The 57671-nt window shown below is 31.7% G+C and carries 58 protein-coding genes and 1 tRNA gene (1 of these 59 running past the window's edge); 22 read left to right on the top strand and 37 right to left on the bottom strand.

Features of this window, described 5'->3' with window-relative positions; all coding sequences use genetic code 11:
• Nucleotides 1–458: the 5' portion of a KpsF/GutQ family sugar-phosphate isomerase gene (locus ACFSX9_RS13430; RefSeq protein WP_379808530.1), read on the bottom strand. Its footprint begins 508 nt before the window's first position; only the first 458 of its 966 coding nucleotides appear in the window; its start codon is at nt 456–458; its stop codon lies off the left edge, out of view.
• An 85-nt stretch (nt 459–543) separates the two neighbouring features.
• On the opposite strand from ACFSX9_RS13430, the gene recQ reads away from it, so the two are divergent.
• Both recQ and ACFSX9_RS13420 read left to right on the top strand, forming a co-directional pair.
• Entirely contained in the window at nt 544–2739 is a 2196-nt protein-coding gene (recQ, locus tag ACFSX9_RS13425) for a DNA helicase RecQ (RefSeq protein ID WP_379808528.1), read from the top strand.
• Between the two features lie 132 nt (nt 2740–2871).
• Nucleotides 2872–3192, top strand: coding sequence for a hypothetical protein (locus ACFSX9_RS13420; protein WP_379808526.1), 321 nt, complete (start codon nt 2872–2874; stop codon nt 3190–3192).
• Nucleotides 3193–3284: 92 nt separating this feature from the next.
• Here the strand turns inward: ACFSX9_RS13420 and ACFSX9_RS13415 are convergent, their stop codons facing one another.
• A complete protein-coding gene (locus ACFSX9_RS13415) occupies nt 3285–3518 on the bottom strand; it encodes a hypothetical protein (protein WP_379808696.1) in 234 nt (77 codons plus the stop codon).
• Nucleotides 3519–3581: 63 nt separating this feature from the next.
• Here ACFSX9_RS13415 and ACFSX9_RS13410 point away from each other — a divergent pair, with 63 nt between their 5' ends.
• A complete protein-coding gene (locus ACFSX9_RS13410; protein ID WP_379808524.1) occupies nt 3582–4631 on the top strand; it encodes a DUF2891 domain-containing protein in 1050 nt (349 codons plus the stop codon).
• Between the two features lie 46 nt (nt 4632–4677).
• Nucleotides 4678–6240, top strand: a complete 1563-nt coding sequence (locus ACFSX9_RS13405) for an NAD(P)/FAD-dependent oxidoreductase (RefSeq protein ID WP_379808522.1) — start codon at nt 4678–4680, stop codon at nt 6238–6240.
• 1 nt (nt 6241) lies between these two features.
• On the opposite strand, the gene ACFSX9_RS13400 is transcribed toward ACFSX9_RS13405, so the two are convergent.
• Together ACFSX9_RS13400 and ACFSX9_RS13395 are read right to left on the bottom strand one after the other, a co-directional pair.
• Nucleotides 6242–7132, bottom strand: coding sequence for a phospholipase A (locus ACFSX9_RS13400; RefSeq protein ID WP_379808520.1), 891 nt, complete (start codon nt 7130–7132; stop codon nt 6242–6244).
• A 78-nt stretch (nt 7133–7210) separates the two neighbouring features.
• Complete coding sequence (locus ACFSX9_RS13395) at nt 7211–7657, bottom strand: cold-shock protein (RefSeq protein ID WP_379808518.1); 447 nt, start codon at nt 7655–7657, stop codon at nt 7211–7213.
• A gap of 306 nt (nt 7658–7963) precedes the next feature.
• Here ACFSX9_RS13395 and idi point away from each other — a divergent pair, with 306 nt between their 5' ends.
• The 6 genes from idi to ACFSX9_RS13365 all read left to right on the top strand — a co-directional run bounded on the left by idi (nt 7964) and on the right by ACFSX9_RS13365 (nt 10971).
• Nucleotides 7964–8491, top strand: coding sequence for an isopentenyl-diphosphate Delta-isomerase (gene idi, locus ACFSX9_RS13390; protein WP_379808516.1), 528 nt, complete (start codon nt 7964–7966; stop codon nt 8489–8491).
• A 33-nt stretch (nt 8492–8524) separates the two neighbouring features.
• A complete protein-coding gene (locus tag ACFSX9_RS13385; RefSeq protein WP_379808514.1) occupies nt 8525–8935 on the top strand; it encodes a 6-pyruvoyl trahydropterin synthase family protein in 411 nt (136 codons plus the stop codon).
• 2 nt (nt 8936–8937) lie between these two features.
• Nucleotides 8938–9393 (top strand): peroxiredoxin, encoded by a 456-nt coding sequence (locus tag ACFSX9_RS13380; RefSeq protein ID WP_379808512.1) that lies wholly within the window; start codon nt 8938–8940, stop codon nt 9391–9393.
• Nucleotides 9394–9527: 134 nt separating this feature from the next.
• Nucleotides 9528–10493 (top strand): type I phosphomannose isomerase catalytic subunit, encoded by a 966-nt coding sequence (locus tag ACFSX9_RS13375; RefSeq protein ID WP_379808510.1) that lies wholly within the window; start codon nt 9528–9530, stop codon nt 10491–10493.
• Nucleotides 10494–10550: 57 nt separating this feature from the next.
• Nucleotides 10551–10820, top strand: coding sequence for a hypothetical protein (locus ACFSX9_RS13370; protein WP_322549100.1), 270 nt, complete (start codon nt 10551–10553; stop codon nt 10818–10820).
• Between the two features lie 77 nt (nt 10821–10897).
• Nucleotides 10898–10971, top strand: a tRNA-Thr gene (locus ACFSX9_RS13365).
• Nucleotides 10972–11107: 136 nt separating this feature from the next.
• Here the strand turns inward: ACFSX9_RS13365 and ACFSX9_RS13360 are convergent.
• The 7 genes from ACFSX9_RS13360 to ACFSX9_RS13330 all read right to left on the bottom strand — a co-directional run bounded on the left by ACFSX9_RS13360 (nt 11108) and on the right by ACFSX9_RS13330 (nt 18585).
• On the bottom strand, nt 11108–11830 hold the full coding sequence (locus tag ACFSX9_RS13360) for a DUF4369 domain-containing protein (RefSeq protein ID WP_379808508.1): 723 nt from the start codon (nt 11828–11830) through the stop codon (nt 11108–11110).
• Nucleotides 11831–11917: 87 nt separating this feature from the next.
• Nucleotides 11918–13783 carry a M61 family metallopeptidase gene (locus ACFSX9_RS13355; RefSeq protein ID WP_379808506.1) on the bottom strand — a complete coding sequence of 622 codons (1866 nt, stop codon included), beginning with the start codon at nt 13781–13783 and terminating at the stop codon, nt 11918–11920.
• Between the two features lie 387 nt (nt 13784–14170).
• Nucleotides 14171–14452 carry a DUF2805 domain-containing protein gene (locus tag ACFSX9_RS13350; RefSeq protein ID WP_379808504.1) on the bottom strand — a complete coding sequence of 94 codons (282 nt, stop codon included), beginning with the start codon at nt 14450–14452 and terminating at the stop codon, nt 14171–14173.
• A gap of 139 nt (nt 14453–14591) precedes the next feature.
• Complete coding sequence (locus tag ACFSX9_RS13345; protein ID WP_379808502.1) at nt 14592–15194, bottom strand: alpha-ketoglutarate-dependent dioxygenase AlkB family protein; 603 nt, start codon at nt 15192–15194, stop codon at nt 14592–14594.
• 36 nt (nt 15195–15230) lie between these two features.
• Nucleotides 15231–16136, bottom strand: a complete 906-nt coding sequence (locus ACFSX9_RS13340; RefSeq protein ID WP_379808500.1) for a DMT family transporter — start codon at nt 16134–16136, stop codon at nt 15231–15233.
• Between the two features lie 212 nt (nt 16137–16348).
• Nucleotides 16349–18238: a molecular chaperone HtpG gene (htpG, locus tag ACFSX9_RS13335; protein WP_379808498.1), complete on the bottom strand. Its 1890-nt coding sequence runs from the start codon at nt 18236–18238 to the stop codon at nt 16349–16351.
• Between the two features lie 146 nt (nt 18239–18384).
• Nucleotides 18385–18585, bottom strand: coding sequence for a hypothetical protein (locus tag ACFSX9_RS13330; RefSeq protein ID WP_379808496.1), 201 nt, complete (start codon nt 18583–18585; stop codon nt 18385–18387).
• A gap of 311 nt (nt 18586–18896) precedes the next feature.
• On the opposite strand from ACFSX9_RS13330, the gene ACFSX9_RS13325 reads away from it, so the two are divergent.
• Genes ACFSX9_RS13325 through ACFSX9_RS13315 form a run of 3 tightly spaced genes read left to right on the top strand, consistent with a single transcriptional unit; the run spans nt 18897 to nt 21050 of the window.
• Nucleotides 18897–19370 (top strand): lipocalin family protein, encoded by a 474-nt coding sequence (locus ACFSX9_RS13325; protein WP_379808494.1) that lies wholly within the window; start codon nt 18897–18899, stop codon nt 19368–19370.
• Nucleotides 19371–19403: 33 nt separating this feature from the next.
• Nucleotides 19404–20099, top strand: a complete 696-nt coding sequence (locus ACFSX9_RS13320; RefSeq protein WP_379808492.1) for an OmpA family protein — start codon at nt 19404–19406, stop codon at nt 20097–20099.
• Nucleotides 20100–20129: 30 nt separating this feature from the next.
• Nucleotides 20130–21050, top strand: coding sequence for an ABC transporter ATP-binding protein (locus ACFSX9_RS13315; RefSeq protein ID WP_379808490.1), 921 nt, complete (start codon nt 20130–20132; stop codon nt 21048–21050).
• 48 nt (nt 21051–21098) lie between these two features.
• Here ACFSX9_RS13315 and ACFSX9_RS16090 read toward each other — a convergent pair whose 3' ends face one another.
• Entirely contained in the window at nt 21099–23513 is a 2415-nt protein-coding gene (locus ACFSX9_RS16090; protein ID WP_452124587.1) for a prolyl oligopeptidase family serine peptidase, read from the bottom strand.
• Between the two features lie 221 nt (nt 23514–23734).
• Between ACFSX9_RS16090 and ACFSX9_RS13305 the strand changes: the two genes are divergently transcribed.
• Nucleotides 23735–24169 carry a c-type cytochrome gene (locus ACFSX9_RS13305; protein WP_379808488.1) on the top strand — a complete coding sequence of 145 codons (435 nt, stop codon included), beginning with the start codon at nt 23735–23737 and terminating at the stop codon, nt 24167–24169.
• 137 nt (nt 24170–24306) lie between these two features.
• Nucleotides 24307–25314: a 3-oxoacyl-ACP synthase III family protein gene (locus ACFSX9_RS13300; protein ID WP_379808486.1), complete on the top strand. Its 1008-nt coding sequence runs from the start codon at nt 24307–24309 to the stop codon at nt 25312–25314.
• Nucleotides 25315–25404: 90 nt separating this feature from the next.
• Here ACFSX9_RS13300 and ACFSX9_RS13295 read toward each other — a convergent pair whose 3' ends face one another.
• Nucleotides 25405–25629, bottom strand: coding sequence for a hypothetical protein (locus ACFSX9_RS13295; RefSeq protein WP_379808484.1), 225 nt, complete (start codon nt 25627–25629; stop codon nt 25405–25407).
• Between the two features lie 354 nt (nt 25630–25983).
• Here ACFSX9_RS13295 and ACFSX9_RS13290 point away from each other — a divergent pair, with 354 nt between their 5' ends.
• Nucleotides 25984–27060, top strand: a complete 1077-nt coding sequence (locus ACFSX9_RS13290; RefSeq protein ID WP_379808482.1) for a hypothetical protein — start codon at nt 25984–25986, stop codon at nt 27058–27060.
• 195 nt (nt 27061–27255) lie between these two features.
• On the opposite strand, the gene ACFSX9_RS13285 is transcribed toward ACFSX9_RS13290, so the two are convergent.
• The 10 genes from ACFSX9_RS13285 to ACFSX9_RS13240 form a co-directional block, all read right to left on the bottom strand.
• A complete protein-coding gene (locus ACFSX9_RS13285; protein ID WP_379808480.1) occupies nt 27256–28077 on the bottom strand; it encodes an alpha/beta hydrolase in 822 nt (273 codons plus the stop codon).
• Between the two features lie 110 nt (nt 28078–28187).
• The gene (locus ACFSX9_RS13280; RefSeq protein ID WP_379808478.1) at nt 28188–29219 is read right to left on the bottom strand and encodes a TQO small subunit DoxD; all 1032 of its coding nucleotides are present in this window, start codon (nt 29217–29219) and stop codon (nt 28188–28190) included.
• A gap of 35 nt (nt 29220–29254) precedes the next feature.
• The gene (locus tag ACFSX9_RS13275; protein ID WP_379808476.1) at nt 29255–29647 is read right to left on the bottom strand and encodes a hypothetical protein; all 393 of its coding nucleotides are present in this window, start codon (nt 29645–29647) and stop codon (nt 29255–29257) included.
• 131 nt (nt 29648–29778) lie between these two features.
• Nucleotides 29779–30078: a type II toxin-antitoxin system RelE/ParE family toxin gene (locus ACFSX9_RS13270; protein ID WP_379808474.1), complete on the bottom strand. Its 300-nt coding sequence runs from the start codon at nt 30076–30078 to the stop codon at nt 29779–29781.
• Nucleotides 30071–30322, bottom strand: coding sequence for a type II toxin-antitoxin system ParD family antitoxin (locus tag ACFSX9_RS13265; RefSeq protein ID WP_379808472.1), 252 nt, complete (start codon nt 30320–30322; stop codon nt 30071–30073). The genes ACFSX9_RS13270 and ACFSX9_RS13265 overlap by 8 nt, the downstream gene beginning before the upstream one ends.
• A gap of 71 nt (nt 30323–30393) precedes the next feature.
• Nucleotides 30394–30942, bottom strand: a complete 549-nt coding sequence (locus tag ACFSX9_RS13260; protein WP_379808470.1) for an alpha/beta hydrolase — start codon at nt 30940–30942, stop codon at nt 30394–30396.
• 24 nt (nt 30943–30966) lie between these two features.
• The gene (locus ACFSX9_RS13255; RefSeq protein ID WP_379808468.1) at nt 30967–31701 is read right to left on the bottom strand and encodes a YggS family pyridoxal phosphate-dependent enzyme; all 735 of its coding nucleotides are present in this window, start codon (nt 31699–31701) and stop codon (nt 30967–30969) included.
• Between the two features lie 2 nt (nt 31702–31703).
• Nucleotides 31704–32420, bottom strand: a complete 717-nt coding sequence (locus ACFSX9_RS13250; protein ID WP_379808466.1) for an AAA family ATPase — start codon at nt 32418–32420, stop codon at nt 31704–31706.
• Nucleotides 32421–32506: 86 nt separating this feature from the next.
• Complete coding sequence (locus ACFSX9_RS13245; protein ID WP_379808464.1) at nt 32507–32926, bottom strand: lipocalin family protein; 420 nt, start codon at nt 32924–32926, stop codon at nt 32507–32509.
• 65 nt (nt 32927–32991) lie between these two features.
• Complete coding sequence (locus tag ACFSX9_RS13240) at nt 32992–33195, bottom strand: hypothetical protein (protein ID WP_379808462.1); 204 nt, start codon at nt 33193–33195, stop codon at nt 32992–32994.
• Nucleotides 33196–33460: 265 nt separating this feature from the next.
• Here ACFSX9_RS13240 and ACFSX9_RS13235 point away from each other — a divergent pair, with 265 nt between their 5' ends.
• The 3 genes from ACFSX9_RS13235 to ACFSX9_RS13225 all read left to right on the top strand — a co-directional run bounded on the left by ACFSX9_RS13235 (nt 33461) and on the right by ACFSX9_RS13225 (nt 36068).
• Nucleotides 33461–34057, top strand: a complete 597-nt coding sequence (locus tag ACFSX9_RS13235) for a superoxide dismutase (RefSeq protein WP_379808460.1) — start codon at nt 33461–33463, stop codon at nt 34055–34057.
• Between the two features lies 1 nt (nt 34058).
• Nucleotides 34059–34526, top strand: a complete 468-nt coding sequence (locus ACFSX9_RS13230) for a tetratricopeptide repeat protein (protein ID WP_379808458.1) — start codon at nt 34059–34061, stop codon at nt 34524–34526.
• A 105-nt stretch (nt 34527–34631) separates the two neighbouring features.
• The gene (locus ACFSX9_RS13225; RefSeq protein ID WP_379808456.1) at nt 34632–36068 is read left to right on the top strand and encodes a leucyl aminopeptidase family protein; all 1437 of its coding nucleotides are present in this window, start codon (nt 34632–34634) and stop codon (nt 36066–36068) included.
• A gap of 95 nt (nt 36069–36163) precedes the next feature.
• Here ACFSX9_RS13225 and ACFSX9_RS13220 read toward each other — a convergent pair whose 3' ends face one another.
• Nucleotides 36164–36499 (bottom strand): DUF6150 family protein, encoded by a 336-nt coding sequence (locus ACFSX9_RS13220; RefSeq protein WP_379808454.1) that lies wholly within the window; start codon nt 36497–36499, stop codon nt 36164–36166.
• Nucleotides 36500–36782: 283 nt separating this feature from the next.
• Between ACFSX9_RS13220 and ACFSX9_RS13215 the strand changes: the two genes are divergently transcribed.
• Nucleotides 36783–37958 (top strand): dicarboxylate/amino acid:cation symporter, encoded by a 1176-nt coding sequence (locus tag ACFSX9_RS13215; RefSeq protein WP_379808452.1) that lies wholly within the window; start codon nt 36783–36785, stop codon nt 37956–37958.
• Nucleotides 37959–38072: 114 nt separating this feature from the next.
• Here the strand turns inward: ACFSX9_RS13215 and ACFSX9_RS13210 are convergent, their stop codons facing one another.
• The 8 genes from ACFSX9_RS13210 to ACFSX9_RS13175 all read right to left on the bottom strand — a co-directional run bounded on the left by ACFSX9_RS13210 (nt 38073) and on the right by ACFSX9_RS13175 (nt 51434).
• Nucleotides 38073–38522: a Gmad2 immunoglobulin-like domain-containing protein gene (locus ACFSX9_RS13210; protein ID WP_379808450.1), complete on the bottom strand. Its 450-nt coding sequence runs from the start codon at nt 38520–38522 to the stop codon at nt 38073–38075.
• A gap of 132 nt (nt 38523–38654) precedes the next feature.
• The gene (locus ACFSX9_RS13205) at nt 38655–39149 is read right to left on the bottom strand and encodes a hypothetical protein (RefSeq protein ID WP_379808448.1); all 495 of its coding nucleotides are present in this window, start codon (nt 39147–39149) and stop codon (nt 38655–38657) included.
• Nucleotides 39150–39648: 499 nt separating this feature from the next.
• Nucleotides 39649–40047 (bottom strand): hypothetical protein, encoded by a 399-nt coding sequence (locus ACFSX9_RS13200; RefSeq protein ID WP_379808446.1) that lies wholly within the window; start codon nt 40045–40047, stop codon nt 39649–39651.
• 208 nt (nt 40048–40255) lie between these two features.
• The gene (locus ACFSX9_RS13195; protein WP_379808444.1) at nt 40256–41641 is read right to left on the bottom strand and encodes a T9SS type A sorting domain-containing protein; all 1386 of its coding nucleotides are present in this window, start codon (nt 41639–41641) and stop codon (nt 40256–40258) included.
• 963 nt (nt 41642–42604) lie between these two features.
• Nucleotides 42605–46405, bottom strand: a complete 3801-nt coding sequence (locus ACFSX9_RS13190) for a hypothetical protein (protein WP_379808442.1) — start codon at nt 46403–46405, stop codon at nt 42605–42607.
• 1682 nt (nt 46406–48087) lie between these two features.
• Nucleotides 48088–48543, bottom strand: coding sequence for a hypothetical protein (locus tag ACFSX9_RS13185; RefSeq protein WP_379808440.1), 456 nt, complete (start codon nt 48541–48543; stop codon nt 48088–48090).
• 273 nt (nt 48544–48816) lie between these two features.
• On the bottom strand, nt 48817–49776 hold the full coding sequence (locus ACFSX9_RS13180; RefSeq protein ID WP_379808438.1) for a hypothetical protein: 960 nt from the start codon (nt 49774–49776) through the stop codon (nt 48817–48819).
• A gap of 455 nt (nt 49777–50231) precedes the next feature.
• Complete coding sequence (locus ACFSX9_RS13175) at nt 50232–51434, bottom strand: aspartyl protease family protein (protein ID WP_379808436.1); 1203 nt, start codon at nt 51432–51434, stop codon at nt 50232–50234.
• Between the two features lie 484 nt (nt 51435–51918).
• On the opposite strand from ACFSX9_RS13175, the gene ACFSX9_RS13170 reads away from it, so the two are divergent.
• Nucleotides 51919–52119, top strand: coding sequence for a hypothetical protein (locus ACFSX9_RS13170; protein ID WP_379808434.1), 201 nt, complete (start codon nt 51919–51921; stop codon nt 52117–52119).
• Nucleotides 52120–52972: 853 nt separating this feature from the next.
• Here the strand turns inward: ACFSX9_RS13170 and ACFSX9_RS13165 are convergent.
• Nucleotides 52973–53467 (bottom strand): hypothetical protein, encoded by a 495-nt coding sequence (locus ACFSX9_RS13165; RefSeq protein WP_379808432.1) that lies wholly within the window; start codon nt 53465–53467, stop codon nt 52973–52975.
• Between the two features lie 653 nt (nt 53468–54120).
• Between ACFSX9_RS13165 and ACFSX9_RS13160 the strand changes: the two genes are divergently transcribed.
• Entirely contained in the window at nt 54121–54621 is a 501-nt protein-coding gene (locus tag ACFSX9_RS13160; RefSeq protein ID WP_379808430.1) for a transposase, read from the top strand.
• A 228-nt stretch (nt 54622–54849) separates the two neighbouring features.
• Here ACFSX9_RS13160 and ACFSX9_RS13155 read toward each other — a convergent pair whose 3' ends face one another.
• From ACFSX9_RS13155 to ACFSX9_RS13140, 4 genes are all read right to left on the bottom strand, one after another.
• Complete coding sequence (locus ACFSX9_RS13155) at nt 54850–55383, bottom strand: hypothetical protein (RefSeq protein ID WP_379808428.1); 534 nt, start codon at nt 55381–55383, stop codon at nt 54850–54852.
• A 157-nt stretch (nt 55384–55540) separates the two neighbouring features.
• Nucleotides 55541–56041: a hypothetical protein gene (locus tag ACFSX9_RS13150; protein ID WP_379808426.1), complete on the bottom strand. Its 501-nt coding sequence runs from the start codon at nt 56039–56041 to the stop codon at nt 55541–55543.
• 173 nt (nt 56042–56214) lie between these two features.
• Entirely contained in the window at nt 56215–57171 is a 957-nt protein-coding gene (locus tag ACFSX9_RS13145; protein WP_379808424.1) for a hypothetical protein, read from the bottom strand.
• Between the two features lie 167 nt (nt 57172–57338).
• A partial coding sequence (locus tag ACFSX9_RS13140) for an RNA-binding protein (RefSeq protein WP_379808422.1) occupies nt 57339–57671 on the bottom strand: 333 nt, incomplete at its 5' end.

The raw sequence follows: 57671 nt of genomic DNA, 5'->3' as shown, positions 1-57671 counted from the left end.
AAATTATTTGGACAAGATTCCCCTTCTACATAAGCGTGCAAGATGTGATGCGATTCTTTTCCTAAAAATGAATTTTTATCAGCGGTCATACCGATTAGGATGTTTCCAAAACGTTTTAACAAGGGAGCCAGAACTTTAATTTCTGGACTATTACCGCTTTTTGAAATACAAATAATAATATCTTCTGGTTGCACCATTCCTAGATCACCATGAACCGCTTCTGCAGCATGCAGAAACATTGAAGGAGTTCCTGTGGAATTTAAGGTAGCTACAATCTTCTGTGCAATTATAGCACTTTTCCCAATTCCAGTTACTACTAATCTTCCTTTGGTGTTATATATCGCGGTTACACTTTTGGCAAAATCTTCATCTAAGTAATTTACTAGATTTTCAATGCTCTTACTTTCTGATAAAAGTGTTCTTTTTGCGGTGGCTAAAATTGTTTCAGTTGTGCTCAAAATAGAATAATTAAAAAATTTGTATGTGTAAAAGAAAATTGTATCTTTATAATTGCAAATTTAGGTAAAATCATATTAATACAGAATGAATCCACACGAAATTGATTTACATAAAGAATTAAAAAAATATTTTGGCTTTGACCAATTTAAAGGACTTCAAGAACAAGTAGTTAAAAGTATAATTACGGGTAACAATACATTCGTTATTATGCCTACTGGAGGTGGAAAATCATTGTGTTATCAGTTGCCAGCCTTGGTTTTAGGTGGTACTGCTATCGTGGTTTCGCCGCTTATTGCGTTGATGAAAAATCAAGTTGACGCTATTAGAAGCTTGAGCTCTGAATATGGGATCGCTCACGTATTAAATTCTTCGTTAAATAAAACTGAGGTAAATCAAGTAAAAAAAGATATTACCTCCGGAATTACTAAGCTTTTGTATGTAGCTCCCGAGTCTTTAACCAAGGAAGAATATTTGCAATTTCTAAATGAAGTGCCTATTTCATTTGTAGCAATTGATGAAGCGCATTGTATTTCTGAATGGGGTCATGATTTTAGACCTGAATATCGAAATTTGCGCAATATAGTTCGTCAATTAGGTGATGTGCCGATGATTGGTTTAACAGCAACAGCAACTCCAAAAGTACAAGAAGATATTCTGAAGAATTTGGACATGCCAAATGCGAATACGTTTAAGGCATCATTCAATCGCCCTAATTTATATTACGAAGTACGTACGAAAACAAAAAATATTCAATCGGATATTATTCGATTTATCAAACAACATAAAGGGAAATCAGGTGTAATTTACTGTCTAAGTCGTAAAAAAGTGGAAGAAATTGCACACGTTTTACAAGTAAATGGAGTTAGTGCTGTTCCTTATCACGCAGGTCTAGATGCAAAAACCCGAGCCAGACATCAAGATATGTTTTTGATGGAAGATGTAGAAGTCGTTGTGGCTACTATTGCCTTCGGAATGGGAATCGACAAACCAGATGTTCGTTTTGTAATCCATCACGATATTCCAAAATCATTAGAAAGTTATTACCAAGAAACGGGTCGTGCTGGTCGAGATGGTGGCGAAGGTCATTGTTTAGCCTACTATTCGTATAAAGATATTGAAAAATTAGAAAAATTCCTTTCGGGAAAACCGATTGCCGAACAAGAAATTGGATTCGCATTATTGCAAGAAGTAGTAGCTTATGCTGAAACTTCGATGTCTCGACGTAAGTTTTTATTGCATTATTTCGGTGAGGAATTTGATGATGTAACGGGTGATGGTGCGGATATGGACGATAATATTCGCAATCCAAAAACAAAAGTAGAAGCACAAGACCAAGTAGTTGCTTTACTGAAAGTAGTAAAAGGAACCAAGCAATTATTTAAATCTAAAGAAGTTATTTTGGCTTTAGTGGGTAAGGTAAATGCTATTATCAAAGCACAAAAAATTGATACCCAGCCTTATTTTGGTAGTGGTGCTGGTTTTGACGAAAAATATTGGATGGCATTGACGCGTCAGGCTTTAGTCGATGGCTTAATGACAAAAGATATTGAAACGTATGGCGTTTTAAAACTTTCAAAAAAAGGAGAAGCATTTATTACAAATCCGTCCTCTTTCATGATGTCGGAAGATCACGAATATAACGAAGAAGGTGATGAGGCAATTGTAACGGCTGCAAAATCTTCAGGAACTGCAGACGAAGCTTTAATGGTAATGCTAAAAGAATTACGTAAAAAAGAAGCGAAAAAATTAGGTGTTCCTCCCTTCGTAATTTTTCAAGATCCATCTTTAGAAGATATGGCGTTGAAATATCCTATTTCTATTGAAGAATTAGGCAATGTTCATGGTGTAGGAGAAGGAAAAGCAAAAAAATATGGTAAGCCTTTTATAGATTTAATCGTTCGTTATGTAGAGGAAAACGATATCATGCGGCCAGATGATTTAGTGGTGAAGTCCACTGGAGCTAACTCAGGTTTGAAATTGTATATTATTCAAAACGTAGATAGAAAATTGGCTTTGGATGATATCGCGAAAGCGAAAGGCTTGTCAATGGATGATTTGTTGAAAGAAATGGAGCAAATCGTTTATTCAGGAACCAAATTAAACATTAAATATTGGGTTGATGATATTCTTGACGAAGATCAACAAGGAGAAATTCATGATTACTTTATGGAGTCGCAATCGGATAAAATAGAAGCGGCTTTAAAAGAATTTGATGGTGATTTCGATACAGAGGAATTACGCTTAATGCGAATTAAGTTTATTAGTGAAGTGGCGAATTAAATCAATACAATTTATAAAATATAAAAAATGCAAAGTTCACCGACTTTGCATTTTTTAAATATTAATTTATAATAAATTGTTTTATTAAGTAATTACTAGCCTTCCAGGTCTAAATTAGTAAAATTCATCAATATGACACTTGTAAAGAAAAGACAGCCGGTTTATATTCAAGTATTAATTAGGCTGTCTTTTTTAATTATACCTATAGTAGGTTTGTATTTCTTAGTGGTTTTCAATTACGATCCTCATGCAAGATGTGATGGAGATGAGCACCGCCACACTATGGGACCAATGTTCGGTTTTGTTGTTTATAGCGGTGTAATCGCTTTTTTATGGCTTATTGCGATGAGCTTAGAATTGATTTGGCGGCATTTTAGCAGTAACAAACTAAAATATCTATTTACTACATTGTTATTGATTTTTATAATTTTGATGCTAATCTTCTTTGTCTAAATTATATAAAATCTCACAAGTTAAGTTATAAAAAGTAGATCCAATTTTCTTTTTTATTCTTCGATGTTGGGCTGTTTCGGAGCGTCTTAGTTCTAAAAAACTTCTCCGCGATGTGGTTTTAAAATATCACGATACTTAATCATATCTTTTTCTTCTACTACAATAAAAGCGATTGCGTGCATGTCGTTTATGATTTCAAAACCAGTTTTTTCTAAAGTGATTTTCTCTTCCTCTAAATATTCGTTCAGATGCACATCATGATGTTCAGCTGTTTTAGCTGCAGCTTCGCCTCTGAAATCCCAAATTAATTTTATTTTACGCATAATTCCTTTTTTCTTACTAATATTCAAAGGTATGTTTTTAGTACATTTGAAAAAACTAAAATCAATATGAAATTTATTTTTACTTTTCTAATAATGAGTTGTGTTGCTTTTTCTCAAGAACTTAGCTTGCCACAAGTTAATCATTTGGCATCACTTCCTTTGAAATGTTTGCAACAAGAATATCCCAATAAACTGAATCAATTGTTGCTTGATGGTTCTGATTTGCAAGCGCCAAAAGCGTTACATCCCACTTTTTATGGTTGTTTTGATTGGCATTCTTCCGTTCACGGACATTGGAGTTTAGTTTATTTGCTGAATCATTTTCCAGATTTAGAAAACAGGGATCTAATCATTCAAAAGCTAAACGAAAACTTGTCAAAGGAAAATATTGAGCAAGAAATGGTTTACTTTCTAAAGCCACATGAAAAAGCTTTCGAACGGACTTATGGTTGGAATTGGCTTTTAAAACTGCAACTAGAATTAGAAAAAAGTAACGAAGAGTTTGCTCCAGTTTTGGCATCCAACTTAAAGCCTTTGACCAAACTGATTATTGATAGATATGCTGATTTTTTACCAAAGTTATTGTATCCAATTCGTGTAGGAACACATGCTAACACGGCTTTCGGATTATCTAATGCTTGGGATTATGCTATTTTTTCTAAAAATGAAGATTTGCAGAAAGTCATTCGTGAAACGGCAATTAGACTTTTTTATAACGACACCAACTGTCCTTTTAATTGGGAGCCAAGCGGTACAGATTTTCTTTCGCCGTGCATGGATGAATTAGGTTTGATGCAACGTATTTTGCGTGAAAAAGATTATATAGTTTGGCTTAAAAAGTTTGCTCCTCAGTTATTCTCTACAAAGTTTGCTTTGGAAGTAGCTCGTGTTTCAGATCGAACGGATGGTCATTTAGTGCATTTGGATGGTTTGAATTTTAGTAGAGCTTGGAATCTGTATCACTTGACTAATCAATATCCAAAACTTTTTTCACATTTAAAACCAATTGCCGATAAGCATTTCGCATTTTCATTACCTTCAATCGTTGACGGAAATTATGAAGGCGAACATTGGCTGGCTTCTTTTGCATTGCGTGCATTTGAAGAGAAAAAATAGATTCAATTGTTTACTTTTGCAAATCGTTTCATTTTAAATATAAACTATGCCTCGCGAATTTCAATTTCAAGTATCACCCGAAGTAGCTGCTAACGAAAGTTTGCTAGCACAACATGTTGCAAAATTAATTCAGGTAAGTCCGAAAGAAATTCAAAAAGTAGTCGTTTTGAAACGCTCAATTGATGCGCGTCAAAAAGCAATTAAGTTTAATATTAAAGCGAATATTTTTTTAGTAGGCGAACTTTATACGCCAACTAGTGTTGAATTGCCTGATTATCCAAATGTGGCTACCAAACAAGAAGTAATTATAGTAGGAGCAGGGCCTGCGGGATTATTTGCTGCTTTGCAATTAATAGAGTTGGGTCTAAAACCAATTCTTATCGAACGAGGTAAAGATGTGCGTGGGCGTCGTCGTGATTTAAAAGCGATTAACGTTGACGGAATCGTGGATGAAGATTCAAATTACTGTTTTGGTGAGGGCGGAGCAGGGACATATTCTGATGGGAAATTATATACCCGTTCTAAGAAACGAGGTGATGTAGATCGGATTTTAGAAATTTTTGTTGGTTTTGGGGCTACTCCAGATATTATGGTAGAAGCGCATCCGCATATTGGAACCAATAAATTACCACAAATTATGCAAGACATGCGCGAGAAAATTATTTCTTGTGGCGGTGTAGTGATGTTTGAAACGCGCGTTACGGATTTCGTCATTAAGAATAATGAAATGCAAGGTGTTGTACTCAGAAACGGCGATGTGATTTCAGCAAGTAAAGTTATTTTAGCAACCGGCCATTCTGCTCGAGATATTTATGAATTGTTGCATAGAAAAGGCGTGCATATTGAAGCAAAATCATTTGCATTAGGAGTTCGTGCTGAGCATCCACAAGAATTAATTGACCAAATTCAATATTCGTGCGATTATAGAGGAGAGTTTTTACCTCCAGCTCCATATTCCATTGTGAAACAAGTAAACGGTCGTGGAATGTATTCATTTTGTATGTGCCCAGGAGGTGTAATTGCACCTTGCGCTACAAGTCCGGGCGAAGTGGTAACAAACGGATGGTCGCCTTCTAAAAGAGACCAGCCGACCGGAAATTCCGGAATTGTGGTAGAATTAAAAATGGAAGATTTTAAGCCTTTTGAAAAATTTGGGCCGTTAGCCGGAATGGAATTTCAGAAAAGCATTGAACAAAAAGCATGGCATCTTGCGGGAGAAACTCAGAAAGCGCCAGCACAAAGAATGATTGATTTTACACAAAGTAAAGTGTCTCAGAGTATTCCGAAAACATCTTATGTTCCAGGAACTACTCCTATAGAAATGGGAGAAGTTTTTCCAGGATTTATTGCGCAGATTATGCGTGAAGGTTTTACGCAATTTGGAAAATCAATGCGCGGGTATTTAACAAACGAAGCTATTTTGCATGCGCCAGAAAGCAGAACTTCGTCTCCGGTTAGAATTCCTAGAGACGACTTTTCTTTGGAACATGTACAGATAAAAGGTTTATATCCGTGCGCGGAAGGCGCAGGTTATGCAGGTGGAATTATTTCAGCAGCTATAGACGGTGAAAAATGTGCTATCAAAATTGCAGAAATTTTAAATAAGTAAATTACCAGTTGGCAAAAGAAACGCCTAATCCTATAGTGGTTTGCTGGTGATTGTAATCGATCATTGTTTCGCCATAACCGCTAAAAAACTGAACGTGACCTCTTAAGTGTCCTTTTATTGGGAAGACATAATTTAATTGTATACTTCCGCCTTCAAATTGATTAAAAGGATGTGTGGCAATTGCATAGAACTCACTACGATTGTAGCTGTAATTGATATTTACTTCACCATTTCCAACATACTTCGTAATATTAGGATTTTCATCGTCGTCGTCAGCACTTCTAATCCACGGATTTAAAGTGATAATCCAATCATCGATTTGATAACCTACGTGAAATATAATTCGGTTCCAACTTCTAGATAAAGGCACATCACGACCATTGGATTGGTGATTCATTGCCATTCCAACCGATTTGAATTCACCACCAAATACTCTTAATTTCACGGGGTATCTTAAGATGATTTCAGGTTCGTAATTGATTTCTCTAAAAGCTCTGGATGTTTTTTTATTGTACACTTGCCAGTGTGCTTTTTGAGTATAACCTACCCAAACATCACCTTTTCCTCTTAAAATTCCTTGCAAAACCTTTACTTTAAAACTCAATTGAAATTTAGCTTCAATCGGATTAAAGTCTTCCCCTTCCGGTACTTCGTAATCGGGATTTTCACTAGTTGGTCGTTCATTTGCTTTACTCGTAACTCTTCCTGCGGTAACATATATAGGTTTGTAAGAAACCAACCTAAAAGTTCCTTTTTTATGCAGGGTGTCTAATTCCCAGTTTTGCGTATATGTTTTTTTAATAATGTCTAAAGTGTCTTTTTTAAAGTCTTGTGCAGTTGCATTTTGAACTATAAAAAAATATAAAAGGGAAACAATAAGGGGTTTGTTCATGGTTGTATTTTCCGAAATAATGTAATAAAAAAAATCGCAGCTTAAAAAAACTGCGATTTAATAAGATATGTTGTGAGTTTATATTTTCTTAACGTTCACGGCATTCATTCCTTTAGCACCTCTTTCTAAGTCATAGGTAACTAAATTTCCTTCTTTTACATCATCAATTAAACCACTGATGTGTACAAAGTATTTTTCGCCCGTTTCCACTTCCTTAATAAAACCGAAACCTTTAGAGTCGTTGAAAAAGTCAATAGTTCCTCTTCTTTCTACTGGAGCTTCATCTGATTCTGTTCTTCTAGATACATTGATTTCAATGCTGTCTACGTCAACAATAATCTTTTTAGATGGATCTGGTGGTGTATTAGTCAAATGACCATTTTCATCTACATACACATAGATGTCTTCACCAGATAATTTAGGATTTGCTTTTCTAGCTTCCTTTTTTTCTAGTTTCTCTTTTTTCTTCTTAGCTCTAAGTTTTTCTTGTTCTTTTTTGTTAAAAGTTTCTTGCGGTCTAGCCATTAAATATAAACGTAATTAAAATTAATATTTGTTTTAAAGTATAAAGGTACATCCTACTTGTGTCTTAAATTAAAAATTTATAAAGTACTTTGATTCAAAGTATTGCACGAGTATAATATTATCAATATCTATAATGCAAAGATAGTTTAAATTTTGCTTAGTTGTTTCAAATTGGTCATTTACTTTTTAGAATCCTTTTTTTAGGTGGTTTAGCCTAAATTCAACATAAGTTAAACTTTTCACAAACGCTAAAACAGTTTCTTTATCCTTTCTTTTTTCGTATTTTTGACAAGTATATAAAAAGATATGAAAGAAGAACAAGTAATTCTGGTTAACGAACATGATGAACCAATAGGCGTAATGAACAAAATGGAAGCACATGAAAAAGCGGTCTTGCATCGTGCCTTTTCAGTGTTTGTTTTGAATGATAAAAACGAAGTAATGTTGCAACAAAGAGCGCATCACAAATATCATTCTCCTTTATTATGGACTAATACCTGTTGCAGTCATCAGCGCGCAGGCGAAACTAATATCGAAGCAGGTAAACGTAGATTATCTGAAGAAATGGGTTTTGTGGTAGAACTGAAAGAATTGTTTCATTTTATTTACAAAGCGCCTTTTGATAACGGTTTAACTGAACACGAACTGGATCACGTGATGATTGGTTATTCTAATGAAACACCAATTATTAATCCAGAAGAAGTGGAAAGTTGGAAGTGGATGACCATTGAAGACATCAAAGAGGACATGCGTCAACATCCTGAATTATATACGGTTTGGTTTAAAATAATATTTGATAAATTTTATCATTATTTAGAAGACCACAAATTATAAAAGTAAATTCTAACTTCAAATTCCAAATTCAAAATGAGAGTTACCGTTTCAAGAAAAGCCCATTTTAATGCAGCACATCGTTTGTATCGCAAGGATTGGTCTATGGAAAAAAACCAAGCCATTTTCGGAAAATGCAACAACCCTAATTTTCACGGACATAATTATGATTTAACCGTTTCAGTAACTGGCGAAGTCGATAAAGAAACTGGTTATGTAATGGATACAAAAGTTTTATCGGACCTAATTAAAGAACATATTGAAGAGGCTTTTGATCATAAAAACTTAAATGAAGACGTTCCAGAATTCAAAGATTTGAATCCGACAGCCGAACATATCGCATATATTATTTGGCATAAACTACGCGTTTTGATTGATGTAACTATCGATTTAGAAGTGACTTTATATGAAACGCCACGTAATTTTGTAACCTATAAAGGCGAATAATTATGGCAATTCAAATAGGTGATTACTTACCAAATTTCAAAGCAACCCAGCAAGATGGAAATTCTTTTGATACTGTTCTAATTAAAGAAAAACCAGTTGTAATTTACTTTTATCCGAAAGATTTTACACCAGGTTGTACCACGCAAGCTTGTAGTTTTAGAGATGCTTATCAGGATTTCCAAGATTTAGGTGCCGAAGTAATTGGAGTGAGTGGCGATTCGGCAACTTCACATCAAGATTTTCAGAAAAAGCACAATTTACCGTTTATTTTACTTTCTGATTCAGATAGAAAATTGCGTAAATTATTCGGAGTTCCTACTGCATTATTCGGACTAATTCCGGGTCGTGTTACTTATGTTTTCGATGCTTCTGGAAAATGCATTTATATTTTCGACAGCATTAGTGCTAAAAATCACATTACAAAAGCGTTGCAAGTTCTAAAAAAGAGTGTTGCTTAGGACCGAATGGTTCGGGCATTATTTGGTTTCCATATTCCTGCTGTCCGTCATAGTCCCGAAAAAAAAATCGGGAGCTATTAACTCCCATCAGGGGTATTTAGCTTTTTTTTTCGCATATTTGTATTCTTATTTAAATGAAAATGAAGTTTTATCCATTAACTTTTACACCTATATTAAAAGACCGCATCTGGGGAGGGACAAAATTGAAAACCTATCTGAGTAAACCTATAGTTTCAGAAACTACAGGCGAAAGTTGGGAGATTTCAACCGTTCCTGGAGATATAAGCGTAGTTAATAATGGTGTTTTTGAAGGGAAAAACATCAACGAAATCATTTCATTGTATCCTAAAGAAATTTTAGGGAATGCAAGCATTAAACGTTTTGGTAACGAATTTCCATTGTTGTTTAAGTTTTTAGATGCTAAGGAAGATTTATCTATTCAATTGCATCCTAATGACGAATTAGCAAAAAAACGCCACAATTCCTTCGGGAAAACCGAAATGTGGTATGTAATGCAAGCCGACGAATCTTCTCGTCTAATTGTTGGCTTGAAAAAAGAAGTCACCCAATCTGAATATCTGCACTATTTAGAGAATAATAAGATAGTAGATTTATTACATGAATACCCAGCACAAAAAGGAGATGTCTTCTTTATAGAAACTGGAACCATTCATGCTATCGGAGCCGGAGTAGTTTTGGCAGAAATCCAACAAACTAGTGATATAACTTATCGAATTTATGATTGGGATCGAGTAGATGTTTCTGGAAATAAGCGAGTATTGCATACAGATTTAGCATTAGATGCTATTAATTATAAACCTGTCGATTCTAAAATAGCTTATGAAGAAGAAGCTAATAAGTCAGTCAATTTAGTAAACTGTCCTTATTTCACCACAAATATGATTGCTTTGCATGAACATTATTCGTGGAAGCGTAAAAAAGATGCTTTTACAGTTTTAATGTGTACAAACGGTCAGTTTGAATTAATTTTAAACGGTGAAATAATGCATTACAGAATGGGAGATACGATCTTAATTCCGGCATGTATCGCTGGGTTTATTCTAAAAGGTAAAGCTACCTTATTAGAAATTTCGATATAATTTGCTAAGTACAAAATATATTGTGTAATTTTGCATGGAATTTTAAAATATAAAGAAATGGCAAGCGTTAAAAACTTGAAAAAAGAAATCAACTACGTTTTAGGTGATATTGTAAACATCGTTTACATCTGGGAAATGACTAATGGAGGAAAACCTACAGAAACATCTGATATTTTAGTTGACAATATTTACGAAACTTTTGATTCTTTAATGACAAGAGCGAATCAAAAAGACGTTGAAAACAAAAAAGCACATTTTAAACAAATTCGTAAAGAATACGAAGAAGCTGCTAATCAATTTGTTGCGAAAATAAACGAATTAAACTAAAAGAAAGTTTTAAAAAAGTGCAAATAATGTTTGGAAATTAGAAATTCAATCTTATATTTGCACTCGGAATTTGAGTTGCCAGCGTAGCTCAGCTGGCTAGAGCAGCTGATTTGTAATCAGCAGGTCGTGGGTTCGAGTCCCTCCGCCGGCTCAAATGTAAAACCATCACTTAACAGTGATGGTTTTTTCGTTTCTACCAGTTTTTTGAAAATTAAATTTTTAAAAATTGGCACAAAAAAAAACTACAACTTGTGGTTGTAGTTTTTATATATTGACTAATTACATCATTATTTTTTTTCTGCTGCTTTTCTATCCTTTACATACTTTGTAAATATTTTTCCATATTTAGATTTCGCTACGTCTGGTTTTAAGCTTTTTTGAATGGTATCTAAATAAGACATGTTAATATCAGCTATTTCAGAAAGCGCTAAATAAGGCGCTACGACAGCATCTCCATGTGTCGCGGCAAAATGTGCAGTATATCTGTATTTCCTCTTTAAAAGCTTTTGGTAAGCTGTTTCAATGCTGTCTGTGACAGTTTGATTCGGTTTTAATTCGTTCTTTAATCGTTTTTCCATTAAAATTAAGTTTTCGTCATTGAAACGATTGCCTATTTCTTTGTATTCCATCCATAAATCGTGGTTTTTTGAACCCGTAATCTTTGCATCAGCAAAGAAATGCTTTAAAGTGGTTTCAATTTTAATGTTTCCTGGTTCTGCAAAAAATGGTAAACTATTGTCTATTGAATTAGTTTGTCCACGATCCAAAGATAAATACAGTATTTCTGGACTGTCTAATTTTATATGACTTTCAAATCTTGAATCGCCACTAATAATGATGCTGTCTATTAGAACGGCTACAGTGTCTTCTATTTTTTGTAGGTATAATTTACCTTGGCTTAATCCTTTTACATCACCTGTGATGTGAACGTTTGCATCTGCAACGGTTTCTTTCTTTTCGCAAGAAGCTAATACTACTACCGCAAGTAGTGCTAAACCTATTTTTTTCATTAGTTATGTGTTTTGAGTGCGCAAAGTAAATAAAAAATCCTCAAAATACTAAGTACTTTGAGGATTCTGCTAACTATTTTGCTAAGATTAACCTCTTAACCAAGCTTCTCTGACTGCTTTTTTAGCATTATCAGTAGATTGGTAGCCATCTTGTTTTTCTTTTGGCATTACTATTTTACCTTTTAAGGTTTTTTCTTTGCCGTCTCTTTTTATTTTTACAGAAATAGCTTCTCCATCTTTCCAATTCATACTTGTCATAATCATATCGTAGATGTTGTCTAAATTATAGTCTTTATCATTGATCGCTACAATGATATCGCTGTTCTTAATTCCTAAAGTGGTCATGAAAACATTTAATTCAATTTCTGGTAGAATTACAATTTCTTTTGTATTTGGGTTTACCGTGATATAAGGTTCTGTTTGTCCTTTTAAGAAAGGATTTCCAGCAATTTCAATCGTAGTTTCAGTTACACCCATTTTACCAAAATAGAATTCGTAAGGAATTGGTGTTTCGCCTGAAACGTGCTTGTTTAAAAACACACCAACTTCTGGATAGGTTAATTCAGTAATTTTGTCAAATAATTCACTGTCTTTAAATGCCTTGTTTATTCCGTATTCTTTAGATAAATCTTGCATTAAATTTAAGATTCCTCTTTTTCCATTGCTGCTTTCACGCATTTGAACGTCAATACACATCGCAATTAACGCTCCTTTTTGATATACATTTAAATATTGATCTTTGTAAGGCGCATCGAATACGTTTTTACTCATTTTAGTAAAACTCATATTATCATTCAATTGGCGCGATTGTGCGATTTTAACTGCCATTCTTTCAAAAAATTCAGTTTCGTCAATTAAACCTTGATTCACTTGAAATAAATTGGCGAAATACTCAGTAACACCTTCATACATCCATAAATGTTCTGACATTTGTGGATTGTTGAAATCAAAATTTTGAATCTCGTTAGAATGAACAGCTAATGGGGTTACAATATGAAAGAATTCGTGCGAAACCACATCTTTTAACTGTTCTTGAAGCATTTCCAAATCCATTGCTTCGGGCATTACTACCGTTGTTGATGTTGGATGTTCTAACGCACCATAGCCTTTTGCATCATTTGCCTCTACATCTGATAAGTATAATAGAATTGCATATTTTTTAGTTGAATTTATCGGACCTAAGAAACGTTTTTGAGCTTTCATCATCGTCTCCATATGAGGTGTGATTTGCGCTGCCGTGTATTTTCCTGTTGGCGAATAAACACTAATAATAATTTCCATATCATCTACCATAAACGAGGTAAAATCTGGTTTTGAATACATAATTGGCATTTCCACCAAACTAGCATATTTTGGCATAACAAATACATCAGAAGTATCGCTATCATCAGCATCTGTCATTGCAGAAACCCCTAATAAATTACCAGGATGAGTTACTGTTAATTTGTATGGTGTTTCTTCTTTTCCTTTGAAATATCCCACGAAAGCATGTGTGTTCAATAAGAAATTTACGCCTGCATTAATATTAGTTCCTGCAGGAGAAAAAACGTCATCACCTTCACCAAAACCTTCTCCGCTTTCAATATCAAAAGTATCGTTCACTAAATAGGTAACTTTTGTTAGTTTTTTTGCATCCGAAATCACATAAGAGTTTTCGTCAATTTTTGCAATTTTCAAAGTATTTCCTTTGCTATCAAATGCTTTTACATTTTCTATAAAACGACCATAGTCATCTTCTGAATAGGTTCCAGGAACTGTTTTTGGAATGTGAAAAGTAGTTGTTTCTGTTGTAAAAGCAGGAGGTAAAATAGTTACCAATACTTTATCGTCTTTTACATTTATTAAATCGATGGTTACATCAACATCATTTCTTGTTGTAGAAACTGCGTTTTGAGTTGAAGTACAACTCCATAAAAACCCTACTAATCCTAGGGAAAGAATTATTTTTCTCATTATATCTAAATTGAATTAGCTATTAGTCGAAAAACAGTACTGTTTGTTACAGTTAACGCTTAGAGATTTTATTAGGAGGAATTTATCTTTGAAGCTTAAATTTGAATCAGTCAATGCAGTTTTTTATAATATTTGTTTGTTGTATTGCTCTATTTTGAATATATGTTAGCCATAGTTCAAAGACTAGCAATCAAAGCGAAAACAATTTAAATCATTTCCTGTTTATAAAAACAAAAACTCAAAAGGAATCTTTTAAAAAGGTGTGCAAACTTCCCACAGCATCTCATTATGACTTTAAATTTGAATTTAGGCAAAATCTATGATTCTCAGTAGATAACTGGAGAAATGAAATAAAATCTTAACTCTTGCAGAGCAAGAGTTAAGATTTTATTCAAATTTATCTTTAAAGTAATATTTACTATCTAAATCGTCGTCTTCCAATTTACTGTACTTGATTGGTTTTGGTTTTGGTTTACTTGCAAGTGCTCTTTTTTTCCAAATTTCAAATTCTTTTTCGGATAGGCGTTTGTACATTAAGTCTGTAATGTCATGCTCGGTTATCCCAAATTCATTTTTTAAAACTTCAAAAGGTTTTTTTTCCTTTTGCGCCATAACAACAACTTTCTCTACTGTTTGTTGGTCTAATTCTGAAATTTTCTTGTTTTTCATCAGATGAATTCTATTTCTTTCTTTATTAAAGGTTTAACACACCAATATTACAGAAAAAATAGATTCAAAAAACATTTATCGCTTTTTTTTCGGATTTTTTATAAATTCGCTTGGTGAAAAGCTGTTTTTTGATATATTATTACAAAATAGTTCTAAACGTTAAATTTATTCGTGTTTTTTTTGGTTGGGATGTCTTCGGAATTTGATGTTTGTAATGGATTTGACTTCCTTCTTTCATCAATAATAAACTTCCATGGTTCAAATTCACTGTTATTTTTTGATTTTTATCTGAATTATGCCTTATCTGAAACTTTCTTTCTTCGCCAAAACTCACAGATGCAATTATAGGATTTTCACCTAATTCTTTCTCATTATCAGCGTGCCATCCATTACTGTCTTTCTCGTTTCGGTACAAATTAGCTAATACCGTCGTGAAGTTTTGATCAATCGTTTTTTCGACCTCTGTTTTAATATGCAAAATAGTTTCGCTCCAAGAATTTGGATGCATTGTTAAACCCGAATAGGAATAAGGCTTTCCTTCATTACCAAAAAGACATGTCAATCTTGGTTGAAGGATTTTCTTGCCAAATATCGTAATTTCATCATGCTGCCAAGGTGTCTCGTTTACTATTTTTTCGAACAGTAAATCAGCTTCTTCTTTGGAAAAGAAATTTGGATAAAATTCAAAAATAGCATCCGATAAGGGCAACGTTATTTTTTCTTTGGGAAATAAATCAAGCATAAAAAAAGCGATGTTAAACACCGCTAATTTACTACTTTATTTCTTTTTAAGATTTATATTCATGATGACTATCGCTAAAATGATTAATAAAATTCCCATCCATTGAATAAATAGCACTTGTTCCTTTAAAAGAACGTAAGCCATCATTACGGATACTGGTAATTCTAACGAAGAAACAATACTTCCTAATCCAATTCCAGTTTGAGGAAATCCAGCATTCAATAACATAGGTGGTATTATTGTTCCAAAAAGAGCTAATATGATTCCCCATTTGGCAAAAATTTCAAAGTTAAATGGCGTAACTTGAGTAATTATACCGAAAGTAAAAACGATTACCGCACCACCTAATAACATGTATAAACTTCTTTGCGCAGACGAAATGCCAAGAGCAACTTTGTTTGCTGTAAACATTGTAGTAGTGAATGAAGTTGCAGCCAATAAACCAAATAAAAGTCCTAATGGCCAATTAATTGTGTTATCATCAAAGTCGATTTTAAAGATATTAATAGCTAAAGCAGTTCCAATTAAAACTATAATTACCGAAATTATTTTTTGTAATGAAGGTGCTTTTTTGTCTAAAAACCACTCTAATAAAACACCCATCCAAACGGTTTGCATTAACATTACAATTCCGATCGATACAGGAATATATTTTACGGCTAAATAATAGAATATGCTTGTCATACCAAGCGAAGTTCCTGCTAACATCAATTGAAAAATGTTTTTAGAACTTGCTTTTATAGCGGTGTTTTTGTTTTTAATTTTTTGGAATAAGTTGATGATTAAAATCCCAGTGATTCCATAGATGAATTGGGAAGTTGTTACTTCAGCTGTCGTAAAATTTTCTTGATAGGCTAGTTTTACAAACGTGGCTAACATTCCGTAGCTGGTGGCGCCGAGTGCTACTAAAAACACTCCTTTGATCATATTGTTGTTTGACATTTTCTAAATTTTTGAGGGGCGCAAATATAGTGATTTTGGACGGAAGTAATGCAATGGTGCCAATTAGATTTTTTTCAATTAATTAAGGGTTGCATACTTTTTTTGGAGATGAATCTTCTAATGAATCGCTTGTTTTATTAGTAATCATAAAAAAAACCTGCAAGTTTTCACTTGCAGGTTTCTGATAATCTAATTTCTATTCTTGGAAAAGTCTATTTTATACTTTCAAAACTACGTTTCACGAAAGCTGTTAGTTCTTCTCCTTTTAGTAAACCTTGCGATAGTTTAGCTAAATCCAAGGCTTGTTTTACCAAGGTCGTTTTTGCTTCTTCGTTTTCAGTTGCTAAAATAGTCGTTGCTATTTCAGAATTTGTGTTTACTACTAAGTTGTACATGTCTGGGAAATTACCCATTCCAAACATTCCACCGCCACCGCCAGACGCACTCATTTCCTTCATTCTTCTCATGAATTCAGGTTGTGTGATCATAAAAGGAGCCGCTTTGCTATCCAAGTTTTCTAACTGAACTGAATATTTTTCCTTTGGAACAATAGTTTCTAAAACTGTTTTTAATTTCTCTTTTTCTTCATCTGATAATTTTGAACTCGTTTCTTCATCTTTTTGAATTAACTTGTCAATAAAATCAGCATCTACACGAGCAAAAGTTAAATTTTCATTATCCGATTCTAATTTCTGAACTAAATGCGAGATAATCGGAGAATCTAATAAAATTACTTGATAGCCTTTGTCTTTTGCTATTTCGATATAACTGTGTTGTGCTTCCTTACTAGATGCATATAAAACTACTAATTTTCCGTCTTTATCGGTTTGGTTAGGCGCTAATGCTTCTTTTAATTCGGCTAACGTGTAATATTTGTTATCGGTTGTTGGATACAAAACGAAATCAGCTGATTTCTCGTAGAATTTTGGTTCAGAAAGCATTCCGTATTCCAAAACGATTTTGATATCATTCCATTTCTTTTCGAAGTCTTCACGATTTTCGTTGATTAACGATTTTAGTTTATCTGCTACTTTTCGTGTAATGTAATTAGAGATTTTCTTTACATTTCCGTCAGCTTGCAAATAAGAGCGCGATACGTTTAATGGAATATCTGGTGAATCAATTACTCCTTTTAACATTCCTAAAAATTCAGGAACAATTCCTTCTACATTATCTGTTACATATACCTGGTTTTGATACAATTGGATTTTGTCCTTTTGCATTTGTAAATCAGCCGTAATTTTTGGGAAATATAAAATCCCTGTCAAATTGAATGGATAATCTACATTTAAGTGAATGGTGAAAAGCGGTTCTTCAAATTGCATTGGATACAATTCATGGTAAAATTTTTTGTAATCTTCATCCGTTAAATCTACTGGAAGTTTCGTCCAAGCCGGAGTTGGATTATTGATGATATTATCTACTTCAACATATTCTGTTTTATAATCCTCTGGAGCATCTTCAGGTTTTGGTAACGTTTCTTGCTTCGTTCCAAATTTAATTGGAATTGGCATGAATTTATTATATTTCGTCAACAATTCCTTAATTCTGCTTTCTTCTAAAAACTCTAAAGAATCTTCAGCGATGTGTAAAATCACTTCTGAACCTCTATCTGTTTTGTCGCTAGGAACTAATGTAAATTCCGGGCTTCCGTCGCAAGTCCAATGAGCTGCTGGCTCGTCTTTGTATGATTTTGTTATGATTTCAACTTTCGAAGCCACCATAAATGCAGAGTAGAATCCTAGTCCAAAGTGACCAATTACACCCGAGTCTTTAGCAGAATCTTTATACTTTTCTAAGAACTCTTCAGCTCCTGAAAAAGCAATTTGGTTGATGTATTTTTCCACTTCTTCTGCAGACATTCCTAAACCTTGGTCAATAATGTGCAGTTTTTTACCTTCTTTGTCAATCTTAACTTCGATTACTGGGTTGCCATAAGCTACATCAGTTTCGCCAATAGTTGTTAAATGTTTTAATTTTAAAGTAGCGTCTGTTGCATTTGACACTAATTCACGAAGAAAAATTTCGTGGTCGCTATACAAGAACTTTTTAATTAAAGGAAAGATGTTTTCTACAGAAACGTTGATTTTTCCTGATGCCATATTTTAAAATTTAAGTTAAACAATGTGATTTAATCCTAACTTCAAAAGAGAGACCAAACTATAATTGATGACAAATTGACATAAAATAAATATCCTAATTCACTTTAGTAAATTAGGATGATTTTATTACTTATAAATCTTTTTTATTAATAAGCTCTTATGTAGTAAACAAGACCTCCAGTAACATTATAAGTAATTCCTGTGAAAGAATTTGGCACAGTATCGTAAGCAGGAGTTCCGTCAAAATTATAGTGTTGGGAAATGTTAAATACTAAAGAAGTATCTAAAGCAAAAAATAAATCTCTTATTAGTTTAGAGCGAGGAATTAAGCCAATAACAACATTCATTACGTTGTCATTGCCACCTTCAGTGTTAAAAGGTTTAATTTTTTAGATTCCTCCACCAGCATGTGCAAATAAATTAATGGTTCTTTTGTTATTTATGGATAGCTTAAAAATCGAGTTCTTATATTTATTAGTATTTCGAATAGTATTCTCCAGAATGATTTTGAAAAGCCAATAAATAGTTTTTCATCTGTAAAAGTGTCGGTATTTTTATATTATTTATATTTCTTCTTACAGCATTCCCATGTGTACGTTTATTATGATTCTTTAGTATTATATTTGCAGTATTATTAGTAACTAATTTAATGAATGCTATGAAAAAAATAATTTTAATCGTTTTAGTTATTTTTGCAGTGGGTTGCAAATCTAAAGAGAAAGTAGTTGGTACCAAATTGGATAGATCAACAGAAATCGCAATAAAGGGGAATTGGGTTTTATCATCTGTTAATTACGGTGGTTCTGATTATATTAAAGTAACATCTTTCAATGTTGCTGATTCAAAATGTTTTGAAGGAAGTGAATGGTCTTTTGTTGCTAACAACAATAAAGGTCAAATGGCTTTAAATAGCGCTAACTGTACTAATTATTCTAGTAATATTACTTGGTACATCAATAAGGATGAGAATATGGTGTTGAAATTTTTAACGGAAGGTGTAAAAGCAAAACATACAAACTCTGGTTATATCTTAAGAGTCGTTTCTCAATCTAAAACTCAATTTCAATTAATTGATAAAATTGATGTAGCAGGAAAAATGACAGATGTAGTTTATCAATTTGATAAAAGATAATTAAACAAAAAACAATTTTAAAAATAAAACAATATGAAAAAGACATTCGTTTATTTAGTAGCCTTGATTTTTACATCAAGTACAATCTTAACAGGTTGTCAAGCCATTAAAAATACTAATAGCACTCAAAAAGGTGCCGTTATCGGTGCTGTTGGTGGTGGTATTTTAGGAGGTGTTCTTGGAAACAATCTAGGAAAAGGAGGAAATGGAGCTTTAGGAGCAGTTTTAGGAACTGTTGTTGGAGGAGCTGCTGGAGGTTTAATTGGAAACAAAATGGACAAACAAGCACGTGAAATTGAAGAAGCTTTACCAGGTGCTCAAGTAGAAAGAGTAGGAGAGGGAATTCGTTTAGTTTTAGGTGAAAATTCAGTAAATTTTGATTTCAATAAAGCGTCGTTAACTGCAAAAGCAAAACAAAATTTAGATAAATTAGTTCCTGTTTTGAAAAGTTATGCAGATACTGATATTAAAATCTATGGTTTTACAGATAGTAAAGGTGCTGATGATTATAATTTAAATTTATCAACTCAAAGAGCCGCTGCTGTAAAAAGTTATTTAGCAACAAAAGGTTTAGTAATGAGTAGATTTAATGCTGTGGGTATGGGAGAAGCTGAACCAATTGCTACCAATGATACGGATGCGGGTAGAGCTCAAAACAGAAGAGTTGAGTTTGCTATCGTTGCAAATGATAAAATGGTTCAAGACGCAGAAAAAGAAGCAGGTAAATAATACTTTTATACTTATACTGAGCTTAAAATAATGTTACAAGTACAAAATATACATTTTTCGTACCTCGATAAAAAAAATATTGACAACATCAGTTTTTCTTTAGAAAAGGCGAAACACCTAGCAATTATTGGCGAAAGTGGCTGTGGTAAAAGTACTTTGTTGAAATTAATTTATGGCTTATATGATTTAGATAAAGGGCTTATCTTTTGGAATGATATTCAGGTTTTAGGACCTAAATATAATTTAGTTCCAGGTATGCCCTTTATTAAATATTTAGCACAAGATTTTGATTTAATGCCTTTTATTACTGTTGCTGAAAATGTAGGAAAATATCTTTCCAACTTTTTTCCAGAAGAGAAAAGAGCTAGAATCGCAACGTTATTAGAAATTGTTGAAATGACGGAATACGCCAATGTAAAAGCCAAGTTGCTTAGCGGTGGTCAAATGCAAAGAGTAGCATTAGCAAAGGTTTTAGCTTTAGAACCGGAAATTCTATTACTTGATGAGCCTTTTAGTCATATTGATAATTTTAGAAAAAATAGCCTTCGCAGGAAATTGTTTGCTTACTTAAAAAAACAAAATATTACGTGTATTGTTGCCACACATGACAGTACTGATGTTTTAGCTTTTGCAGATGAAGTCTTAATTGTAAAAGACGGAACTATTATCGTAAGCGGTGATCCGAAAATCATTTATGAAAAGCCTGAAAATAAATATATTGCTTCTCTTTTTGGAGATGTAAATGAGTTTGTTTTTGGAGGGAATTCCCAATTGGTTTATCCGCACCAGCTTAAAGTTGTAGAAGAATCAGAATTAAAAGTGCAGATTTCGAATTCTTATTATAGAGGAAGTCACTATCTGATGGAAGCAACTTTTGAAAATCAACAATTGTTTTTTGAAAGCGAAAATAAAATCCCAATCGGCAGTTTAGTTCACCTTAAAAAAAAATAGCCCTTTAGTTTTACACTAAAGGGCTATTTTTTTTCTATTTAATCGTCCTTAATTTTTCAAGTATTTTTCTAAGAATTGATCTTGTTCCCAAAGTAAATGTAAGATATTATCTTTGGCAGCATAACCGTGCGATTCTTTCGGTAAAATAACCATTCTAACTGGAGCGCCTAAATTCTTTAAGGCTTGGAAATAACGCTCTGTTTGTAGCGTGAAGGTTCCCGGATTGTTGTCCGCTTCTCCATGTGTCAATAACAAAGGTGTTTTCATTTTGTCTGCATTCATAAAAGGCGACATTGTATTGTAAATTCCAGGCACATCCCAATAATTGCGCTGTTCACTTTGGAAACCAAAAGGAGTTAACGTTCTGTTATATGCACCACTTCTAGCAATTCCACATGCAAATAAATCAGAATGCGTTAGTAAATTAGCTGTCATAAATGCACCATAAGAATGGCCTCCAACACCAACTTTCTTGCGGTTGATATATCCTAATTTGTCTACAGCATCAATAGCTGCTGCAGCACTGGCAACCAATTGCGGAATAAACGTATCGTTTGGCTCTGTTGTTCCTTCACCTACAATTGGGAAGGATGCATTATCTAACACTGCATATCCTTTAGTTGCCCAATATATAAATGAGCCATAGCTTGGAAATGTAAAGTCATTAGAGTTCTGTGCGCTTTGACCTGCACTATTTTTGTCTTTATATTCTCTTGGGTAAGCCCAAATCAATAGTGGCAATTTCACATCTTTCTTCACTCTATCGTACCCTTCTGGTAAATATAAAGTTCCAGATAAAATCACACCGTCATTACGTTTATAAGTAATAACTTCTTTGTAGATGTTTTTTAAACCGTCAAACGGATTTTTAAATGCAGTAATCTGTGTTAATTTATTTTTCGACTTGATATTTCTAAAGTAGTAATTTGGATATTCATTTTTAGACTGAATCATTACTAAAACTTCTCCTTTTTTAATATCTTCAATTGATAGTAAATCTTCTTTTTTATCCTTCATGTTAGAAGTATACAAGCGATTTTTCTTCAAAGTATTGAAGTCCATTTCATCAATAAATGGAAACTGACCTTCTTTTGTATGTCCCGAACCAATTAAATACGCTTTGTTGTTTTCAATAGCAATTGTATAGCGACCATATTGATTTTTTTTCATTTCAAAACTCCCTGGATCTGAATAGATATCTTGCGAATTTCTGTCCTCAATTACTTTAGGTGCAATTGATAAATTAGAAGGGTTAAATAAGTATGATTTTGTATTTCTTGTATCATACCAAGAATCCATTACAATAGCATTGTTTTCATTTGCCCACATAATTCCTGCATAACGCTGTTGTGTTTTTATTAAACTTGTAGGATTGGCTTTAAATGGTGCTTCCCACAAGAAAACTTCATCTCTAAAGGCAACTGTTTTTGCCTGGTCACCTTCGTCTAAAGCTTCCACAAAATATAAAGTAGCAGGTTTGTCTGCTCTCCATCCCATATTTCTTTTACCTGTTCGTACAGATGAAAAACCTTTTGCCATAATTTCAGTTAACGGCACTTCGTTTACTACTTTAACTTCTTTACCATTTAAATCGTAAATAGTAGTTTTTTGTGGAAAACGACTTAGTGGAACAATGTATGAATATGGTTTTTGAATGGTGGTAATCATCAAATAATTTCCGTCTGGCGAAAAGCTTTCCCCAGCATAAATATCGGCACTTTTGAAAATCTTAGAAGTTCCTGAAATTGAAACTTGATGCAATTCTGAAGTTACCATCACATCAAAATTAGCTTCATCTGATTTGTTTTTTAATAAATCTTGGTACGTTCTGTTCTGCGATTTTGAACCATCACTTACCGATACAATCGGACCTTTTGGTAAGTCTGTTTTTTCGTCAATTAAAGCCGGACGATTTTTTGGCAACATTTTTACCAATAAATTTTCATTGTCTTTCATCCAGCTGTATGGACTTCCTAAATTCGCATTTAAGTCATCGGCTGTAATTTTTTTAGCTGAAGCTGTCGCTACATCAATAATCCACAATTCAACACCTTTTGTTGTAGTGTTTGTAAAGGCGATTTTCTTTTCGTTTGGTGACCAAGAAACGTTTGTAATTAATGCGTTGTTTGGTAAGCCAGACACTTGAATTGGTTCTTTGTCCTTGATTTTTCTAACCTTCAAGTTGTTAATGTAAGTAACCGTGCTTGAAATATTAGTAATTGGGTTGATGCGTAAACCACCTAAACGCATTTCTTCCTGACTTAAATCTTCAAGCGTTTTGTACGTATTTCGGTAACTTAATAGCATAAAATCTTTTTTAGAGTCCATGCTCACTGATGGCGCTCTTTCAAAATCTGCTAACGCTAAAATTTCAGCAGAAGGCTTCTGATACGTTATGTTTTCTTGCGCAAAAGCAAAACAACCGAACATCAAAAGAAATAGAAATGTTTGTTTTTTGATCATAGTTTAAAGTGCATAAAATTAAAGCACCTAAAGTACATTTTATATTAACATCGAAAAAATGGATTACTGTTAATTATTTCGTAAAGTCAGATTCGTTTATTTGCTCCTTACTATTGATTGATAGTGAGTTTGGCTATTTTTTTTAATTAAAAATGATAATTGTCATTTAATGATTTTTTATACTAGCATACTTTTGTACCATAAATGTTTAATAACTCAAAATGAAAAAATTAACCTACTTCATTGCATTCTTATCGCTTACTGCTTTTTTTCTTTCATCCTTTACTAACAAAGAATCTAAAGGATATGAAGATCGTGCTTACTTTCAAGATCTTACAAATGGTAAACTTCAGTATGAAAGACATTGTTTAATGTGTCACAAACAAAATGGTGAGGGTGTTGCTAAGAGTTTTCCTCCTTTAGCGAAGTCAGATTATTTAAATGCAGATTCAGACAGAGCCATCAGAATTGTGCTTTATGGTTTGTATGAACCAATTGTGGTTAATGGAAAACCTTACGAGAACTACATGATTCCTCATAAAGATTTATCAGACAAGGATATTGCAGATATTTTAACCTACGTCTATGAAAGTTGGGGAAATAATAAAACCAAAATAACAGTTGATATGGTTAAAAAACAACGTACAAAAAAGTAATTATTTGTGCATTTATAACATAGTGTTATTGTGTGGATTTAAAATAATATTAAAAATATAATGCTAATTTTTAAAAAATCGGCCTCTTAAATTATTAATTTCTTATTTTTGTCCTCAGAATTTAATAAATTGACACTATGTACCATTCAAAAATAACGGGATTAGGGTATTACGTTCCAGATAATGTAGTAACCAATGATGATTTGTCTAAGCTAATGGACACTAATGATGAATGGATTCAGGAAAGAACTGGAATTCAAGAGCGTCGTTATGTAATTAGAGGTGAAGACACAACTACTTCAATGGGTGTAAAAGCTGCTGCAATTGCCATTGAGCGTTCAGGAGTTGCTAAAGAAGATATTGATTTTATCATTTTTGCTACTTTAAGTCCAGATTACTATTTTCCAGGACCAGGCGTTTTAGTACAGCGCGATTTAGGTCTAAGAACCGTTGGAGCACTAGATGTTCGTAATCAATGTTCAGGATTTGTATATGCGATTTCTATTGCAGATCAATACATCAAAACTGGAATGTATAAAAACATTTTAGTAATTGGTTCGGAAGTTCAATCTACTGGATTAGACATGACAACTCGTGGAAGAGGCGTTTCAGTGATTTTTGGAGATGGAGCAGGAGCAGCCATAATTTCAAGAGAAGAAGATTTATCGAAAGGAATTTTATCGACACATTTGCATTCAGAAGGACAACACGCTGAAGAATTAGCAGTAGTTGCACCAGGAATGGGAAAACGTTGGGTAACTGATATTATTGCAGATAACGATCCAAACGATGAAAGTTACTATCCTTATATGAATGGACAATTTGTATTTAAAAATGCAGTAGTTCGTTTCAGCGAAGTAATTAATGAAGGATTACAAGCTAATAATTTAGAAGTTTCAGACATCAATATGTTGGTGCCACATCAGGCAAATTTGAGAATATCTCAATTCATCCAGAGTAAATTTAAATTGACGGATGACCAAGTGTATAACAACATTCAAAAATACGGAAACACAACCGCCGCATCTATTCCTATCGCTTTGACTGAAGCTTGGGAACAAGGAAAAATCAAATCCGGAGATCTAGTAGTTTTAGCGGCTTTTGGAAGTGGATTTACTTGGGGAAGTGTGATCATCAGATGGTAAGATAAATTTAGAATTTAGAAATCTGAATTTAGAATTTAGAAAATAATAGAAAAGCGTTTTGATTAGTTTCAGAACGCTTTTTTTTTGGAGCTATTTCCAGCTTTCCGTTGCAATCTTTTTTGTTTTTAAAGAAAAACAAAAAAGGATTTCCACTGCAATCTGGGCTAGGGCAATAGTTTTCAATTGAAAATTTTCGATCATGAGATTACTTAGTACATTATTTTTTTCAATCGTTTTAATCTTCAATAATCCTTTATAAGCACATTCCAACCAGATTCTTCCTTGATCAGATATATTGAAACTTTCATATTTCATAACGAAGTTTTCTTAGTGGTTTTTCTTAATCGATTTATTTGCTTTTTTCTTCATTAAATGACTGACCAATAATTATGTCAAAATATATTTATTGTATCCAAATGTAATCTTTAGAAAGTATTTCTTTTTTGCATAACTTTCTTCTTTATATTTTTAGCTTTTTTTTTGTTAGCGATTCAACCTTTTGGAGCAACGAATTGCTAATTAATTTTTAATAAAAGCGATATTTGAAACCGTCGTTTTTGTAATTGTAGATTGTGTAAATTGCAACTTAGTTTAAGCAGCAGAAATAGTATCAAACATAAAAAATAAGTAAAATGCTTCCAATAGTAATTTATCAAAAAAGCTTAAAAGATGAGTAACAACCAAATAATGCTTTTGATTGCCGGAATAATTCTACTTACTATTATCAATTTTATCTTTCATGCTTTTGACTATGATGCTTCTTTAAAAAATCAGATGCATGATGTTAAACTACCGGAGAGCTACAAGAATTATCAACCGCTAGAAAAAACCGAAAAAATAAAATTCGGAAATCAGGAGATGGAAGTTTTGTTTGAAAGCGATAAAGAATTAATCCATTTTATAAGTTCAAATAATGAAGTAATCATAAAAGAAGGAGGTTCAATACACACGCTTCATAAAATAAATAGAGTAGGGGAATTGGTTGATAAAACTATACTGTTTAGAGATTTTAGTACAAAAAGCCAAGAGTTCGTCTGCGGTGATTATATTATAAATTCATACGGAGCCTATTATAAAAATTGGATTTTAGACGGCGATTCAAGTGAAATACCCATGATTGTTCATAATAAAGACAACACTTGGACTCATAACGAAAAATATAAATTACTAAATTTTGTATTAAAGCATTGTTCTTATTATGATTATCAAAATGCCTTGGAAAACACAAGCACAATCGCGTATTTTTATGAGGATAAATGGCAATTGCTATATGTTTACATAAAAGATAGTTACAAATATTTTTTAAGAAAAGGGAAATTAGAATACGACACTAGTTTATTTTCAAACCCTCCTAATAACATAAAACCAGTTTATTATCAAAGAGAGGAGTATGTAAAATCGCGGAGCTCAAACGGGAATAATGCGAGTTATTCTTGGTCGGGAAGATTATATGCTACGCTTTTGGTAGATGAAGATGTGCTAAATTTCAGTATGGCGTTGTCCATTCCAGATCTTGGAACCGGTTCCGGACTTTATAAAATCCATAAAGAAGACATTAGAAATACTAAAGAATCTGTTTACGAGCAAATAAAACCATACGTTTACTGTGCGGATGCTCGCCTTGAATTCAAAATGTTTTCTTACAATTCAAATGCTGGCAACAAATACGGTTTTACAAATATAGGACAGAAAATTTACAAGATTAAAAAGATCACAAATGATACAATAAGTCAAAAAACAGTATAAATAGAAAAGCGTCCCGAATTAGTTTCAGAACGCTTTTTTTTGAGCTATTTACTTCGTCAGTCGCAAGCTCGTGTCCAGCTTTCCGTTGCAATCTTTTTTGTTTTTAAAAGAAAATCAAAAAAGGATTTCCACTGCAATCTGGGCTAGGCACTAATTTTCAATTGAATTCTTGCGGTCGTTAGATTAGTTGATTCATTATTTTCTTTGGATCGTTTTAATCTTTAATAATCCTTTATAAACACCTTCGAGCCAAATTTTTCCGTGATCAGGTAAATTTAAACTTTCATATTCCCAAACTAAGTTCTCTGTTTTGTTTTTCTTAAACCATTTATTGATTTTCTTCAATGACTTATTGAATTTTTCTTCATAAGTGTCACCATAACCACTAAAAACATAGAACTCTTTTTCTTGGTGAGCGACTTTATATTTTTTGATTCGGTCTAGCATTTGTTCATCATCATAACTGAAATTTGGACTCAATAAAACAGATGCGTCAAAGAAATTAGAATCAACAGTATTAAAATACATTAAAAATGTTGCGCCAAGTGAATGCCCAATCCCAATATTAGAATTTTGAATCCTGTAATTTTCTTTTAGATAAGGTTCAATTTCATTTTTAATATGACTTATTAACGTATCAGCGCCACCAATTGGCGGTTCATATTCTTTTAAAGTTTCCACATTATTATTCACGGGTAAAAACTCAAACCATCGGTCTTCTGTAACGATTCCAACAATGATCATCGGTTCAATATAATTCATTGACAACAACTCTACACTTCCTTTCACATAATTAAAAATGCGTTGGTTTTGAGCGTCAAATAAATAGAGTATTTTAAATTTTCTAGCAGGTTCTTTAAAATATTCATCGGGAAGATAAATTTGAATTTCTCTTTCTTTATCAAAAACTTTAGAAGGAATAAAAACAGTTTTAGTTGTTGCATAATATTTGTTTTCGTCAATTTCTTGTGAAAACAGATTCATGGCAATAAAGAATAGTAAGATGAATAATCTCATATTTTTGTTATTTAACAGAAAATAAATATACTCTTTTTTTATAAAAAAGGAAGGCTTCATTAATTCTTTTCTGAACTAATGAAGCCTTCTGTTAATTCAGAATTCTTAATTTATTTCTCTATTTTAATTTCTTCAGACCAAGTAGTTCCACTAATATCCGTTAAAATTACTTTGTGAATTCCATTCGGTAAATTCGCTAATTTCTCGTCCTTAATCGTTAAAACCGCTTTTGCACCTAATGGAATTATTAAACTGTGTTTACCACTTTTAATTTTCGCTACATAACGATTCGCAATGTTTTCTTTTGGGAAAACTGCTAATTCGTTTTGATCTAATTCTAAAATCGTGTTTTCTTTGTTGTCCACGACTTTAATTCCGATTAGGAAAGAACCGTAAACATCTGCACCTTCTACTCTAAATATTTGGAAAGAAAGTTGATCTTGGCTAAGTGTTGCATCACTAATTTCAACTTTCGGTTTCACTGATTTGTTATGTAAGGTTCCCCATACGCCACCGTGAAAATGTTGGTTAGTAAACAAAGTCAATGCTAAAATCGCCATTGCACCACCAAATACTACTTTATGTAAAACGTTGAATTGTATTGGTAAAATTCCAGAACCAAACCAGTTGAAAAGTTTGTGATTCGTAATTTTTGCGTTTCTCATCTGTAATAAATAATCGATAGAATATTTTCCACTTCCAGATAAGAACATCGTAAATCCACCAGCAACTCCTAATACTCCAATTTGCCATTCATCCAAACAAGTGGTTCCAATCCAGCCCGAACCTAATAAGATTCCCATGGCTAAACTCATCACTCCAATACTCATTAAACGCGTGAAGAATCCAAACATTAGTAACAAGCCTACAATTCCTTCAACGATGGTAAAAACCGCCATTGCCCACCATAATGCTTCCGGATTACTAACTAAGTATTCGATCATTGGACCAATTCCTAAAGCATTTGGTAAAAAGTGATTAAATTTTTCACCAATATAACCCGCTGCTTCGGGATCCAATTTATTTTCTAAAATCAAACGACGCCAAAAAGCCGAGAAATAAGTCCATCCAACAACTAAACGTAAAGTCAATGTGAAAAGTCCAGCCAAATGATAGGACTGCAATAAGTTTTTATTTTGCATTTTTTAATATTTTATAAGTAAAAGATAATTTTTTTTTAAGCGATTTGAGTGTCGTTTAAATCAAATATTTTTAATCTTTTATATAAAATATAATAAGGTGGATTCCAGTTGGAACCTTTTGTATTTACAAGATGTATTGTGTTTTTGTTTTCTTCAACACTTAAAAAATGTGCTGTCGTTACAACAGGAATTTTTATTTGTGCTTGCTTTTTAAACGTTGGAGCGTTTTGCTTTTCGGAAGTATTTTCCCAAATCGCACAGAAAGCAGTTTGCGTTGCAGTCGATTTTGCTGGGTTTAACGGTTTTGTAGTCGCTAATCCTAAAGATGTTTCTAATTGATTTCGAACCGAACAAGGAGCCACCAATAACAACAATGCCAATAAAGGAATGGCAAATGATTTTATTTTATGGAATACTGTTTTGTTCATTTTGTTTTCAGAAATGCTCCCGAATTTTGTAGGAAGCTGTAATTATTTTTTCAAAACTATCAAATAGAAGTTAGGATAACAAATTAAGAATGAAACTTTAAGATTTCATTACCAATTGCGTTAGATTGAATTTATTCTCCGATCCTATTTTTTAAATCCATTTTCGAATGTAAAATTCTAATTATTTCTATTTCTTGTGCATTTAAGATGCTATAAAAAATAATATGAAGATTTGATTTATACCCATAAATACTGCTAGCTATTTCGGGATAGCTCTTTCCGTAACTTTGGTTTTCGGCTAATTCTTGACAGCTTTGAAGTAATTGAAAATAATATTTATCAGCTTGCTCTTCTGACCACATTTCATAAGTATAGTTCCAAATTTCAGATAAATCAACGACGGCTTTGTTAGTTAAGGAGTATTTAGCCATTCTTCACCTTGTTGGCTTTTAATAATTCAAGGTGTTTTTTTGCATCGAAATCTTTATCGATACCACTTTCAATTCCCTCGTTTATTGCGTTTTTCAAAACAACTATTCGGTTTTCTTCCTCTTCTAATAAACGTAAACCAGCTCGAATTACTTCACTTGCGTTTTTAAATCTGCCTTTTGAAACACTTTCGTCCACAAAATCTTCAAAATAATCACCTAATGATACTGATGTATTTCGTCCCATAATTTTATTATTTACAGTAAAGTTACCAAAATTCGGTAATTAATCAACATAATAAATTTATTTTAAGCTGATTAAATCTTCAATTTTAACGAGTCGATAATCTTATCGCAAATAATTCCCGCAATTTCTTTCTTCTGATAAAATTCGTGATTTTCGTTTTCGAACAAATTTTCTTTTAAGTCGAACTTTTCGAACCATTCCGATTTAGGTTTAAAAATATCGATTTCACCATAAAACAACTCAATATGTGCTAAAGGTTTCTGAGTTTCATAACGTAATCGGGTTGAAGAAATTGCAAATAAATTTTCAATTTTTAAACCAGAATTTCCTGCTTTCCAACCGATAAGTCCGCCAATACTAAAACCTAAAATGGTTACCGCTTGTGTTTCCTCTTGTAATAGTTTTTCAACCGCTTTTTCAATGCCACCATTTATAAATTGATTGTGCAAAGCTTCTTCCGAATAATTGGTTTTATCAATGTTTCCCAATTCACAGCAATCGTAATATTTTATGTCAAAGTGTTGTTCTAAGATGTCAGTGTAAAAACTAACCCAATCTGATTTTTCTTTTCCCCATAAATCGGAAAGCAATAGCAATTTTGGCTTTTTGTTTTCATTCATAGGTTGTAGTTTTGATTGATTTTATTACTTTTCGCCTTCATTCCAATAATAACTATCAGGATGAATTCTTTGACCAAAAATAGCAGTTCCGACTCTTACAATCGTTGCACCTTCTTCAATAGCAGTTTCTAAATCGCCACTCATTCCCATCGAAAGTTCTTTCAAATTTAGGTTAGGGATTTTTAGCGAATTCGCTTTTTCTTGAATGCTTTTTAGCAATTGAAAACACTTGCGAACCTTTTCTGTTTCCGCACTAAACAAACCAATAGTCATTAAGCCAGTTATTTTTAAAGTTTTTAGCTGGGCGACTTGTTGTATTAATTCGATGGCTTCGTCTGGATGTACTCCAAATTTACTTTCTTCATTCGAAGTATTAACCTGAATCATTACTTCGATGGTTTTATTTTCGGAGACTAAGCGTTGATGTAGTTTTTCTGCTAAATCTAATCGATCAACCGACTGAACACAAGAAACATTATATTTAAGAATGTCCTTTATTTTGTTGGTTTGCAAATGTCCGATGAAATGATTTTCGTGCAAAACGGATTTCAAATCTTCGTATTTCTCTTTTATTTCCTGCACTTTATTCTCACCAATTAAGGTTTGACCTGAAGCGATTGCGATTTTGATATTTTCGGCCGAAACTGTTTTCGTCGCTAATAGCAATCGAACTTCATTCGGATTTCTGTTGCTTTTCAGACAAGCATCTTCTATTCGTTGCAGAATTATTTTTAGATTATGTAAAATTTGCTCCGACATATTTAGTCTAGTTTTTCTTCTTTTTCTAACTTTTCAATTAAAGCTGCTTTCACGATTGTAAAAGCATAATCTTTGGCTTCAGCATAAGAAACACCATATTTACGATCGATATTTTGCATTTCGGATGGAAACGTTGCCAATAATTTATCGTAATAACTGTCTAAAACTTCGGACGAAGGCATTTCGAAATTCACGCGCAATTGGAACCTTCGCAACAAAGCCGTATCAATAACTTCTGGATGATTCGTAGCGCAAATCAACAAAGCATTTTTCGGATAATAATCAATCATCTGAATGATCGTATTGACCAATCGTCTCATTTCGCCCACTTCTTTATCGTCGCTTCCTCTAGATTTTCCAATTTGATCAAATTCGTCTAAAAACAAAACTGCTTTCTCTCTTCCGGCTTTATCAAAGACTTGTTTCAGATTCTGAGATGTTTCACCAATTCTAGAACTCACCACATTGCTTAAATTCAGAATAACGATAGGCTTTCCGATAGCATTTGCAATAGCTTTTGCCGTAGTCGTTTTTCCACAACCCGAATTTCCTTGTAACAAAATTTTATTGTTTACTGGCAATCCAAACTGGGTAAGTTGGTCCACAAATTTATGCTCTTTAATGAGTTGTTGAATGCTTTTTTGATTGTATTCGTTTAGGAAAACGTCATCTAAAGAAACAATTTCTTTGTCGTTGATGATTAAATTATATAGCTCCATTAGTGTAGTTTTGTAATTTTGCACGAATTTAAGCAATAAACCTGAGTTTACGAGTTAATTTTCGATACAGCTAAAGGTAATTGTCTTTAGTTTTTGGCTTTTTTATACGCTTCACGAATGTCTCCGTCAACTAATATTAATTCGTTGTTTGTCAACTTTTCAATAGTTTGTACAATTGTGTCGGTAGTAGTGGTTTTATTCCCAATACTTTCCACGATAAATGTAATTTTATTATCTTTTACAGACCAAGATTTATATAGAAGGGTTTTCATATTATCAGATTTTGCCGTTCCATCTTCGAAAATTGAAAAGTGCAAAGCTGATGGCGAAGTGTCTTTCCATGAGCCAACTAACAACGCTTCAGAAGTAAGTGGTTTTTGTACTTCGACTGTTTCTTCTTCAATTTCAATGTTTTTCGGTTCGTCTTTACAAGAGTTTAACGCGAATATTGCTAAAGTTAAAAACGAGATTCTAATTAATTTTGATTTGATATTGAGGTCTTTCATAATGTTGTTTTTCGATGTTAAATGTTAAGTAAATTAGGCACAATAGTAATGCCAAAAAGTTAATTTTATTGGTTTTCTCTTTTAGCTTTTCGTTTTAAAGTAAAGTAATTCCAAATCCCCATAAATGTTCCAAAAAACACGACTTGAAATATTGCTTTTTTAGGATTAAAATCTAGTCCTTCAAAATAATCGAATGTTCCCATAATTAGTGCGAACATTACTCCGGAAATTAGACCAGAGAGTGCCGCTGATTTAGTTAGTTTATTCATGTCAATTGTAAGATTTCTTCGTTAGGCTTTTATTTTCTACTTCAAAAGTACGAGAATTTTAATAGTTAATTGTAAATCGTTTTCAATAAATCATTATTAGCTGCTCGAACTTTTTACCTCAAAAGCTTATTTATGCACATTAATGATTGCTTCCAGATTAAGATTTAAAAATAAATTCAGTAAAACATTTTTTAGTCTAGTCTAAATTATTATTTTTGCAAGACTAATTACGTTAGAAAGTAATTACTTTAATTAATTGACAACTATGAAAATCACACAAAATTTACCTGAACTTCCTTATGACAAAAGCGCACTTAATCCATTTATAACAGAAGAAACATTCGATTATCATTATGGAAAACATCATGCTGCTTATGTAAATAATCTTGCAGGATTAGTAAAAGACACTAAACTAATAGCGGCAAGTGTTGAAGAAATTATCCAAATAGGATTTGCAGAAAAAAACCATGCATTGTTTAATAATGCAGCCCAACACTGGAATCATACATTCTTTTGGCATTGTATGTCGCCAGATGGTGGTAAACAACCTGATGGCAAAATTGGGGAACTTATCACACGTGATTTTGGTAGTTTTGAAAATTTTAAAGAGCAGTTTTCAACAACTGCTGTTAAATTGTTTGGTTGCGGATGGGCTTGGTTGGCTCAGGATGAGCATGGCAAATTAGAAATAATTGCTATGAAAGATGCGCACACGCCATTGACAGAAAATAAAAAACCAATTCTTACAATTGATGTTTGGGAACATGCCTATTACATCGATTATAGAAACGCACGACCAAAATTTGTAGAAGGTTTCTGGGAAATTGTAAATTGGGAATTTGCAAATCAAAATCTTAAATAACATGAGTGATTCTTGCTTAAACCATGTAGAAACACATTGGAAAGATTTGACAGCCATTTCCAATGAGTATTATAACAGAAATGACTTTAGACAGGGCCTTTCTGGTTATAAAGATGCACTTTATAGAGCAGAAGTACTGAATAATAATATTTCTGATTGTATTCGGTTGAAAATTCCATTCGTACAGATTTACATTATATCTTGTAATAATTTAGCAAATACTTATGATGAATTAGATAATAAAGAAGAAGCAGAAAACATGCTAAAACGTGTAGTTTATTACTTGTTGCATATTGCAGCAAACAAAGAGCTTAATTTTGAAGAAATTCAATCAGAATTAAAAAGAGCCTCATTATTATATGTTCGTTTTGCCGAAAAAAATAACTTAGGGATAAAAAAGCAAGAGCAACTTATCCGCGTTTTAAAAGAGGAGCTTTTAGCTAATAATTTCATGAAAAAGAGTAACTAAGAATTACATTATAAAAATTGCATCAATTTTAGAAAGGATTTAACCGATTCAGATTTTGTATCTTTGGGCTAATTAAAAAAGTAATCATAAAACATAAGTAAGAAAATGGTAAATAATTATTTAAAAGTGAAATTCGTATCATTCGAAAATAAAGAAGATATTCCCGCAAATGCTGCTAATATTGAGATCATTGTAAAAAAAGAGCAATTTAGCAATTTTGATTTCCCAAGTTCAGTAGCTGATAGCATCGAGAAATCGTTTGCAAAGAAAGAAAATAAAGTTGTTTTAGCGCACGGAGAAGAGCGAAATTTTTTAGTAACAACGCCAAAAATGGAACTGGAAGCACTTCGATTAGTAGGAGCTTCTGTATTTGCATCTTTAAAAAAGGAAGAAGTTTCTAACGCAGCAATAAATGGTTTAGCCGGACTTTCAGACAAAGAACGTTACGCTTTTTTAGAAGGGTTATTTTTGAGCAGTTATGATTTTAATAAATATAAGAAGAAGAAAAATGAAGAAATAAATACCATTTATATTGCTTCAAAAGATTTTTCAGTTCAAAATCTAGCAGAATTACAGACCTTAGTTGAAGTAGTTTCAATGACTAAATCATTAGTGAATGAGCCTTTAAATTATTTAGACGCTTTGAAGTTTTCTGAATTGGCAACCGAAGCTGGTAAAAAATATGGTTTTGAAACTGAAATTTTACACAAAGAAAAAATTCAAGAATTGAAAATGGGTGGACTTTTAAGTGTGAATTTAGGTTCAGATACGCCGCCAACGTTCAATGTTTTTCATTATAAACCTAAAAACGCTATTAATAAAAAACCGTTGGTAATAGTAGGGAAGGGTGTTATGTTTGATACAGGTGGATATTCTTTAAAAGTTGGAGGTTCAATGCCTGGAATGAAATCAGATATGGCCGGTGGCGCTGCAGTAGTAGGACTTCTTTCTGCTGTTGCGGGAAATAAATTGCCTTACCATATTATTGGATTAGTGCCGGCTACTGATAATAAAATTTCAGGTAATGCTTTAGTGGTTGATGATGTCATTACAATGATGGATGGAACAACGGTTGAAGTATTAAATACAGATGCTGAAGGGCGTTTGGTATTAGGTGATGCCTTAACTTATGCAAAACAATTTGATCCAGAATTAGTTATTGATATCGCAACGCTGACAGGAGCTTCAGCAGCAATAACAGGTTCTTTTGGAATTGCCATGACAGGAACTGATGAAAATGCAATTAATGCTTTGAAAACTACTGGTGATGTTGTTTATGAAAGATTATTGCAATTGCCTTTATGGGAAGAATATGCAGATCTGTTGAAATCAGACATTGCAGATTTAAAGAATATTGGTGGACCGACAGGTGGAGTTAGCACTTCGTCAAAATTCTTACAACACTTTACAGATTATCCGTGGGTGCATTTAGATATTGCTGGTGCGGCTTTCATTAGCGATGCTAAAGGTTATAAGCAAAGCGGTGGAACAGGCGTTTCAGTGCGTTTGATTTATGAATTTATTAAAAATAAGTGCTCTTAATGCATTAGCAATTATATATTAGATTAGAATAGCCTCTTTATAAGGGGCTATTTTATTGTGTAGCATTTTTATTATAGCATTTTCCTGAAATTAATTTAATACAATAAACTTTTCTTAGCAGCATTTTTCCAGCCTGCTTGATTTTCATATGCGACAAAATAGATTTTTAAATCGGCTTGATTTTCATAGTCCACGAAAAACACTTTTTTCTTCGCTTGATTCGGATATTGTGTAAAAAACCACTTGCCATCATTTGCACCTGCTTGGTTTTCATACTCTACTTTGAAAACCTTTAAATCAGCCTGATTTTCATAGTTCACCACAAAAACTTTGACATCGGCTTGATTTGCGTAAGTAACAGAATGCACTTTTTGAGCAATAGCAAAATTGAAACTTGAAAAGAGCAGCGTAATTATAAAATATAGTTTCATTTTGTAAAGTTTAATGGTTTTTTGATTTGAAAAGTTTCTTTAGATTATAGATTAGCTGACTTGCTTTTTTCTTTTACCTATTTCTTAAAACTACTAATTTACTTATTTCTTTCTTATTTCGATTGTTTAAAATGCTTTAAGAAGTTGCTAGTTTGTTATTGCTTCAAGTTTAACAGTGATCTTCTTTTGTTTTTTTATTTCATACGCTATAAAATCTTTATATTAGCGGACTTAAAAAATTGCCACAATTAGACGGATTGTCTTTCACTAATCAGCATAAATTATGAAGCGTTTATTATCAAATCTACTGTTTAAAGTTTTTCTTGCCATAGTTTTAGGGATAGTCTTCGGGCTTTATTTGCCTGAATCAATAAATAGGATTTTCACCACATTCAATGCTTTTTTTGGGCAGTTTTTGAATTTTGCCATTCCATTAATTATCATGGGCTTAATAATGCCAGCTATTGCAGACTTAGGTAAAGGTGCCGGAAAGTTGTTGGTTCTTACTGCGGCAATCGCTTATGGTTCCACTTTGTTTTCAGGTTTTATGACCTATTTTACAGCGTCAAATATATTTCCACAATTACTTGCTTCTTATGCCAGCGACGTAGCTCAAATTGGTGCTTCGGGTCCAGAACTTATTCCATATTTTAGCATTATAATTCCTGCGCCTTTAGATGTGATGACAGCATTGGTTTTATCATTTGTAATTGGTTTAGGACTTTCATATCAAGAAAATTCAACTTTAAAATTAGTAGTTAAGGACTTCCAGAAAATAATAATGCAAGTAATAGAAAATGTTATTGTGCCATTATTACCCTTATTCATTTTGGGAATATTTGCAAGTATGTCTTATAGCGGAAAAGTATTCTCAATCTTGTCTGTATTCATCAGTATTATCGGAGTAATTTTCGCATTACACATTTTATTATTATTGCTTCAATATACAATCGCTGGAGTTGTCACAAAGAAAAATCCTTTTAAATTATTACTGACAATGATGCCTGCATATTTTACGGCTTTGGGAACTCAATCTTCGGCTGCTACAATTCCAGTTACTTTAGAACAAACTTTGAAAAATGGGGTTTCAGAAAAAATTGCAGGATTTGTAATTCCATTATGCGCCACGATTCATTTGTCGGGAAGTATTATGAAAATTACCGCTTGCGCCATGGCTCTTATGATTTTAGAAGGAATGCCATTTAGTTTTACACTCTTTGCAGGTTTTATATTTATGTTAGGGATTGCAATGGTTGCTGCACCGGGAGTTCCTGGAGGAGCAATTATGGCAGCAGTTGGAATTCTGCAATCTATGTTAGGCTTTAGCGAAGAAATGATAGGGTTAATGATTGCATTATATATTGCGATGGATAGTTTTGGAACCGCTTGTAATGTAACCGGAGACGGAGCTATTGCTTTGGTCGTGGATAAAATGACTAAAGATAAAGTGGTGGCTTAAATTTAAACGAGAAAAGAAAAACAGATTATTTATAACTAAAAACAGCAAAACACTACATAGAGCGTTTTGCTGTTTTTTTATGATTAAAATCAGTGGGAGAGTATGAATCTGTTCTTACTTCAAAGGAACTAATAATACATTCGTTTGATTTCCATCTTTTGCACTTATTTCATAAAGTATAAGATTTAAAACTGCTATTTCATTTGCATCTTTAATCTCGAATGTAAAATCAAATTTTCCCCATTCAGGTGCGCCAATTGATGCAGTTGTAAAACCTTCGTCATATACATTGTGACCATCTTCAACTGACCAATTGATAGTTGCTTCAAACACTTGAGCTTCTCCTTGAACTCGAAATTTATTATCAGTTAGTTTTTCAGCAACTACTTTACGAAATCGCTCATTTGAAAACTCTTTATCACTTGAAACGTCTGCATCTGTAGGTTTCTCAACCTGAATTGTATCTAGTGGAGGTAAGTTATCATCGATTTTAGTGTCCCCCTTTTTATTATTACAGGCAAATAGCGTACAAAGTACCAATAAGAAGATTGCTTTTAATTTCATTATTTTATTTTTTTGTTAAACCAATCAGGATTCGCGACCACCTTTCACAGTTTTAATTCGTAATTAACTCAAATATACAAAAACTTTATATTCGAAGAATATTCTTTCGATAGCATATTTTTTGCGTATTATTTAAAATGTATAACCAATTCTTAAGTGCAAGTCTAGCACGGTTTCGCTCTTTTTCGCTAAGTATTGCGAGCTTTTACCTAAATAAAAAACCTGCCCTATTCCAACACCTGTTTCAAATGTTAAATGATCGAAGTAAGTTCTTTTAATTGCCCACTTAGGAATAATTGATATTTGGTTGATAACACGAACGTTTTCTGCATTAGAAATCGTAAATAGATCTGGATTATAACTGGTTTTTAGCGCAAGGAAATTCCCGCTATTATTCTTGATGTTTTTATTTTTAGCATTTCTCTTTTCTAAATTATAATACCATCTTGACTCTAAAGTTAGAACGGGAGTCATTAAAAACGTGAATTCATCACTACTGGCAAAAAAACCACTGTCTAAACCCAATTCTGATCTTAAAACGATTTGATTTGACAAGCCATATTCGTTGTGAATCCAAATTCCCAAAAGTCCAGTTTGTATTCCAAATATCGATTTCTCAACGCTCACATTATCGTTTATGGATTCCTGCGCGAATGCAATGCTACTGATTAAGCAAAGTAGAAGAATTGTCTTTTATTTCATTTTTAAATATTGAAGTTGCTTTTTATATCTACTGTTATACTATTTGAATTTTATTTTATTTTTCGAAACGACTATTTTTAAGGAGCTTATTAATTAAACTTCCTTTTAGTTTGCTTAGTGCTTGATTATTATTTTGTGCATTTCGTACTCTGCTTTATTTCCTGTTTTTATATAATAGATTCCATTCGGTAGATGCCCTAAAGAAATTATTTCGTTTGAATTTTCTAGGATTTATAAATATTCTATTTTTCTGTGAAAACCAATATATAATAAAATATCCTAATTCTATTAAGACGACAATGGAGGCAAATGGTTTTTAGTAACTATCTTTTTATTAGTTAATAGCGGCGATTATAAGGTTTTTCAAAATCAAATTTAATTCGTGTAGTTTTTATTAGATTAAATATTAGCAACAATTTATTTTTTAAGAACTTGAATGATTAACGAATAGATAAATTATAATAAATGCACAAATAAAGGTTAGAGCAATCGTAATGTGAAAATATGCTTTGGTTTCGTGATTGATTATTTGATACTTATCATCCGTTTTTAGAAATGTAATATAAATTTGCTTTCCATTAATATAACTTGGCATACTTTGATTTAAAGTTTGCTCAATTAATATTCCATTGTCATAAAACTCTATTACCGGGCGATACATCACTTCTTTTTCAACACCAAAGGTGGTTTGATCTAAACCAACTAATTTTGCTGTTGTTTTAGTTCCTAATTTTAAAATAGTTAATCTGTTAAAAAGACTTTTACAGCAGATCACGAAGATGATAAAGCTGATGAAGATAAAAATTGACCTGTGTGGTGCCATTAAGTACTGTTTTTTTTAAACTTAATCTTGTTTAATTCGAGAGTTATAAAGATGGTGGAAAAAGGAACCACCATCTTTTATATAGGTTTAATTAGGTTAGTAGGTATCAAACTTAGCCACTAAAGAAATAGTATAAATACGCTATACTCTAAGTTAGTTTACAGGAACCAAGAAACTAATCATGCCTTATTTTGTGTTCCAAAACGTTTTAGTTTTTCAATACTTTTATGGTTTTAGTTTCACCATCTTCAAAGTTAATTTTTGCTAAATAAACGCCTTTTTCAAATAGTGAAAAATTAACTGTATCCGAATTCGAAACCTGCACTTTTTGGCCTGCTAAATTAAAAACCTCAATTGAATCGATTTTGCTTTCTGCATTGATTTTTAATTCAGCAGCAATTGGGTTATTGTAAGTTATTTTATTTTGTAACATTACTGGATTTAGAGAAAGTGTAGCACTTGTATATTTTGCAATGACAAAACTCCATTCATTATTAATTTCATCATAATAATCACCACCAGCATATAAATAATCACCTTTCTTTATGATTGAGGTAAAGGAGCCATTAGTAATTAAATTTTCTTTATAATAATCTAAGTTATTACTAGGTACTAGATTACCACCCGCATCATAACACACAATAAAGGGCTGTTCATCAGTAGTTGATCCTACAAAATAAAAGAAACCACTATCGAATATGAAATTCTCATAATATTCTAAATTGCCATTGTAAAAAGTTAAATCAACATTTCCAACACCGTTGAAATTCGTATTTACTGTTCCATTACTATTTAATACATAAAATTTTAAAGGAGCATCGCCTTCCTCCATAAAAAATAAGTTACTAGGGCTAGATTTTAAGAGAAAGTCATTATTTTCAGGAAATAAATACGTACCGTTTGTTCCAAAAGTATTTATTAAATTACCCGTATGATCCATTTTTTCGATTTTAGAATAATTTTTAAATAACAAATTGCCATCGTTGCTCATTTGCATATGTCCAATATTGTTTACATTTAAAATACCATTTATACCATAGCTACTATCAATAGTGCCATTTGCTAAATATTTATGAAACTGTTGATAGTTGGAAAACAGAAAAGTATTGTCATTCAAGATCACTAATCTACCATCACTACCAATAGTTTCAATCTCTATTCTTATTTCACCATTTGTACCAAAACTGGTGTCTAAGCTTCCGTTTGATTTATAACGAATTATAGCTATCTCATTATTAGGAGTACTAAATGGTAAAATATTATTGAATATTATAAGTATTGAATTGTCAATATGTTTGTAAACATTAAATTCCCCAGCGTAATCCGGTAGATTTAATTTTCCATTTGCTCCAAAAGTGCTATCGAATGTCCCGTCTGTATTAATTTTATAAACAACATTAGAATCTTGAGCGTATGTTTTTGAATAGACCAAAAAACTATTTGTGTCCATATCTAAAAATTCTAATTCATCTATTTCTCCATCAACTAGTATCTTTTTAATACCATTTGTGCCGAAGTTTGATTCTAGAATAATGCTTTGTCCGTTTAAAGTTAAAATTAGTAAAAGTGTAATTAGAGTAAAGATTTGTTTCATGAATTTTATTTTTTTGCAAAATTAATGTTTTTATTATAAAGTATTTATGATTTCTTTGATTGCCGTTTGTAAGCTTTTATATTTAAAGGTGGCAAGTTGTTAAAGCTGTAATTTTGATTCTATGCTTCTAATTGTTACGCAAATCCTTTTTGTAATTCGCATATTTTAGAAATAGAAGCTATTTTTCTTGTTAAATCATTTTATGCTGTCGTGTTTTGTCGACTAAAACGAATAAGAAGAAAATACTCGGTTGCCATGTATTACGTTTATATCCTTTTCATATTTGTGGAAATAAAATTTTTGTAAAATTCCGATAAATCTCCTGTGAAGCCGGCCAGATAAAATCCGAATATATAAAAATCTGTTATTTTCTATGCTAAAGAATCAGGTACCAAATTATACATCTTCAATCTTCCCCTAATCAATATCCGTTTGTTCCAAGAAAAGCGACACCTATTTCATCTGCAATTATGAAAGTGTAGGGTTTTTCTGCATATTATTTTCTTTTATTCAATTTTGTTAAATCATATTCTAATTTTTCATGCCTGAACTCACTATCCAAGCCAAATAATTATCATTTTAAACTCCACTATTTTCGTAAGTGATCCAGCAAACATTCAATCTCCCGAAATATCTACGTGATGACACAACTTTAGTTTTCTAAAAACGAAAGTTATGCCATTACAAGACACAACATAAACTACATAGTGTTTTATTAAAGTAGAGAATTATTATTTGCTTTTTTTCTCGCAATAACGGACTTCTTTATAGGAAGTTTTATGTTTTTTGTTCCAAAGTGTTTGATTCTTTGGTGTTTACATTGAGTTGAAAGTTTTTACTTCGATACTGGTATATTCAATATTATTAAGTAATAATTCAATCGTAATAAGAATCAAATCTCATCATTTCTTTACTTAAAGTTCATGGCTTTAACTATTAGCGCTTCATAATAGCATTTTAAAATTATATAGTGCGGTCAATAATGTCTGCGAACTTCACATTTTTCATAGTAGATTTAATACCTCTATCCCGATTTCTCTTGTTAGAATACTTTTTGTCGATTCTTGCTATATTATTTTGCATGTCGTCGACCAAAGTAAATTGAAATGAATCATTTGGTATATGGTAATTCTCCTCTCTAGTTGCATGTTTCTTGATAATTTCTATTTGTTTTAGACATAATTCTTTGTTTTTATACATCGATATACTCTCGAGTAAAACAACCCCATTAGTAGCTCTCAAAGAAAATGAAAACAGTTCGTTCTTTTTGTCTATTTGAAAAAATCCTGTTGTGCGACGTTTTCTATTAACATTAATTAGTCCTGTAAATTTACTAGCATTATCAAATCTTTTAATCACCAATTTTTTTTCTATTTCAACTTTTGGAAAAATCATTTGAAAGCCATTTCCAATAGGTATCTCAAACAGTTCGGAAAACGCTCTATTTTTAATAGAACTTGAAATGGTAACTTTCAATTTTACATTCGAAATATTTTCGCGTTTTATTGCAATTCCTCCGTTTCCTGGTCGAATTTTTAGATCAAGTTCGTTTTTTATATCAAGTGGAATATTTTCAATTTTCGTATTTACAAAATCTGTGAGTCCGAATTTATTACTTATATTAATTGTAACACTTTTAGATCGGGAGCTGTCCATTTTCACTAGGGTTTCGTTCCTGTCAGTATTGCGTATAGAAATGCGATTAATCTCATCTCTTTTCATATCGTTTGACTCGATTTTTATAGCGCAATACGCAGTTTTTACGATGTACTCTAATTTACTTCCTTTATTTTTAATAGTATGAATAAAATTTTTTTGAGATTCATTTGCAATGTTTTTTCGAACCATAACATCGTAATTAGAAGAACCACCATTTAACTGTGGCAGTTTAACAAAATTATCAGCAGACAGTGTTTTTCCATTTTTGATAGAATCTGCAGCTTTTTTTCCAGATGAATCTAGATCTTTACCTTCCAAATCTGTTATTGAAACTGTTTCTGAATCACCTAAAGTGAAAAGAAAGATAAAAAATGAATCTAGAAAACTTAAATTTTGTTTTGTACTAAGTAGAGAGTACGGCATGTAAAACATTCTGCTTCCCAACCAACGAGATCCTTTAAATATATTTGAGTATTTAAATTCGTTCTTGTCAGCATCAACTGTTAATGATGTATAAGCGCCTGGTGAGTTCGGATCGAGAATATTAGATGTCCACGGTGATTTCGAACTATTCCATTCTACTGGAAAAACAGAGTGCTTACTTCCACCACCCCAGTATCCCTCTATCAAATTCAAGATAGACGGATTGTTGTTATTGAAATTATTGCGTGAATTGTTAAACAACTGTACAGGATTATGTGTGCTTCCTGCTAAAAAATTATTTATTGTATAAGTAACACTATCTGAGCCAAACTGATAAAGATGCTTGATAGTAACTTCGTTCGCAATGTCATTCCATTGGTATTTATTGATTGGCATGCTAAATAAGCTATGACCTTTCCTTGCGTATATAGCCTCTAAGCACATGCCAAAACATCTCGCTGTGTTATTAGTCGCCTCTTGTATCATCTTAATAGATAATTGTTGAAACCACTCCAGAGGGTTTAACCAGTCGTACCATTTAAGGTCTCCATTCACATTAAAAGCGCTAATCACTTGTAATGTACTTGTTGGTGCATCTTTATTACTAACTCCCCACCATTTCTCTAATTCCGTTAGTTTCGATGCATCTATTTGTGGCATGATTGACCAATCCAGCCCTTTAAATCTTTCTTTGCTAAGTCCATCGCTCTTTTTCTTATCAAATATTAGTGCATATATGCCATTTTTGTTTTCGCCCTTTTCACTGATCCAGTCATAATTGTTATTTCGGGTAACTATCATTCCCCACAGATTAGATACGTCAAGTATTTTTTTGTATTTTCCTATTTCATCAGGATCTCTATGGTATACATTACCCGCATCACATTCTAAAACGTGAAAATATAATTCAACACTTTTAGATAATTTATTTGGTTTTATTATTTTATATTTTTTTTCATTCTGTGAAGGAAGAATTAAATCGATTTGAGATACATTTTTATCTGGCCAATCAGATTTTCCTTCAGGATATTTTTGTATAGAATTCATTATTACTCCATCTTCTTTTATGTGTAATTCTGAGAGATATAAATCATTTTGCTTTCCATGATAACCTTCAGTCTCTTTGGTATTTAATCTTAATAGTTTAATCTTGAAAGGATAAGCAATTGATGGTTCTGAATCTCCTTCAAAATGAAGCATACTTCCATTTTCAAATTCGTGACCAAATCCACTTTTTTGAGAGTTTGGAATAGTTAATCGGTCTGATGTTGGAAATCCCAATTCACTTAATGCTCCTCTAATGCTTGTGTATTTTTGTGAGAATTTGCCTTTTAATGCATAAGCGTCTTGCTTTCCTTCTTTACTATATATTGCTACATTTTCAATCGGTTGGTTTCCGTGAATTTCTTCAAACTCCTGATATACTCCAATTACCACATGATTTGCATCGATCAATTTCTGTGGATCTATGAGTGGAGCATAATAAGGGATGTTATTAATTTTATTTAAAATAGTACCACTTACATAGCATGCCGGTCTATCTGCTTTTTTTCTATAGAATATACTGCATTTTTCAAAATCTTGTCGGTAAATATCTTTGAACGTATCTAAATTATACTCGCTATCTAGCGGGAAACCATATTTTGCAGTTTCTCCAAGGCTTTGATATTTTTTGTATATTTTATTCCATACTTCCATGGTCTTTTTTGTCTTTTCAGAATAGTAAAAGCCACAGTTGACAGTATAAATTTTATAGCCTTCTTGTTTACCTATTGTTTGCATATCACTAATAAGGCACCCGTAGCGACTTAACATGCCTGATAAAAAATGTTGATAGATTGGTCCATGTACCTCGTATGCAACGCCAGCTTCTTTGTTGTGCATAATAAGCCCAGTTTCAAAATTTTGATAAGTTCCGGTTCCATCAAAAAGATTAATCAGATTAAATCGTTTTTTTCCCAAATTTAATCCATCTGATCGCATCGATTCATATTTATAGGAAATAAACCACTCCGAACTAGTTCTTTGCTTGTCAAGTTGTGTTTCAAAATCGTACGGGATACCATCATACCATTGCACAACTGAGAGACCTCCATTAAACGGGTTGCTTTCTCCATCTATATCTGTTCCGAAAAACAATTTATTCATTGGAGTTCTTGTTTTCTCAAATCTTCCGCCGGGAAATGCGTGAACCGATATAATTTGACCTTCGAGAAACAGTGCAACGGTATCAACATCATAAACCAATGAAATCGAATACCATTTATCCTTTTGTAATATAACGGGACTTTTTTTCCATTCTGTATCGCAACCACCCCAATCATGATTGTCTGGTTTTACTTCTGCTATAGCATGAAATTTTGATTTACTATTTCCATCTCTTATTAAAGAAATTGAAAACGGTAACAAATCAGAGGATACAATAGTTTGACGATCTGGTGTTGTATCTGTTGCTTTGAAACAGACATTGATGCAAAATTGATCGGAATTAGGTTTCAAATTCCTAATAATACATGAAGCGTTTCCTCCTTTACCTAACATAATTCCTTCTGGATAGTAGCCAAACACAGTTTGATTAGGTCCCTGAATAGTAGTTGCATTATTAAAAGAGACATTATATGAACCGACCATACTTTCTACAGTTGATTTGTCTAATTTAAAATCTAGTAATAGTTTTTCCATAATGAAATATTTGATTTTAAGATGTTTAATAAAATTTAATAAAATGATATTTATTGCTCTAGTGTTTCTGCTAAATGCAACTTAATTACAATCAACGTTAACGTGCCCGTTTTAGATAGAATATAGGTTTTAAATTCCGTCGAAAATTGGTACTATATCTTTAATTAAAAAGCTTTTTAATGTTTAAAAAGTATTATTTAACAAAATGTTCTTTTTGCGACTTCATCCCATTTGCTAGCACTTAGCTTTTTTTGAATTTGAGTATAGAACCTTTTTAGAAAAAAGTTCCACAGAATGACAAGTCCTATTGCGAAAGAAAAATGCATAGGAATTAATCACTTTTATATTAAAGTGCATTATTATTAAATGATCAATAAGTTTATTTGATATAAATGTAATGAAGTTTTTGTATATAAATACATTATAGTGTTATTATATGTTAATTTTGTATAAATTATAATTAAATTTATATAATAATTCTTAAAATGATATATTATTGATAGTGGCGTTCTTTGTCGCTTCAAGTATAATAATTATGTAATTCGCGAGAAATACATTAAATGTATAGCTTGTATTTAATTTAATAATGATTTAATCTGTAATGAGAATTTAGTATTTCTAAACTGTGCTATTGAAAAGTGCTAGGATGGTCTGCGGTAATTATTTTTAAGATGACTAGTGGTTAATAAGATTTAAAAGCGTCTTCACAGTATTTTTTAATAGAAAATACTGAATTTTCCATTAGTTTCGCCTACAATAATTTCATTCTTACTTTAAAAGATAAAACTATCGATGATTGGAAATATTTTTCCCCATTAAGTTATTGAATTCTCCTCTTCTGCAGTCATATTCAACTAACGTTTTGAGGCTTATGCAAGTCCTTTTACTTTAAATAATGGTTTTGATTTTTTAAAGGAAAAATAACTGATTGTGGTGATTTCATGTAGTACAATAATTATGTATCTTAAAGCTCTACTTAAATCAATTAAAAAAATTATGAAATTACAGTTAGAACAATCACTTTTCAGATTTTGAATTGGTTTAGTTAGTACTCTTGTTTTATTGAAATTGAAAATAGAAGTTAGATAGTTCTTGTTGTAAAGAATTTGATTTTAAGTTTTTTATTACTTTATTCCTAAGCATTTGACCTCCAAAATTGTTTAATAAGTTTAGGGAGATCTATATAGTAAAAATAGTAGTGTGGCTGGAGATTTTATTTCTATTAAGTTCCACATAACATTCCAAGTTCTGTTTAGTTAAAATATCTCAACTCTTATTAAACTCATTTAAATAATTTTTTAAGTCAGAAAATAAAACTTTTTTTTTAAAATAGTAGAAAAGTAATTCACCATTTTAAAACGTCCGTTTTAATTGTTTTTTCCAGTCTTTGAGTAGCGGTTTTACAAACGCCCATTTTATCCAACTAATTTTTTTACAAATCAGTTCTATCAATTAAGGTTTTCTTTTAGCATTTAGAAACACCTGAAATCGAAAGAATTAATGTTGATGGCGTTTACAGCGTTTTTTGTGTAATTATTTACAACGGTTTTTGGCTTGAAAATGTGATGAAATTTAAAATGAAAGAGTTTAATAATCACTTAAATTTATAAAATGGTTTAATTTTTAAAATAAAATAATCTCGTCGAATTACGAAACAGATATTGTTCATTCTTTTTTGTTTATTAATAAACCTTTCCATTAAATGTGTGTGTACAGCATTCACAATAATGTTTTAATTCTGTTGTTTTCAATGTTGGTTTTGCCAATTGTAAAATCCCATCATCGTCTACGTACATTCCCGAAAAATATGTAGACTCACCAACTCTAATAATGTCTTCTTTTTCGATTTCTTTTAAAGAGACTAAGATGAAAATTGGCTCTATTTTGTCCAATCTTGATTTCGCTTCGCTGAATATTTCATTCCAGTCGCTACCAACTCTTGATAGTAAAAATCTAAAGAGAGGAGTGTAATCTAAGCCTCTTTCTTTAGTACCATACATAGTTCCTTTGGTCTGCTCTAATGTTTCTTGTTTTTTATTTCTTGAATATTTAAAGTCGCCTCCAAAGTTATGGTGTACATTTCTTGCTCTCGTATTTACTTTTCTATAAAGTGGTTCTTTTTGATTACTTCTATTCATATCAATTTTTTAAAAGTATATTTTCAAATGTCTAATTTTTGTTAAAATTCTGTAATTTGTTGTGGCTTTTTTTCTTGTAAATTTTGTTATCCATAGATATCATCACCCCCAGCAGTAAATTTTCAATACCTATTGTTGAAAAATTTGATATTTCAAATTCAATTGAGTAAAAACATTGTTTGTTCTTTTCATGAAAAACAGAATCTTCAAACGCGTATTTAAGTTTGTTTTTGGTAGAAAACTGCAATTATTTATTATAGATTGGAAGCATTTTTATTTGTATTTATCATTTCTTAAGGCCCAATAATTTTCTATAAAATATTTTATTTTTAATAGAGATTGCTCGGTTGCATTAGGAATGATGAAAACTTCTCGATCATGACGTTCTACTCTTTGTCCTATATATTCAGCGATTAAATCTTCAAAGTCCAGAAGTTCTGGAAAATCTTCGTCCCCATCAATGTTATTTCCCTCTCCGTCAGTGAATGGTGGCAGCTCTACAATCAGATAACCATTTCCGTTTTTTCTTAATTTCAGTTCAGCAGTAGTTCCTCCGAAATCAATATTTTCAACTTCATTAACTACGGTTTTATTTAATTTTTTGTCCTTAGATTCAGATTTTAGTTTTAGTTTGCTGTATTGCATTTTATTATCTCTTTGGTTGTATGGGGCATTAATCAATTTCCAAATACTGTATAGTGAATAAATTGTGATTAAAAGTGAAATTGATATACTAGTAGTGAAGCCTAGAGTTTCTATTGTTTTTTGAAATAAATATCCAAAAAGCTTATTCTTTCCTTGAACTGTAGTGAAATCTGCTTCAGTAGCTATAAGATAAGTAAATAAAACTCCCGTTATAAAAACAAGAATTCCGTAGTGGTTTAATAAACGATGAATTCTTCTTCTTTTAAGAGTGTTTTTTATATGTGGTAATTCCTCAATTTGTTCTTTGAAAGATTCTAAATCACTTTTTGAGAGTTTTAAACTTTTCTTAAACTGTAAAGAGTCTATTTTTATATACGCATTTATAGTTATTTGGTCTTCAATGAAGGTAATGTATTTAATTTCATCAAATCTTACTATTGTGGCTTTTTCAATTAGGCTAGGGTGTTTGTATAGATTTGTAAATTGAACTACTATTTCTATTTTTTCAGTACTGAATATAAGTTCCTTTTGTCCAAAAAACACAGTTTTTATTTTACCATCAGTTGTTTGATAAATCTTTTGCGACATTGTTTAAATAGCTTTAATGTTCAGTGGCTGGCGAGAGCCTAGGATTTCAAGAGTAGCCATAACAAATATAAAATAAGTTATGGCAAATACTATAGAATTCCGCACAAATTGAAGAAGCATCCACATTGTTTTCTATCGATGTTAGATATTCTGTTTTATTCTTTTAAGTAAGTTGTTGTCAAACCAAATAAATCCGTATACTCCTCCACATATTAAAAACGTAAAACCATCGTCTAAAGTTAGATACTCAATAACTTCGGAATTTCGATGTTATAGATCTCCAATCCAAAATAGGGTTGGAGAAAATTTTCGTTTTCGGTATATTCTTCGCTTCATATAAAGCAAAACACTTTTCTGTCCTCGTTATTTATGCCTTAAACCATGCAACGCCTTTAACTCTAAATTCTTAAAATCTGATCAAAGATGATTTCAAACATTCAAAGGATATGCTTTGTTTAAAGTAGCTTTACTTTTTTTAACTGGATGTCTATTTTTTCCTCATTTCTTAGAACTATAATTGCTATTTCATCTGCCTCTTTTGGTATAGCGCCACTGATGAATACATCACATTTTTGGTTTTTAGCAAGGTTGGTGTAATCAATACCGTTTATTTGTACTATTTGGTCTCCAAATTGTAAAACTTTTGATGCCTCAGTATCATTATAAATAAAACCAACAAATATTTTGTTTTCTTCAAAAGTGGGATTAAAACCAAAATGATTTAATTCTGTATTTAGAGAAGCGCTTTGCTGAATCATTTTTAATCTTTTTGATTTCCAATTCAAAATTAACCTGTAATTTTTAAAAAATGGCAAACCTAAATTGGTTGATCCACTTTTAACTCCCATAATCTTATTTGTTATAATATGATCTCCAATTTTTATGTTGTCAATTTTTACTGAATACTCATTTTTCGGCTCAGCTTTACCATACATGCCTATACTTGTATAACCTGAGCCTTTTACATAATTAGTTATTTTTTGAGATTTCTTTTGCTTTATAAAAGCACTGTATGATAAATATGCGTTTGAAGTATTGCCTAAATCAACCAAATTTTTTAATACTGTTTTTCCATTTACTTGCGTAGTCATAGAAAGTTTAGATGCTGTGCCAATATATACTTTTGATTCTATAGCGTCTGAAGGAATATTCAATTTCTTTTCATCACTTGATATCGTTATTAGTTGATTTTTAAAATCGAAGTCCCAGACTGCAAATCGCATTAAATTAGCACCAATTAAACCATCTGCTTTAATACAGGCAAGTTCGCCACTATTTAAATCCACTTTGGCAGCAATCGTTTCTTTAAAATTAATGCCTCCTATTTGAATGTCGTCTATTTTTGTATATTTAAGTTGTTGCTTTTTCTTATTAATATCACCAACTTCTTCAGTGCCTAATGGGATAACATTGAGCTTCTCTGCTAATTCTTTTGAAATTACATTGGAAGCTCCAGTGTCTAAAATAAAGTCGTAAACTTCGTTTTCTATAGTTACTTTTAGGATAATAAGTCCACGACGGTATTCAAATGGCACTGTAACTTTAAAATCTTTTTGAACTATATTTCCTTGCTTAAGTGTTTTATCTATTTTAGAACCTGCACAACTTGATAATACGCTAAATAAGATAAGTGCGTAAATTATTTTTAGTAATCTCATAATTATTTTTTTAACTGAATTATTAATAATTTTTACTTGAGGAATAATCATTCGACTACCCCTTCATATTAATAGACGTTAATTTTTTTGAAAAGGTTGGCTGTGCATTTTTATTTTGCCGTCAGCAAACAGATAACTAAATTTGTTTTAGCATTAAATCGCAATCATTTTCATGTGGTGCTTGCGGTTCGCTTTTTTATTTATCGTTTTTACTTCACCTTTTTCTAAATTAATAATTTTTTACTCATTGTGTGAGTTCAGATTTCGGCTAAATAAGTCGTTCCTAAAGTTCGTTATTTGCTAGATTTTTAATTTTTAATACCTTTGTCTTTAGTTATTGTTTTTTTTTTCTCTAATTATTTCCCAAAAACCATATAAAATAATCCAAAGAGGAACTATTAAAAAATTCAAACTTATTAAGTTGTATTTTTTGTCGCCAGAAAAGTATATTAAATAGATTAACAGAAAACCAAATGTGGTTGAAATGATTCCTACAAATAGTTGTAAACAAAGTAGAGGTTTCTTTTTTAAGACTTCAGATGTTAATAAGTATAACATAAAAAGAATTAAGAATAGAAAAAAAGAAGAAACTAATAGTGCGCTTTTTGAATTTAAATCAAATAGATATATTAATGGTATTGAAAAAGCACTAATTAATAGTATTCTTGAAACATACCAAAAGTAATACGTTTTAGAAAAAAATGTTCTGATAATTTTCATCTTGTAGCTCGTAAATTTGAGTTTTTTTAAAAGTTCTGTTTTAGGTACGTTTTGTTAAACCAAACGCTTAACATTTAGAGGCGTTTGATTGCTGTTTTCTTGTGAAAACTATTTTTAATTTGTTTATCGTAAAAGTAAATTTTTACATCGATTCTAACAAATAGAACAATATTTTCAAACCGCTGTAATTGTTCCACAACTATTAAATATACATAATTGCATTCTTATAAAAACGGTATTTTTTTTGAATCTTCAAACTTGAAATCAAAAAAGAATTTCACACTCCAATTATTCGTTTGGGTTAATCAAATTAATTTGGTGCCAGCTGATAATTTTTACAGAAGTGTATGCGATGCACACGGTTTATATATTCCGCGGAAAGGAATTGAAAAGCACTTAAACAAGGAAGGATAAGAGAGCATTAATCCAATTTTTTTCTTCAAAATACTGATAGTTGGTTAAGCAAATAATATCGATTCTGATCGCCATTTAATTTCGTACCTATAGTTTATCGATTCGATTGTTTTGAGTGTGTTAAAAGAGTCAACAGGAGAGTAATCAAAAACGCGACCAAATACTTCTTGATACGATCATTGACTTGTAATCTAAAGTAATATTTACGATTTGTCGTTAAAAAAAACCACACAACATCTAAAACTTCAGAAAGCACAAAGTTTACTTAAAATGCTTTTTTTGACCTAAAAACAGTCTTTTTAAGCAATTCACATTTTATAAAAACGACACAAAACGTAAAAACCAACCTCGCTTAAATGTCTTTAAAATAGGTTGGTTTTGTTGATTTTATCAGAGAATTAGATTCAAAATGATATTGTGCAACGGTCTCCGTTGTTAGCAGTAGTTTTTTTATATATGATTTTTTCGGAAATTTTTGAAGTTTTAGAAATAGCATAAAAAACTGCAAACCCTCCGGTTATTATTGCTAGCATAAATTTTTTAGTATTGCTAAAGCCATTCATGAACAATAGATAAATAATTAATGAAAATGAAAGAATAAATATAACTATCAATAAATGTGGTCTAATTATATCTTTTAATTCTACTTTTTTAGTGGTTTTTGATAGAAAATTTTCAAGATTTATTATTTTAATGAATTCATCTAGGTGCTTGTAATTACTAAATTCTATCGTTTCTTTTCTGTTTTCCATTTTAAAATTCAATTTTCCAGTACCAGTAATGTAATCAGCATATGTAATATTAGTAATAAAGTAAATAGATTCATTTTTTTTATCACTTAATAAATATTCATTTTCAGTCCAATATATCTTTTCAGATAAAATGATTCTTTCTTTCAAAATATAAATTTTATCATTGTTATCTAATTCAAAAAATATCATATTATTTAAAGTTTTATTATTTGCGGAATTTTCTTATTTAGCGCAAAATTAACACTAACTTCTGGTGGCAGTTGAATGTTGTTTTCTTGTGAAAACTATTTTTAATTTGTTTATCGTAAAAGTAATTTTTTACATCGATTCTACCAAATAGAACAATATTTTCAAACCGCTGTAATTGTTCCACAACTATTAAATATACCTAATAACATTATCATTAAAAATTATTTTTTTTTTGAATCTTGAAACTTAAAATTAACAAAGAATTTCGCCTCCAATTATTCGTTTAGCTTAATCTAATTCATTTGGTTCGAGCAGATAATTTTTATAGAAGAGTAGGCGATGCACACGGTTTATATATTCCGTGGAAAGGAAATGAAAAGCACTTAGACAAGGAAGGGTAAGAGAGCATTAATCCAATTGTTTCTTTCAAAATACCGATATTTGGTTAAGTAAATAATATTAATTCTGATCGCCAATTAATTTCGTAGCTATAGTTTATCGATTCGATTGTTTTGATTGTGTTAAAAGAAACGACAGGAGAGGAATCAAAAGCGCGACCAAATACTCCTTGATACGATCATTGACTTGTAATCTAAAGTAATATTTACGATTTGTCATTAAAAAAAACCACGGGTCGTTGGCACAAGAAAACAAGAGAGAAAGACAGTTACCAATTCAAAAAATACCGAACTCCATCTTGTAAAACATGTCCTGTAAAGCACCTTTGTACCAGTAGAACAGGCGGGCGAGAGATTGATAGGAGTGAGTATGCTGATGCTGTTGAAGAGAATAATCAGCGGTATCAGGAAAACCAGCAGTTGTACCGAAAACGTCAAGAGATCAACGAACATATCTTTGGAACTATTAAGCGTCAATGGGGCTATAATCACACTAATTTAACGGGTTTGAAAAAAGTAAATGGCGAGCACAGTTTAATTATGCTTGTGTACAATATCAAACGCTCCATAAATATACTGGGCGTACCGGATTTAATAGATAAACTCAAGAAATGGAAGTCACCTTACAAGAGCAAAGGTTGTTTTAGTTTTAAAACGAGTTATTACAGCCATTATAACGGCTTTATTGAAAAAGAATTACCAATTGCAGCCTGAAAAATAGTGTACCGTAGAACGAAGGTATTGAAGTTTACAAGAGCTTTTAAAAGCGAAATTGTGAAAAAACAAGGTTTTTTCACAGCCTGACGTTTTGTGGCTTTGCATCAGTGGCTTTGATTTAACACTGACCACAACAAATATAGACAAAATTTTAATTCATTGAGGTTTTTCCGAAGGAAAAACCAAGCCTAAGCCATTGTGCAAAACCGCTGTTAGCAAATGTTTTTATAATTCGTTTTGGGCTTCTTTACTTCTTTTTGATTTTATTTCATTTAACTTTATTCTAACTTCCGAAAGATAGTTATATACTATGTGATAACCTGGAATGTTAGAATCATCGCCCTCAATACTACATTCAATATTTTCAGTTCTCCAAATCCATTTTTTACCAATTTCTGTAGAAGTGTCACCATAAGCATTCTTCAAAATGTAATATAACCCCGAAACTTTTTGTGTCACAATATGTATTCTTTCTATCGTATCATTATTAATATTTAGATAAATGAAAAGAATTTTAGTTGAACTTATTTTGTCATTTTCTTGACCAACATAAACATAATTTGAACCAGAATTAAAACTCAATTTGAATAATTCTAAATTGCGATCATTCTTCAATTCAAAATCAGGATAATTTTTGATATTTTCCCCTAATTTAATATTTCTAAATCCATTTCTAAAACTTAAAAAATCAGATTCTTGAGAAAAAAAATCTGAACTAAAGAAAAGGAATGTAATTATTAAAGTTAATTTTACTCTCATTTTTTTTAATATTTGCTAACGTTTTGCAGCTAAAAGAAGTGGCGACGAACCAAAACCAAGCCATAACAAATATAACGCAAACTTTTGAATTTTCGGAGAAAATTCGGAAGTATGCCCGAGCCTAAGCCATTTATTTTAACTGCTGTTACCAGTAGTTTTATCTTATTCGCTTTATTTTGGTTTCATTTATTTTATTTTTTCCAGTAAGTTCGCTTAGCTTCACTTTTTCATTATCCAGCTTCTTCAGTAACTCTGAAAAATCTTTATCGATTTTTTCAAGAGAATTTTCAAAACTGTTTGGTGAATAGATTAAAGTTGGATTATGAATTTTTAGATTTATTAAGTCAGATTTCAGAATCCAAATACTTGCAGAAATATTTGGATATCTTTTTTCGTCAATTAAATTTCCACTATAATTAATAATTTTACAAAGACATTGAAAGTGATTATCTTCTGAATGTAAATAAAACCATTCTGTAGAATCTTCAAGAATTAAATCATTGAATTTTGAAGAATTTATAATAGAAATAAAAAAAACTCTGTTTTTATGTTGGATTTCAAATAGTGAAGTTTGCCCCGACTTGCGTAACCATTCTTTGAAACGGTCATTAATCATTTCGTTCTCTGGTGATAAGATAATTCTTCTTATTAAATCCATTTTTTTACATCGTGATTGAAAATTACTGGTAACGGTTTTCGGCTTTATTTCAGTTTTGCTGATTGATAACCAAGCCTTAACAAATATAGACAAATTTTAGATTAAAAAAATTCCAAAATAGAAAAAAACCAAGCCTGCAAAATTGAATAAAACCGTTGTTGTGCGATGTTTTTTTATTCTTTTAGTAAATCTACAATCCAATCTAAACAAATTTTAGAATCCATAATCGACCAAGAATGAGGATTTTTAGTTCCGTCTAATCGAACACCTTTTCCTTGACTAACTATTACTGTAGCGTTTTCATTTCCCATTATTTTTAATTGGTTTATCATTGAGATTATATCAATTCCATTCCAGTCGTTTAAATCTCTATTTCGTTGATTAATTAACCAATCTGTGTCCAAGTCTGTGAACATTAAAATAGGTATATTTTTTAAATATTTTGCATTTCCTCCGTCTTTTGCTCCATAAGAATAAATAGAGTTTTCTATATATTTTTCTGGAAACTTTTCTGGAGATCCTCCATAAATATTGTCCCAATTATTCTTCATCCATTTTGCTTCATCTACTGCGGGTTTATAGATATTTTTTTCTATTTCCCTTTCGCAATATTTATAAAATCTTGCTTGGTCCAAAGGTGCGTCTAATGCAAAAACCCCTTTTGGTATTAGAAAAAACTTTTCGGGATTTTTAGTTGCCTTTTCAGCATAAGTTAAAGAAATCATTGCACCGTTTGAAAGTCCACCGATTATAAATTTATCTTTTGACACTTTATGCTTTGCAACAATTTCACTGAAAATTTCATCTAGTAGTTTGAATTCTGCTTCTCGATTGTCAGTTCCCCAATTAATTGATGGAAAAATTACCATAATTCCTTTTTCAACTGCTATTTTCTGAAGAGTAATTTGTTTTAATGTGTTTTCGATAATTTCACCGCCAGAAGGTAAAATTACTAATACTCCTTTTATATATTTTTTTGGAACAAATTTATAGTAGAAAAGTTCTGTTGCGTCTTCATCATTTACATATAATTCAGAAGGATCTGTTTTTGAAACAGATATTTTCTCAAATTCTTGTGCTTTACAAGACAAAAGATTAAAAATTAAAGCAAAAATTAATATATTTTTCATTTTTCAGGATTTTCGGTCAAAATATCGCACAACGGTTTGGCGCTTGGCGAAGGTGGCGATTTTCACCACAAATGTTGATGCGGAGAACCAAACTTTGATTAACCACAAAATTGTCTGCGGAGCACTGAACCGCCACTTTTGCCAAACGCCTGTTAGCGGTAGTTTTTCTATTCTGTAAGTTCATAAACAGATATCGTTTTTTTGTCTGCCATTAAGAGACAATTTTTCTCAACGCTGTATTCGTTTACCTTTAAGTTGTTGTCTTTAAAAGCGATTTGTCCGTCCAATGTAATTACTGACATGCCATTTGTGTCAGAAACTGTGATGAACGAATTTACTCCTGAGTTGAAATAAAGTTTCGAACTGAGAATGCTTTTGTCAGCAATCTGGATTTTCTTAACTATTTCAACATTGCCACCGTTGATTTTGTGAAAATGAATTTCACAAGGAGAGTCTGCTGTTGAATTATCGTCTCCTTCAGTTAATGGATTATATGCAAC

The sequence above is a fragment of the Flavobacterium ardleyense genome, assembly GCF_042686085.1.
GTDB lineage: Bacteria > Bacteroidota > Bacteroidia > Flavobacteriales > Flavobacteriaceae > Flavobacterium > Flavobacterium ardleyense.
The sequence above is the reverse complement of the archived record's forward strand: the minus strand, read 5'-3'. Positions and strand labels throughout refer to the sequence as shown.

Excerpts from the sequence above, each read along its gene's own strand:
- ACFSX9_RS13225 (WP_379808456.1), top strand. The coding sequence starts at position 34,632 with ATGGTAAATAATTATTTAAAAGTGAAATTCGTATCATTCGAAAATAAA.
- ACFSX9_RS13345 (WP_379808502.1), bottom strand. The coding sequence starts at position 15,194 with ATGCTTGATTTATTTCCCAAAGAAAAAATAACGTTGCCCTTATCGGAT.
- ACFSX9_RS13340 (WP_379808500.1), bottom strand. The coding sequence starts at position 16,136 with ATGTCAAACAACAATATGATCAAAGGAGTGTTTTTAGTAGCACTCGGC.
- ACFSX9_RS13190 (WP_379808442.1), bottom strand. The coding sequence starts at position 46,405 with ATGGAAAAACTATTACTAGATTTTAAATTAGACAAATCAACTGTAGAA.
- ACFSX9_RS13195 (WP_379808444.1), bottom strand. The coding sequence starts at position 41,641 with ATGAAACAAATCTTTACTCTAATTACACTTTTACTAATTTTAACTTTA.
- ACFSX9_RS13295 (WP_379808484.1), bottom strand. The coding sequence starts at position 25,629 with ATGAAATATGAAAGTTTCAATATATCTGATCAAGGAAGAATCTGGTTG.
- ACFSX9_RS13150 (WP_379808426.1), bottom strand. The coding sequence starts at position 56,041 with ATGGATTTAATAAGAAGAATTATCTTATCACCAGAGAACGAAATGATT.
- htpG (WP_379808498.1), bottom strand. The coding sequence starts at position 18,238 with ATGGCATCAGGAAAAATCAACGTTTCTGTAGAAAACATCTTTCCTTTA.
- ACFSX9_RS13180 (WP_379808438.1), bottom strand. The coding sequence starts at position 49,776 with ATGTCGCAAAAGATTTATCAAACAACTGATGGTAAAATAAAAACTGTG.
- ACFSX9_RS13285 (WP_379808480.1), bottom strand. The coding sequence starts at position 28,077 with ATGAGATTATTCATCTTACTATTCTTTATTGCCATGAATCTGTTTTCA.
- ACFSX9_RS13290 (WP_379808482.1), top strand. The coding sequence starts at position 25,984 with ATGAGTAACAACCAAATAATGCTTTTGATTGCCGGAATAATTCTACTT.
- ACFSX9_RS13250 (WP_379808466.1), bottom strand. The coding sequence starts at position 32,420 with ATGGAGCTATATAATTTAATCATCAACGACAAAGAAATTGTTTCTTTA.
- ACFSX9_RS13420 (WP_379808526.1), top strand. The coding sequence starts at position 2,872 with ATGACACTTGTAAAGAAAAGACAGCCGGTTTATATTCAAGTATTAATT.
- ACFSX9_RS13255 (WP_379808468.1), bottom strand. The coding sequence starts at position 31,701 with ATGTCGGAGCAAATTTTACATAATCTAAAAATAATTCTGCAACGAATA.
- ACFSX9_RS13405 (WP_379808522.1), top strand. The coding sequence starts at position 4,678 with ATGCCTCGCGAATTTCAATTTCAAGTATCACCCGAAGTAGCTGCTAAC.
- ACFSX9_RS13230 (WP_379808458.1), top strand. The coding sequence starts at position 34,059 with ATGAGTGATTCTTGCTTAAACCATGTAGAAACACATTGGAAAGATTTG.
- ACFSX9_RS13270 (WP_379808474.1), bottom strand. The coding sequence starts at position 30,078 with ATGGCTAAATACTCCTTAACTAACAAAGCCGTCGTTGATTTATCTGAA.
- ACFSX9_RS13315 (WP_379808490.1), top strand. The coding sequence starts at position 20,130 with ATGTTACAAGTACAAAATATACATTTTTCGTACCTCGATAAAAAAAAT.
- ACFSX9_RS13155 (WP_379808428.1), bottom strand. The coding sequence starts at position 55,383 with ATGAGAGTAAAATTAACTTTAATAATTACATTCCTTTTCTTTAGTTCA.
- ACFSX9_RS13240 (WP_379808462.1), bottom strand. The coding sequence starts at position 33,195 with ATGAATAAACTAACTAAATCAGCGGCACTCTCTGGTCTAATTTCCGGA.
- ACFSX9_RS13210 (WP_379808450.1), bottom strand. The coding sequence starts at position 38,522 with ATGAAATTAAAAGCAATCTTCTTATTGGTACTTTGTACGCTATTTGCC.
- recQ (WP_379808528.1), top strand. The coding sequence starts at position 544 with ATGAATCCACACGAAATTGATTTACATAAAGAATTAAAAAAATATTTT.
- ACFSX9_RS13145 (WP_379808424.1), bottom strand. The coding sequence starts at position 57,171 with ATGAAAAATATATTAATTTTTGCTTTAATTTTTAATCTTTTGTCTTGT.
- ACFSX9_RS13175 (WP_379808436.1), bottom strand. The coding sequence starts at position 51,434 with ATGAGATTACTAAAAATAATTTACGCACTTATCTTATTTAGCGTATTA.
- ACFSX9_RS16090 (WP_452124587.1), bottom strand. The coding sequence starts at position 23,513 with ATGATCAAAAAACAAACATTTCTATTTCTTTTGATGTTCGGTTGTTTT.
- ACFSX9_RS13200 (WP_379808446.1), bottom strand. The coding sequence starts at position 40,047 with ATGGCACCACACAGGTCAATTTTTATCTTCATCAGCTTTATCATCTTC.
- ACFSX9_RS13350 (WP_379808504.1), bottom strand. The coding sequence starts at position 14,452 with ATGAAAAACAAGAAAATTTCAGAATTAGACCAACAAACAGTAGAGAAA.
- ACFSX9_RS13410 (WP_379808524.1), top strand. The coding sequence starts at position 3,582 with ATGAAATTTATTTTTACTTTTCTAATAATGAGTTGTGTTGCTTTTTCT.
- ACFSX9_RS13265 (WP_379808472.1), bottom strand. The coding sequence starts at position 30,322 with ATGGGACGAAATACATCAGTATCATTAGGTGATTATTTTGAAGATTTT.
- ACFSX9_RS13375 (WP_379808510.1), top strand. The coding sequence starts at position 9,528 with ATGAAAATGAAGTTTTATCCATTAACTTTTACACCTATATTAAAAGAC.
- ACFSX9_RS13370 (WP_322549100.1), top strand. The coding sequence starts at position 10,551 with ATGGCAAGCGTTAAAAACTTGAAAAAAGAAATCAACTACGTTTTAGGT.
- ACFSX9_RS13280 (WP_379808478.1), bottom strand. The coding sequence starts at position 29,219 with ATGCAAAATAAAAACTTATTGCAGTCCTATCATTTGGCTGGACTTTTC.
- ACFSX9_RS13170 (WP_379808434.1), top strand. The coding sequence starts at position 51,919 with ATGATTCCTACAAATAGTTGTAAACAAAGTAGAGGTTTCTTTTTTAAG.
- ACFSX9_RS13260 (WP_379808470.1), bottom strand. The coding sequence starts at position 30,942 with ATGAATGAAAACAAAAAGCCAAAATTGCTATTGCTTTCCGATTTATGG.
- ACFSX9_RS13325 (WP_379808494.1), top strand. The coding sequence starts at position 18,897 with ATGAAAAAAATAATTTTAATCGTTTTAGTTATTTTTGCAGTGGGTTGC.
- ACFSX9_RS13395 (WP_379808518.1), bottom strand. The coding sequence starts at position 7,657 with ATGGCTAGACCGCAAGAAACTTTTAACAAAAAAGAACAAGAAAAACTT.
- ACFSX9_RS13385 (WP_379808514.1), top strand. The coding sequence starts at position 8,525 with ATGAGAGTTACCGTTTCAAGAAAAGCCCATTTTAATGCAGCACATCGT.
- ACFSX9_RS13185 (WP_379808440.1), bottom strand. The coding sequence starts at position 48,543 with ATGAATAGAAGTAATCAAAAAGAACCACTTTATAGAAAAGTAAATACG.
- ACFSX9_RS13215 (WP_379808452.1), top strand. The coding sequence starts at position 36,783 with ATGAAGCGTTTATTATCAAATCTACTGTTTAAAGTTTTTCTTGCCATA.
- ACFSX9_RS13245 (WP_379808464.1), bottom strand. The coding sequence starts at position 32,926 with ATGAAAGACCTCAATATCAAATCAAAATTAATTAGAATCTCGTTTTTA.
- ACFSX9_RS13355 (WP_379808506.1), bottom strand. The coding sequence starts at position 13,783 with ATGAGAAAAATAATTCTTTCCCTAGGATTAGTAGGGTTTTTATGGAGT.
- ACFSX9_RS13275 (WP_379808476.1), bottom strand. The coding sequence starts at position 29,647 with ATGAACAAAACAGTATTCCATAAAATAAAATCATTTGCCATTCCTTTA.
- ACFSX9_RS13330 (WP_379808496.1), bottom strand. The coding sequence starts at position 18,585 with ATGAATGTTGTTATTGGCTTAATTCCTCGCTCTAAACTAATAAGAGAT.
- ACFSX9_RS13220 (WP_379808454.1), bottom strand. The coding sequence starts at position 36,499 with ATGAAACTATATTTTATAATTACGCTGCTCTTTTCAAGTTTCAATTTT.
- ACFSX9_RS13300 (WP_379808486.1), top strand. The coding sequence starts at position 24,307 with ATGTACCATTCAAAAATAACGGGATTAGGGTATTACGTTCCAGATAAT.
- ACFSX9_RS13235 (WP_379808460.1), top strand. The coding sequence starts at position 33,461 with ATGAAAATCACACAAAATTTACCTGAACTTCCTTATGACAAAAGCGCA.
- ACFSX9_RS13320 (WP_379808492.1), top strand. The coding sequence starts at position 19,404 with ATGAAAAAGACATTCGTTTATTTAGTAGCCTTGATTTTTACATCAAGT.
- ACFSX9_RS13360 (WP_379808508.1), bottom strand. The coding sequence starts at position 11,830 with ATGAAAAAAATAGGTTTAGCACTACTTGCGGTAGTAGTATTAGCTTCT.
- idi (WP_379808516.1), top strand. The coding sequence starts at position 7,964 with ATGAAAGAAGAACAAGTAATTCTGGTTAACGAACATGATGAACCAATA.
- ACFSX9_RS13305 (WP_379808488.1), top strand. The coding sequence starts at position 23,735 with ATGAAAAAATTAACCTACTTCATTGCATTCTTATCGCTTACTGCTTTT.
- ACFSX9_RS13380 (WP_379808512.1), top strand. The coding sequence starts at position 8,938 with ATGGCAATTCAAATAGGTGATTACTTACCAAATTTCAAAGCAACCCAG.
- ACFSX9_RS13400 (WP_379808520.1), bottom strand. The coding sequence starts at position 7,132 with ATGAACAAACCCCTTATTGTTTCCCTTTTATATTTTTTTATAGTTCAA.